This window comes from Bradyrhizobium sp. 35 (assembly GCF_023073215.1).
Classification (GTDB): domain Bacteria; phylum Pseudomonadota; class Alphaproteobacteria; order Rhizobiales; family Xanthobacteraceae; genus Bradyrhizobium; species Bradyrhizobium canariense_D.
The window spans coordinates 225,223-282,893 of record NZ_JADPJC010000160.1; the positions used below are offsets into that span (position 1 = coordinate 225,223).

General features: G+C 65.2%; 45 protein-coding genes, 1 other RNA gene and 1 pseudogene (2 of these 47 only partly in view). 35 read left to right on the forward strand and 12 right to left on the reverse strand.

Annotation, left to right across the window (positions count from 1 at the left end):
- From IVB36_RS36930 to IVB36_RS36950, 5 genes are all read left to right on the forward strand, one after another.
- Positions 1–661, forward strand: the 3' portion of a protein-coding gene (locus tag IVB36_RS36930) for an HlyD family secretion protein (RefSeq protein WP_085361417.1). It extends 656 nt beyond the left edge of the window; the window shows 661 of its 1,317 coding nt (coding positions 657–1,317); its start codon lies off the left edge, out of view; it ends in the stop codon at positions 659–661.
- Between the two features lie 25 nt (positions 662–686).
- Positions 687–2,273 carry a DHA2 family efflux MFS transporter permease subunit gene (locus IVB36_RS36935; RefSeq protein WP_085349098.1) on the forward strand — a complete coding sequence of 529 codons (1,587 nt, stop codon included), beginning with the start codon at positions 687–689 and terminating at the stop codon, positions 2,271–2,273.
- 326 nt (positions 2,274–2,599) lie between these two features.
- Entirely contained in the window at positions 2,600–4,399 is a 1,800-nt protein-coding gene (locus tag IVB36_RS36940; protein WP_247294880.1) for an ABC transporter ATP-binding protein, read from the forward strand.
- Positions 4,400–4,463: 64 nt separating this feature from the next.
- On the forward strand, positions 4,464–5,870 hold the full coding sequence (locus IVB36_RS36945) for an MATE family efflux transporter (protein ID WP_247294878.1): 1,407 nt from the start codon (positions 4,464–4,466) through the stop codon (positions 5,868–5,870).
- Between the two features lie 69 nt (positions 5,871–5,939).
- A complete protein-coding gene (locus IVB36_RS36950; protein WP_247294877.1) occupies positions 5,940–7,301 on the forward strand; it encodes an O-antigen ligase family protein in 1,362 nt (453 codons plus the stop codon).
- Here the strand turns inward: IVB36_RS36950 and IVB36_RS36955 are convergent.
- Positions 7,205–7,948, reverse strand: a complete 744-nt coding sequence (locus IVB36_RS36955) for a sulfite exporter TauE/SafE family protein (RefSeq protein ID WP_085349094.1) — start codon at positions 7,946–7,948, stop codon at positions 7,205–7,207. The genes IVB36_RS36950 and IVB36_RS36955 overlap by 97 nt on opposite strands.
- A gap of 230 nt (positions 7,949–8,178) precedes the next feature.
- On the opposite strand from IVB36_RS36955, the gene IVB36_RS36960 reads away from it, so the two are divergent.
- Positions 8,179–8,436, forward strand: coding sequence for a hypothetical protein (locus tag IVB36_RS36960; protein WP_018454225.1), 258 nt, complete (start codon positions 8,179–8,181; stop codon positions 8,434–8,436).
- A gap of 7 nt (positions 8,437–8,443) precedes the next feature.
- On the opposite strand, the gene IVB36_RS36965 is transcribed toward IVB36_RS36960, so the two are convergent.
- The gene (locus IVB36_RS36965) at positions 8,444–9,814 is read right to left on the reverse strand and encodes a PLP-dependent aminotransferase family protein (RefSeq protein ID WP_247294875.1); all 1,371 of its coding nucleotides are present in this window, start codon (positions 9,812–9,814) and stop codon (positions 8,444–8,446) included.
- Between the two features lie 79 nt (positions 9,815–9,893).
- On the opposite strand from IVB36_RS36965, the gene IVB36_RS36970 reads away from it, so the two are divergent.
- Positions 9,894–10,328, forward strand: coding sequence for a DUF983 domain-containing protein (locus IVB36_RS36970; RefSeq protein ID WP_231190417.1), 435 nt, complete (start codon positions 9,894–9,896; stop codon positions 10,326–10,328).
- 72 nt (positions 10,329–10,400) lie between these two features.
- The gene (locus tag IVB36_RS36975; protein ID WP_247294873.1) at positions 10,401–11,114 is read left to right on the forward strand and encodes an alpha/beta hydrolase; all 714 of its coding nucleotides are present in this window, start codon (positions 10,401–10,403) and stop codon (positions 11,112–11,114) included.
- Positions 11,115–11,169: 55 nt separating this feature from the next.
- On the opposite strand, the gene rnpB is transcribed toward IVB36_RS36975, so the two are convergent.
- An RNA gene (gene rnpB, locus IVB36_RS36980) (RNase P RNA component class A) lies at positions 11,170–11,649 on the reverse strand.
- A 149-nt stretch (positions 11,650–11,798) separates the two neighbouring features.
- Between rnpB and IVB36_RS36985 the strand changes: the two genes are divergently transcribed.
- Positions 11,799–12,152, forward strand: a complete 354-nt coding sequence (locus IVB36_RS36985) for a YciI family protein (protein WP_018454229.1) — start codon at positions 11,799–11,801, stop codon at positions 12,150–12,152.
- A 22-nt stretch (positions 12,153–12,174) separates the two neighbouring features.
- On the forward strand, positions 12,175–13,407 hold the full coding sequence (locus IVB36_RS36990) for an RNA polymerase sigma factor (protein WP_247294871.1): 1,233 nt from the start codon (positions 12,175–12,177) through the stop codon (positions 13,405–13,407).
- Positions 13,408–13,527: 120 nt separating this feature from the next.
- On the opposite strand, the gene IVB36_RS36995 is transcribed toward IVB36_RS36990, so the two are convergent.
- The gene (locus IVB36_RS36995) at positions 13,528–14,310 is read right to left on the reverse strand and encodes an N-acetylmuramoyl-L-alanine amidase (RefSeq protein WP_085349089.1); all 783 of its coding nucleotides are present in this window, start codon (positions 14,308–14,310) and stop codon (positions 13,528–13,530) included.
- A 523-nt stretch (positions 14,311–14,833) separates the two neighbouring features.
- On the opposite strand from IVB36_RS36995, the gene rsmH reads away from it, so the two are divergent.
- From rsmH to ligA, 19 genes are all read left to right on the forward strand, one after another.
- Complete coding sequence (gene rsmH / locus IVB36_RS37000) at positions 14,834–15,823, forward strand: 16S rRNA (cytosine(1402)-N(4))-methyltransferase RsmH (RefSeq protein ID WP_162496556.1); 990 nt, start codon at positions 14,834–14,836, stop codon at positions 15,821–15,823.
- A gap of 3 nt (positions 15,824–15,826) precedes the next feature.
- Positions 15,827–16,219: a hypothetical protein gene (locus IVB36_RS37005; protein WP_247294869.1), complete on the forward strand. Its 393-nt coding sequence runs from the start codon at positions 15,827–15,829 to the stop codon at positions 16,217–16,219.
- Positions 16,216–17,970, forward strand: coding sequence for a penicillin-binding protein 2 (locus tag IVB36_RS37010; protein ID WP_166517606.1), 1,755 nt, complete (start codon positions 16,216–16,218; stop codon positions 17,968–17,970). The genes IVB36_RS37005 and IVB36_RS37010 overlap by 4 nt, the downstream gene beginning before the upstream one ends.
- An 84-nt stretch (positions 17,971–18,054) precedes the next feature.
- Positions 18,055–19,527: a UDP-N-acetylmuramoyl-L-alanyl-D-glutamate--2,6-diaminopimelate ligase gene (locus IVB36_RS37015; protein ID WP_247337756.1), complete on the forward strand. Its 1,473-nt coding sequence runs from the start codon at positions 18,055–18,057 to the stop codon at positions 19,525–19,527.
- Positions 19,524–20,903 carry a UDP-N-acetylmuramoyl-tripeptide--D-alanyl-D-alanine ligase gene (gene murF, locus IVB36_RS37020; protein ID WP_204512073.1) on the forward strand — a complete coding sequence of 460 codons (1,380 nt, stop codon included), beginning with the start codon at positions 19,524–19,526 and terminating at the stop codon, positions 20,901–20,903. Before IVB36_RS37015 ends, murF begins: the two co-directional genes overlap by 4 nt.
- Positions 20,904–21,066: 163 nt before the next feature.
- Complete coding sequence (gene mraY / locus IVB36_RS37025; protein WP_007600847.1) at positions 21,067–22,170, forward strand: phospho-N-acetylmuramoyl-pentapeptide-transferase; 1,104 nt, start codon at positions 21,067–21,069, stop codon at positions 22,168–22,170.
- 7 nt (positions 22,171–22,177) lie between these two features.
- Complete coding sequence (gene murD / locus IVB36_RS37030; protein WP_018454237.1) at positions 22,178–23,578, forward strand: UDP-N-acetylmuramoyl-L-alanine--D-glutamate ligase; 1,401 nt, start codon at positions 22,178–22,180, stop codon at positions 23,576–23,578.
- A gap of 238 nt (positions 23,579–23,816) precedes the next feature.
- Entirely contained in the window at positions 23,817–24,968 is a 1,152-nt protein-coding gene (ftsW, locus tag IVB36_RS37035; RefSeq protein WP_018454238.1) for a putative lipid II flippase FtsW, read from the forward strand.
- A gap of 111 nt (positions 24,969–25,079) precedes the next feature.
- Positions 25,080–26,180 (forward strand): undecaprenyldiphospho-muramoylpentapeptide beta-N-acetylglucosaminyltransferase, encoded by a 1,101-nt coding sequence (gene murG / locus IVB36_RS37040; protein ID WP_085349085.1) that lies wholly within the window; start codon positions 25,080–25,082, stop codon positions 26,178–26,180.
- A gap of 138 nt (positions 26,181–26,318) precedes the next feature.
- Entirely contained in the window at positions 26,319–27,722 is a 1,404-nt protein-coding gene (gene murC / locus IVB36_RS37045; RefSeq protein ID WP_204513990.1) for a UDP-N-acetylmuramate--L-alanine ligase, read from the forward strand.
- Positions 27,723–27,726: 4 nt separating this feature from the next.
- Positions 27,727–28,647 (forward strand): UDP-N-acetylmuramate dehydrogenase, encoded by a 921-nt coding sequence (gene murB / locus IVB36_RS37050; RefSeq protein WP_247294863.1) that lies wholly within the window; start codon positions 27,727–27,729, stop codon positions 28,645–28,647.
- Positions 28,648–28,669: 22 nt separating this feature from the next.
- Positions 28,670–29,656: a D-alanine--D-alanine ligase gene (locus tag IVB36_RS37055; protein WP_085349138.1), complete on the forward strand. Its 987-nt coding sequence runs from the start codon at positions 28,670–28,672 to the stop codon at positions 29,654–29,656.
- Positions 29,657–30,006: 350 nt separating this feature from the next.
- The gene (locus IVB36_RS37060) at positions 30,007–31,035 is read left to right on the forward strand and encodes a cell division protein FtsQ/DivIB (protein WP_026232695.1); all 1,029 of its coding nucleotides are present in this window, start codon (positions 30,007–30,009) and stop codon (positions 31,033–31,035) included.
- Positions 31,032–32,354 carry a cell division protein FtsA gene (ftsA, locus tag IVB36_RS37065; RefSeq protein ID WP_018454244.1) on the forward strand — a complete coding sequence of 441 codons (1,323 nt, stop codon included), beginning with the start codon at positions 31,032–31,034 and terminating at the stop codon, positions 32,352–32,354. The genes IVB36_RS37060 and ftsA overlap by 4 nt, the downstream gene beginning before the upstream one ends.
- 87 nt (positions 32,355–32,441) lie before the next feature.
- Complete coding sequence (ftsZ, locus tag IVB36_RS37070) at positions 32,442–34,247, forward strand: cell division protein FtsZ (protein WP_018454245.1); 1,806 nt, start codon at positions 32,442–32,444, stop codon at positions 34,245–34,247.
- Between the two features lie 357 nt (positions 34,248–34,604).
- Positions 34,605–35,567, forward strand: a complete 963-nt coding sequence (lpxC, locus tag IVB36_RS37075; protein ID WP_247394809.1) for a UDP-3-O-acyl-N-acetylglucosamine deacetylase — start codon at positions 34,605–34,607, stop codon at positions 35,565–35,567.
- A 295-nt stretch (positions 35,568–35,862) separates the two neighbouring features.
- Entirely contained in the window at positions 35,863–36,768 is a 906-nt protein-coding gene (locus tag IVB36_RS37080; protein WP_026232697.1) for an outer membrane protein assembly factor BamD, read from the forward strand.
- A gap of 13 nt (positions 36,769–36,781) precedes the next feature.
- Positions 36,782–38,455, forward strand: coding sequence for a DNA repair protein RecN (recN, locus tag IVB36_RS37085; protein WP_247294859.1), 1,674 nt, complete (start codon positions 36,782–36,784; stop codon positions 38,453–38,455).
- A 106-nt stretch (positions 38,456–38,561) separates the two neighbouring features.
- A complete protein-coding gene (gene ligA, locus IVB36_RS37090) occupies positions 38,562–40,715 on the forward strand; it encodes an NAD-dependent DNA ligase LigA (RefSeq protein WP_247361177.1) in 2,154 nt (717 codons plus the stop codon).
- A 174-nt stretch (positions 40,716–40,889) separates the two neighbouring features.
- On the opposite strand, the gene IVB36_RS37095 is transcribed toward ligA, so the two are convergent.
- Both IVB36_RS37095 and IVB36_RS37100 read right to left on the reverse strand, forming a co-directional pair.
- Positions 40,890–42,164: a multidrug effflux MFS transporter gene (locus IVB36_RS37095; RefSeq protein ID WP_085349080.1), complete on the reverse strand. Its 1,275-nt coding sequence runs from the start codon at positions 42,162–42,164 to the stop codon at positions 40,890–40,892.
- Positions 42,165–42,546: 382 nt separating this feature from the next.
- Complete coding sequence (locus IVB36_RS37100) at positions 42,547–44,376, reverse strand: aminopeptidase P family protein (protein WP_018454251.1); 1,830 nt, start codon at positions 44,374–44,376, stop codon at positions 42,547–42,549.
- 188 nt (positions 44,377–44,564) lie between these two features.
- On the opposite strand from IVB36_RS37100, the gene IVB36_RS37105 reads away from it, so the two are divergent.
- Positions 44,565–44,744 (forward strand): hypothetical protein, encoded by a 180-nt coding sequence (locus IVB36_RS37105; protein ID WP_018454252.1) that lies wholly within the window; start codon positions 44,565–44,567, stop codon positions 44,742–44,744.
- 24 nt (positions 44,745–44,768) lie between these two features.
- Here IVB36_RS37105 and IVB36_RS37110 read toward each other — a convergent pair whose 3' ends face one another.
- Positions 44,769–45,656, reverse strand: a complete 888-nt coding sequence (locus tag IVB36_RS37110) for a 50S ribosomal protein L11 methyltransferase (RefSeq protein WP_018454253.1) — start codon at positions 45,654–45,656, stop codon at positions 44,769–44,771.
- Between the two features lie 153 nt (positions 45,657–45,809).
- Here IVB36_RS37110 and IVB36_RS37115 point away from each other — a divergent pair, with 153 nt between their 5' ends.
- A complete protein-coding gene (locus IVB36_RS37115; RefSeq protein ID WP_018454254.1) occupies positions 45,810–45,974 on the forward strand; it encodes a Flp family type IVb pilin in 165 nt (54 codons plus the stop codon).
- Between the two features lie 275 nt (positions 45,975–46,249).
- On the opposite strand, the gene IVB36_RS37120 is transcribed toward IVB36_RS37115, so the two are convergent.
- Positions 46,250–47,860, reverse strand: coding sequence for an NAD(P)/FAD-dependent oxidoreductase (locus tag IVB36_RS37120; RefSeq protein WP_085385411.1), 1,611 nt, complete (start codon positions 47,858–47,860; stop codon positions 46,250–46,252).
- Between the two features lie 168 nt (positions 47,861–48,028).
- Between IVB36_RS37120 and IVB36_RS37125 the strand changes: the two genes are divergently transcribed.
- On the forward strand, positions 48,029–50,308 hold the full coding sequence (locus IVB36_RS37125) for a fused MFS/spermidine synthase (RefSeq protein WP_247394812.1): 2,280 nt from the start codon (positions 48,029–48,031) through the stop codon (positions 50,306–50,308).
- Positions 50,309–50,327: 19 nt separating this feature from the next.
- On the opposite strand, the pseudogene IVB36_RS37130 reads toward IVB36_RS37125, so the two are convergent.
- A pseudogene (locus tag IVB36_RS37130) lies at positions 50,328–51,326 on the reverse strand (glycerophosphodiester phosphodiesterase); the annotation flags it as partial.
- A 160-nt stretch (positions 51,327–51,486) separates the two neighbouring features.
- Here IVB36_RS37130 and IVB36_RS37135 point away from each other — a divergent pair.
- Genes IVB36_RS37135 through IVB36_RS37145 form a run of 3 tightly spaced genes read left to right on the forward strand, consistent with a single transcriptional unit; the run spans position 51,487 to position 54,862 of the window.
- The gene (locus tag IVB36_RS37135; RefSeq protein WP_247294847.1) at positions 51,487–52,446 is read left to right on the forward strand and encodes a fatty acid desaturase; all 960 of its coding nucleotides are present in this window, start codon (positions 51,487–51,489) and stop codon (positions 52,444–52,446) included.
- Positions 52,447–52,491: 45 nt separating this feature from the next.
- The gene (locus tag IVB36_RS37140) at positions 52,492–53,874 is read left to right on the forward strand and encodes an MBOAT family O-acyltransferase (protein ID WP_247294845.1); all 1,383 of its coding nucleotides are present in this window, start codon (positions 52,492–52,494) and stop codon (positions 53,872–53,874) included.
- A gap of 25 nt (positions 53,875–53,899) precedes the next feature.
- The gene (locus IVB36_RS37145; protein ID WP_018454260.1) at positions 53,900–54,862 is read left to right on the forward strand and encodes a hypothetical protein; all 963 of its coding nucleotides are present in this window, start codon (positions 53,900–53,902) and stop codon (positions 54,860–54,862) included.
- A 6-nt stretch (positions 54,863–54,868) separates the two neighbouring features.
- Here IVB36_RS37145 and IVB36_RS37150 read toward each other — a convergent pair whose 3' ends face one another.
- The 3 genes in view from IVB36_RS37150 to IVB36_RS37160 are tightly spaced (at most 60 nt apart) and all read right to left on the reverse strand, a layout consistent with a single transcriptional unit that may run on beyond the window.
- Positions 54,869–56,569 (reverse strand): fatty acyl-AMP ligase, encoded by a 1,701-nt coding sequence (locus IVB36_RS37150; RefSeq protein ID WP_247337760.1) that lies wholly within the window; start codon positions 56,567–56,569, stop codon positions 54,869–54,871.
- Between the two features lie 24 nt (positions 56,570–56,593).
- Positions 56,594–57,013, reverse strand: a complete 420-nt coding sequence (locus IVB36_RS37155; RefSeq protein WP_231190427.1) for an acyl carrier protein — start codon at positions 57,011–57,013, stop codon at positions 56,594–56,596.
- Positions 57,014–57,073: 60 nt separating this feature from the next.
- Positions 57,074–57,671 carry the 3' portion of a L,D-transpeptidase gene (locus IVB36_RS37160; protein WP_085349071.1) on the reverse strand. The gene runs 209 nt beyond the window's last position, so the window shows 598 of its 807 coding nt (coding positions 210–807); its start codon lies off the right edge, out of view — the gene reads right to left on this strand; its stop codon occupies positions 57,074–57,076.

The following is a 57,671-nucleotide window of genomic DNA, read 5'->3' on the forward strand; positions in this document are numbered from 1 at the left end:
GGGTTTTGCCTCGCGCGCCACCTTCGAGAGCTCCGAAGCCGGACGCGACCAGGGCGCCGCCGCGGTCAAGGCTGCGCAGGCCGCCTACGACGTCGCGCTCAGCAATGTCGACGTCGCCAAGGCGCAGCAGGCCGAAGCGCAGGCGCAACTCGCCGAGCTCAAGACCACGCTGGCCAAGGCCGAGCGCGATCTCGCCTTCACCGCGGTGCGCGCGCCGGTCGACGGCACGTTCTCGAACCGCCTCGTCAGTGCCGGCGATTTCGTCGCGGTTGGCCAGCGGCTCGGCAACGTCGTGCCGCTCGATAACGTCTATATCGACGCCAATTTCAAGGAGACCCAGCTCAAGCGCATCCGCCCCGGCCAGCCTGTGACGATCAAGGTCGATGCCTACGGCATGCGCAAGTTCTCCGGTGTCGTCGACAGCATCGCAGCGGGCGCGGGCTCGGTGTTCACGCTGCTGCCGCCTGACAATGCCACCGGCAACTTCACCAAGATCGTGCAGCGCGTGCCGGTCCGCATCCGCGTGCCGAAGTCGGTCGCGAAGCAAAACCTGCTCCGCGCCGGCATGTCGGTCACTGCAACGGTCGACACCAACAAGGGCGCGGCCGACGCCGACAGCGAGGTCGATCTCGACGACGCCACCATGATCCATCCGCAGTAGCGCGCCTGCGCCGCGAGGTCAGACCATGGCGAACGCCACGACCGCTTCACCTGCCATGATGGCGGACCCCGCTTCGGAGCGCATCGCGCCGAAGCGGCTGTTCGCTTTCATCATCATGGTGTTCGGGATGTTCATGTCGATCCTGGACATCCAGATCGTCTCGGCGTCCCTGAGTGAAATCCAGGCCGGCCTGTCGGCAAGCTCTAGCGAGGTCTCCTGGGTCCAGACCGCCTATCTGATCGCCGAAGTGATCGCGATCCCGCTGTCGGGATTCTTGTCGCGCGCCTTCGGCACGCGGCTGTTGTTCGCAATCTCGGCGGCAGGCTTTACCGCATCGAGCCTGCTCTGCGGCTTCGCCACCACCATCGAGGAGATGATCCTCTGGCGCGCGCTGCAAGGTTTTCTCGGCGCCGGCATGATCCCGACGGTGTTCGCCTCGGCCTACACCGTTTTCCCACGCACCAAATTCCACATCGTCGGTCCCATCATCGGGCTCGTCGCAACGCTGGCTCCGACCATCGGGCCAACTGTCGGCGGCTACATCACCGACCTGATGTCCTGGAACTGGCTGTTCTTCATCAACATCGTGCCTGGCATCGGCATCACCATCGGCGTGCTGGCGCTGGTCGATTTCGACGAGCCGCATTTCGAGTTGCTCGACCGTTTCGACTGGTGGGGGCTGCTGTTCATGGCCGGCTTCCTCGGCACGCTGGAATACGTGCTGGAGGAAGGCCCGCAATATGAATGGATGCAGGACCCCTCGGTCGCGATCTGCGCCTGGATCTGCGGCATCTCGGCGATCGCCTTCTTCTGGCGCGTCTTCACGGCGGCCGAGCCGATCGTCAATCTACGCACCTTTTCCAACCGCAATTTCGCGATCGGCTGCGTCCTTCAGTTCTGCATCGGCATCGGCCTCTACGGCCTGACCTACATCTATCCGCGCTACCTCGCCGAAGTGCGTGGCTACAGCGCACTGATGATCGGCGAGACCATGTTCGTCTCGGGCATCACCATGTTCCTGATCGCGCCGGTGGTCGGGCGTCTCATGGCGAAGTACGACATGCGCTACATGATCGCGTTCGGGCTCGTCGTGTTCGCGCTCGGCTCCTACCAGATGACCTGGATCACGCGCGACTACGATTTCTATGAGTTGCTGATTCCGCAGATCCTGCGCGGCATCGGCATGATGTTCGCGATGGTGCCGACCAACAACATCGCGCTCGGCACGCTGGCGCCCGACCGGGTGAAGAACGCCTCGGGCCTCTTCAACCTGATGCGCAATCTCGGCGGTGCCGTAGGTCTCGCCGTCATCAACACCGTGCTCAATGACCGCACCGATCTGCACATTACGCGCCTGCAGGAGCGTGTGACCTGGGGCAACGCGACCGCGACCGAAACCCTGACCATGTTCATGCAGAAGTTTCAGGGGCTTGGCGATTCCACGCTGATGGCGATGAAGCAGCTCAGCCAGCTCGTGCATCGCCAGGCCGTGGTGATGGGCTTCGGCGATGCTTTCTTCATCCTGACGCTGTTCTATCTCGGCCTCACCCTGCTCGTCACACTGTTGAAGAGGCCGGCCTCGCCGTTCGGCGCCAGCGGCGACGCGCACTAATTTGCAACACTCGTGCGTGATCTCGCGCGAGCCCCGTTGCAAATCACCACTGACACATCTATAAAGCGCACCTCATTCCATCGAACCGGGAGGATTTGCATGATTTCGTCGCATTCGCAGATCGCACGCCCGCGCTCGATGATGTTCTGGCTCGGTATGTGCTCGGCCTCCTAGAGGCCTCTTCCGCCAGCTTCGATTGGGCTCCTGGTCCCGATCGCCCCGCTTCCCAAGTCAAAACCAACTTTAAGTGACGCCGTCTCGGCCCTCGCGGCCGGCCTGCGTCCATCAATGGAGCCGGCCCGCGCCATAAGCGGCCGGATGATGCCATGACCGCTCTGTCAAAAAGGCCCGCGGCGATACGCGTGGTGCTGCCCTTCGTGTTCCGGCACTGGCTGAAGCAGCCGGGGCGTACCCTCATCGTCGCCGGCGGCTTGTTGGGTGCGACCATCGCCGACCTGTTCATGCCGGTCTTCTCCGGACATCTGGTCGACGCCCTGACGCGCGGCCCATCCGATTCCGCCGCGCGGCACGCGGCGCTGATGGCATTGGGCGGTATCGTGGCGCTGGGCGCAGCCTCCATGGTGCTGCGGCTGACCGGCCTCCAGGCCATCGTGCCGTTCTCGCTGAAGATCATGTCCGAGGTCGCGCAGGAAGCCTTCATGCGCGTGCAACGGTTCTCGACCGACTGGCACGCCAACTCCTTTGCGGGATCCACGGTGCGCAAGGTCACCCGCGGCATGTGGGCGCTCGACCTGTTGAACGACACCATCTTGATGGCGCTGGCGCCGTCGCTGCTGGTGCTGATCGGGTCGATGATCCTGCTCGGCCTGCACTGGGCCTCGCTTGGCGCGGTGATCGCGCTGGGCGCGCTGGCCTATGTCACGATGACGGTGCTGTTCTCGACGCGCTACATCGCGCCGGCCGCGCGCATCTCCAATGCCTGGGACACCAAGGTCGGCGGCACGCTGGCGGATGCGTTGACCTGCAACGCGGTGGTGAAATCGTTCGGCGCGGAAGCGCGCGAGGATGCGCGGCTTGCCCGTGTCGTCAACCGCTGGCGCGTGCGCGTGCGGCGGACCTGGCTGCGCTACAACTACACCAATCTGGCGCAGCTCTCGGTGCTGCTGGCCCTGCGTGCCTCCGTGATCGGCGGCGCCGTGCTGCTGTGGATGTCGGGGCGAGCCTCGCCCGGCGACGTCACCTATGTGCTGACGAGCTACTACGTCATCCATGCCTATTTGCGCGACGTCGGAATGCACATCAACAACCTGCAGCGCTCGGTCAATGACATGGAGGAGCTGGTGGCGATCCACGACGAGCCGATCGGGATTACGGATGCGACGGACGCGCGGCCGATTGCGATCGAGCGCGGCGAGCTCGTGTTCGACGACGTCACGTTCCATTATGGCGGCCATCATGCGCCGCTCTATGATGGACTGTCGGTCACGATCCGCGCCGGCGAACGCGTCGGTCTCGTCGGCCGCTCCGGCTCCGGCAAGACCACCTTCGTCAAGCTGGTGCAGCGGCTCTACGACGTCACCGGCGGCCGCGTTCTGATCGATGGGCAAGACATCGCCAAGGCCACGCAGCATTCGCTGCGCAGCCAGATCGCGGTCGTGCAGCAGGACCCGATCCTGTTCCACCGCTCGCTCGCCGAGAACATCGCCTATGGCCGGCCCGGCGCCAGCCTGGAGGCGATCGAGCAGGCGGCACGGCTGGCCAACGCGCATGACTTCATCCTGCGCCTGCCCAAGGGCTACGGCACGCTGGTCGGTGAACGCGGCGTCAAGCTCTCCGGCGGCGAGCGGCAGCGCGTGGCGCTGGCGCGCGCCTTCCTGGCGGACGCGCCGGTGCTGATCCTGGACGAAGCGACCTCGAGCCTCGATTCGGAATCCGAGGCGCTGATCCAGCAGGCGATGGAGCGGCTGATGCGAGGCCGCACCTCGATCGTGATCGCGCACCGGCTCTCGACGGTGAAGAGCCTCGATCGCATCCTGGTGTTCGACCGCGGCGAGATCGTCGAGCAAGGCACGCATGCCAAGCTCGCGGCCAGGCCCGGCGGCATCTATCGCGGCCTGTTCGAGCGCCAGGTGGTGGAGCTCGGACAGATCGCAGCAGCGGAATGAGTGGCGCGCGGCCGGCGGACCAATGTCGGCCGCGTCGCCAAGGAATCGGTCAAGGATGGGTGAAATGAAAGACCTGACCAACGGCTCCGTCGCGAAGCACATTCTGGGCATGGCACCGCCGATCATGGTCGGTATGGTCACGATCATGCTTTGCCAGCTGGTCGATCTGTACTTCGTCTCGGGCTTGGGCGATGCCGCGGTCGCGGGCGTGGCGGCGGCCGGCAATGCCGGCTTTCTCATCAACGCGCTGATGCAGGTGCTCGGCGTCGGCGCGGTGTCGTTGATCGCGCATGCCGTGGGACGCAAGGATCGGCCGGATGCCAATTTGATCTTCAATCAGGCGATCGTGCTGTCGGTGCTGTTCGGACTGTTGACCCTGGTCGCAGGCGCGGCGCTGTCGCGCGCCTACATGCATGCGATCGCCGCGGACGAAGCCACGATCGAGGCGGGGGCCACGTATCTGCTGTGGTTCATGCCGGCGCTCGCGTTGCAATTCGCGAGCCAGGTGATGGGATCCGCGCTGCGCGCTACCGGCATCGTGCGTCCCACGATGCTGGTGCAGGCGCTTGCGGTGGCCATCAACATCGCGCTGGCGCCGGTTCTGATCGCGGGCTTGGGCACGGGCCATGCGCTCGGCGTTGCCGGTGCGGGGCTGGCGAGCTCGATCGCGGTGTTGATCGGCGTCGTGACGCTGCTTGCGCATTTTCGTAAGGTCGAACGCTATGTCGCCTTCAATCCGGCGCAGTGGCGTCCGCAGGCGCAGCATCTGAGGCGCATCCTCAATGTCGGCCTGCCTGCCGGCGGCGAGTTCGCGATGATGTTCATCCTCATGGCGGTGGTCTATTTCGTGCTGCGCGATTTCGGTGCGGCGGCGCAGGCCGGTTTCGGGATCGGACAACGGGTCCTGGGCCTGATCCAGATGCCGGCGCTTGCAGTTGCGCTCGCCGCTGGGCCAATCGCCGGCCAGAACATGGGCGCCGGAAAAGGCGAGCGCGTGCGCGAAACCTTCGTCAAGGCGGCGCTGATCACCAGTGTCGTGATGATAGGCTTCATGTGCCTCGCGCAGTTGAAGCCGCAGCTCCTGCTCTCGGGGTTCTCGAACGACCGGGAAACCATGGAGATCGCGTTCCTGTTCCTGCGGATCATCTCGCTCAACATGGTGGCGCAGGGCGTGATCTTCACCTGCTCGAGCATGTTCCAGGGCCTCGGCAATACCAAGCCGGTGCTGTGGAGTTCGGCAACGCGCGTGCTCACCTATTCGCTGCCGGCGATCTGGCTGTCGACGCGGCCGGGCTTCCGGATCGAGCACGTCTGGTACCTGTCGATCGCGACAACCACGCTGCAGGCGGCCCTGAGCTTGTGGCTGCTACGGCGTGAATTCAGGAAGCGCCTTGCCACGCTCCGGCATGAGAAGTCCCCGGAGCCGGCTGCGCCCAAGCGCGTGGCGTCTCCTGTACGCGCGCCAGCGTAGCGATCGCTTGTCCCCGCCCCACGGCTCCGGCAAACTTGCCGCGCCGTGGGGATCGGCTGCAGGGGCCAAATGACCGAGGTGTTGAACGAGCAGCGGCCCAATTCCTGGCTCGCCGCGATCTGGGCGGCACGCTATCGCACGCCAGCCCGCTCCGTCGCGCTGATCGCGTTGCTGTTGCCGTGGACCACGACCGGGCTCATTTTCGCGCTCATTCCCTGGCTGATCGCGTTCGCGTTCCTCGACCTTCGCGAATTTCCGCGTTCGCTGCTTCGGGCAATCTGCCTGCTGCCGATTGCGCTGGTCCTACTCGCCGCCATCGGCACGCTCTGGTCGGATGCGCCGTGGCCGGACCGAATCCATGCGATCGGCCCGGCGGCGAAGCTGCTGGTAATTCCGCTTCTGATCTACCAGTTCGAGCGTTGGCCGTTTGGCGGCTGGGTGTTTTCCGCGTTCCTGGTATCCTGCACGGCACTGATGCTCTATTCCTTCGCCGTCGCCGTCGATCCCGCATTGTCGCTGAAACTCTATCTGTCGCGCGGGCCCTACAAGGTCGAAAGCGGGATCGCGGTGCGCAATTATATCGACCAGAGCCAGGAGTTCGCGCTCTGTGCGATCGCGCTGGTCTACCCGATCGTGTCGCTGCTGCGACGAGGCCGCTACCGCGTCGCGGCGCTGTTCGTGGCGCTCGCGATCGGATTCCTCGCCAACATGATGTTCGTCGTGGTCTCGCGGACAGCGCTGGTGACGCTGCCGATCCTGATCGTGGTCTTCGCGCTTTTGCATTTGCGCCGCCGCACCGCACTCTTCGCCGTCGGCGCGATGGGGCTGTTGGCCGTGCTGCTGTGGACCGCCTCGCCGCGTCTGCGCGCAACAGTCGCCAAATTCAACGGAGACTATGAGGTCAGCATCGCCGGCAATGATGTCAGCGGCATGGGGTCACGACTGGAGTTTTGGCGCAAATCGCTGGCGTTCACCGCGGACGCGCCGCTGCTCGGTCACGGCACCGGGGCGATCCGCGGCCTGTTCGCGCGCGCGGCTGTCGGCGAGAGCGGGGTTCGAGCGGAAATCGTCGGTGATCCGCACAACCAGACGCTCAATGTCGCCGTGCAGTGGGGCGCGTCGGGCGTCGTGATCCTCTATGCGCTCTGGTTCGCGCACCTCTCGCTGTTTCGCGGAGAGGGGCTGGCCTGCTGGGTCGGCCTTCTGGTCGTGGTGCAGAACATGCTGTCCTCGCTGCTCAACTCGCATCTGTTCGATTTCGCCGAGGGCTGGATCTACGTGCTTGGCGTCGGCATTGCCGGCGGCATGGCGCTCGCCGCGAAGACAATACGGAGTCAGTGCGTGCCCAAACTGTTCCAGACCAGGCCGAGGCCCGACAGGAACAACAGACCGAGCACGACATCGCCGAAATGCTTGTCGCTCAGCGCATGATAGACGCGCGCGCCGGCCCATGCGCCGATCAGCGTGCCCGGAAATGCGATCACTGCGAGCCAGACCACCTTGAACGCGACGAGGCCCGAGGCGGTCTGCAACACCAAGGCGGCGCCGAGCACGGTGAAATTGAAGAGCTGGAAGATGCCGCGCCGCTCGTGCTTGTTCCAGCCTCGGATGTTTGCCCACAGGATCGGAAGTGGCCCCGACAGTCCGGCAAGGCCACCCAAGATGCCGCCGGCAAAACCGATCGCGCCGTCGGCAATGCGGCCGCCGAACGTGACGGCGAGCGGCCGCTTGTTCAGATAGAGAGCCGTCGAAAAAACAAGGATCAGCACGCCGACGCTCAGCTTGAACACTTTTGGATCGGCGGAGGCGACCAGCATGGTGCCCAGCGGCACGCCGATCAGTCCTCCAATCAGGAACGGCCAGACCAGCGAGAGATCAAAACTCTTCCACATCGACGGCAGCGTCGAGCTCTGCGCGATCACCGAGCAGATCAGCACCAGGGGCACCGCGAGAGAGGGCGGCAGCACGTAGAGCCAGATGCCGAGCGCCATCAGCGCCGTGCCGAAACCGGCAAGGCCCGAGACGAAGCCCCCGGCCAGTGCGCCGAGCAGCAGCAGCCCGTAGGTGAGTATTTCCAACAGATTGTCCCTGTTATCTTGACGATCCCGAACTGTTGATCGCCATCGCTCGCATAGCACAGCTGCGGCCATGCAGGTCAATTTCAAAACCGCACGCAAGCGTGATCCCCAGCAGCGGGCGTTCGCGAAAGACAGGCCTACATGACGCTCGTACTTCAAACTGGGGGCCCGCTCGACGCCATCATGCGGTTCGATCGGCCAGTCTCCCGAATGAGATATGGAGAAGGACGATGACCCGCACGAAGATTGCCGTCGCGGCCGCACTAGTGTCGGCGGCGGCCTTGATGCCGACCATGGCGCAGGCCCAGTTTTCCGAGCCTGCGGCCTATCAGGCTGCCCATCCCGACCGCGACGTTCTGAATGGCGGCCAGCTCACGCCCGCCGCGCGCGGGGCTCTCGGCCAGCCGAGCGATGCCTACGCATCGCAAGCTTATCCATCGGCTGTTGCGCCGGTCGTGCGCTCCCACCATCGCCGGCAGCATCGATAGGTATTTGCTAGACGATCTGCCGGGTGTCGGCGGGCCTGTGCAGCGCGCTCATGAGGATGCGCAGCGCCTCCGTCAATTCCGCCCGGTTGCGCGCCGCGCCTAGCGAGACGCGTGCCGCGTGTGGTGCGGTCCCGTCGACGGTGAAGGCCTCGCCGGCGACGACTGCCAGTCCATTCCGCAGCAGATGCGCCGCGACATCGGGACGGTCCTCCGGCAGCCGCAGCCACAGATGATGCGCGGCGGGCTTGGCCTGGAACTCAAATCCCTTGAGCGCCCGTTGCGCGAGCTGCTGGCGGCCGATCGCCTCGCTTCTGATGGCGGTGATGATGCGGTCGGCGATCCCGGTCTCGATCCAATGCGTCACCAGCGCGACCATCAGCGGCGCCGGCATCTGCACCGTCGCCTGCAAAGAGCTACGCATCTCCCGCTGCGAGCTGCCGTCGGGCGTCACCAGATAGGCGACCCGTAGTGCGGGCGCCATACATTTTGACAGCGTGGTCGCGAGATATGTCTGATCCGGAATGAGATTGGCGATCGGCGATGCCGAGCGATCGAGCAGCCCGTAGGCATCGTCCTCGATCAGAATCGTATCGGCATCGTTGATGATCTTGGCGATGGCGCTGCGGCGCTCGGGGAGAAGCGTCGCGGTGGTCGGATTGTGCAGCGTCGGAATGAGATAGACCGCTTTCGGTCTATGCGTGCGGCAAGCCTTTGCCAGCGCCTCTGGCAGGATGCCGCCGTCATCCATCGCGACGCCGACGAGTCTGACGCCGAGGCGCGCGGCGGCGGCCCTGATGCCGGGGAAGGTGAGGGCTTCCGTCAGCACGATGTCGCCGGGCCGGGCGACGTGGGCGAGCAGGTTGAACAGGATCGTCTGTGCGCCGGGAAAGATCACGAGCCTGTCGGCATGCGCATGCGGCACGCGGGGGCGCATCCATCGCGCCGCGACCTCGCGCTCGTGTGCGCTGCCGCCGGGCGGCTGGTAGTTGAGATGCGCGGTCAGGCCCGATTGCGCGCGGATGGCTTCCATCCCGGCGATGATGCGCTCGTCGAGCTGCGCTTCGAGAGGTTGCGGCGGCACGTTCATCGAGAGGTCGATCGCGACGGGATGCGGCAGATCGACCACGCGGCGCGCGCTGGTCTCCGACACGAACGAGCCCTGGCCGACCCGGGCCTCCATGATGCCGCGGCGCCGCGCCTCGGTGTAGGCGCGTGTCACCGTGGTGAGGTCGATGCCGAGCGCCTTTGCCAGCGCCCGCTGCGTCGGCAATTGCTGGCCGCGCACCAGCCGGCCGGCGGCGATGTCGGCCTCCATGGCTTCGACGATGCGCTGATAGCGCGGCCCGCTCAGCTCCGAAATTGTAGGGGTCCAATCCATGCAATGAAGGCCCATATCCTTTGAATGTATGGATACAAGATATTATTGTATGGATCCTAGAAAAGGAAGAGGTGGGGTCATGGCAACCGGTTCAGTCTCTCTGGCAAAGGCGATGTGGCGCGGATTTCGCGGCAAGTGCCCGAACTGCGGCGAAGGCCATGCGTTCGGCCGTTTCCTGAAGGTGGCAGATACCTGCGACCATTGCGGCGAGGAGCTGTTCCACCAGCGCGCCGACGATTTCCCGGCCTATCTCGTGATGGTCGTCGTCGGCCATCTCGTGGTGCCGGCAATCCTCGCGGTCGAAACCGCCTATGCGCCGGCCGTCTGGCTGCAACTGGTGGTGTGGCTGCCGGTGACGTTGTTCGCTTCGCTCGCGCTGTTGCAGCCGACCAAGGGTGCCATCGTCGGGCTGCAATGGCAGATCGGCATGCATGGTTTTGAGGCGGGCAAGCTGCGGCGCGAAGCTGGTCGGCCTGCAGCCGTCCTCGTGAAGGTGAACGCGCGCGCGGCTTAAGGGGCCGTAGCGTTTACATCGCGGGACCGGCCGCTACACTCCATCGTACAAACAAGAACGATGGAAACGCCGATGGCCGCACGCTCAAAAACCTTCCTGCTTTGTCACGGCGCGTGGTCCGGCGGGTGGGCCTGGAAGAAGATGCATCCGTTGACGGCAAAGGCCGGCCATCGCCTCATTGCGCCGACCTATACCGGGCTCGGCGAGCGCGCGCATCTGGCCAGTCCCGCGATCGATCTCGACACGCACATCCAGGACATTCTCAACGTCATCAGGTTCGAGGATCTCGAGGACATCGTGCTCCTCGGCCACAGCTATGGCGGCATGGTCGCCACCGGTGTCGCCGATCGCGCGCGCGAGCGGGTGACGCAATTGATCTATCTCGACGCCTTCGTGCCGCGTGACGGCCAATCGCTGTTCGATCTCCACGAGGGCGGGCGCGAGCCGATGCGCAAGGCTGCAAGCTCAGGCGACGGCTACCGCATCCCGCCGAACCCGCCGCCGCCGGACACGCCGCCGGCCGATCTCGACTGGCTCAACGCCCGCCGGATCAACATGCCGATCAAATGTTTCGAGACGAAGCTGAAACTCGAACATGGCGAGCCGGCGATGCCGCGCAGCTACATCTATTGCACGCGCATTCCGCCGGGCGACGTGTTCGGGCAGTTCGCGAAGCGCACCAAGACCGAGGATGGCTGGCGCACTTTCGAACTCGATGCGAGCCATGCGCCGAATGTGACAGCGCCGGAGGCGCTGATGGGTGTGTTGCAAGAGATCGTCGGATAGCAAGCCCCCAAATGGTGAGGGGCCCGATGCAGTCAGCATCGAACCCCTCGTTGAAGATATCAGCCGGCCTCTAAGCCGGGTTCTGTAGGGCACCGTCCGCTTGCGCGAACGATACGTGACGGCCATTCCTCTGGGACCATGTTTGCACATGGCCTCGAGCAACCTACCCGGACGGCGGGCCTGACATCGCCCCGCGGCGTTATCGCTTTCGCGAACACTCCGCTATGCCGTCCCTATTCGGTTTTGCTCCCGGTGGGGTTTACCATGCCGGCTCCGTTGCCGCAGCCGCGGTGCGCTCTTACCGCACCTTTTCACCCTTACCTGCCTACGCAGCTTGCGCTGCTACGGCACGGCAGGCCCGAGGGCTTGCCGCGCCAAAGCCCCGAAGGGGCGACGGCGGGCGGTTCGTTCTCTGTGGCACTTTCCCTGGGGTCGCCCCCGCCGGACGTTATCCGGCACCGTATGTCAAGGGAGCCCGGACTTTCCTCCCCGGCGGCCTTTCGGCACTTGCCGGAGCGGCCGTCCGGCCGACTGACGGCTTACGCATGAAGCATTTGTGTCGGTTCCGCAAGCCGATATCGCCATGCACGGTTCGCCCGAAATAATTTATCCTGAAGATGTCGTTGGGCGCGTGTCCCGTTCGACTGGATGTCGGCGATCCAGCCGTGCAGCAGGAGTTAAGCGATGCAGTATTTGCTGATGATCTACCAGAACGAAGCCGAGTACGCGAATATGCGTCCGGCGGCCGGCCAGCAGATGACGGCGGAATATCAGACCTTCACGCAAGGCATCATCCAGAGCGGCAATTTCAAGGCCGGCGACCGTTTGCAGCCGACCACGACTGCAACGACCGTCCGCGTGCGCGACGGCAAGACGCTGACGACCGACGGCCCGTTTGCCGAAACACGCGAGCAGCTCGGCGGCTATTACCTGGTGGAGGCCAAGGATCTCGATGCTGCGATCGAGATCGCGTCGCGGATTCCGTCGGCGCGTATCGGCTCGATCGAGGTGCGGCCGATCTGGGTCTACGACAAGTGACGGCGCCGTCGCGCATCGGCGCATGACGCTGTCCGAGATCGACAAGATCTTCCGCGACGAGGCGGGGCGGGCGCTGGCCACGCTGATCCGCCTCGTCGGCGATTTCGATCTCGCCGAGGACGCGCTCCAGGACGCCTTTGCGGTGGCACTGGCGCGCTGGCCGGCGTGCGAGGTCCCCGACAATCCGCGTGCCTGGCTGGTCAATGTCGCCAGGCACAAGGCGATCGACCGTATCAGGCGCCAGGCCGTTTTCCGCGGCAAGGAGCAGGCGCTCGTGCACGAGCTCGAGCTGAACGCGCAGGCGCCCGCCGAGCCGCCGGCAATGCTCGACGACGACATGCTGCGGCTGATCTTCACCTGCTGCCATCCTGCGTTCGCGCCCGAAGTCCAGGTCGCGCTGACACTGCGCACCGTCTGCGGGCTCTCCACGGCGCAGGTCGCGCGCGCCTTCCTCGTCAGCGAGGAGGCGATGGCGCAGCGTCTCGTCCGCGCCAAGCAGAAGATCAGGCTCGCCGGCATTCCCTATGAGGTCCCCGAGCGCGACACGCTGGTGCCGCGGCTCGATGGTGTGCTTGCCGTGATCTATCTCGTCTTCACCGAAGGCTACGTGGCGACGTCCGGTGCGGATTTGATGCGACCCGATCTTGCCGCCGAGGCGATCCGGCTTGGCCGCTTGCTCGACCGGCTGCTACCCGATCGAGCCGGGATCAAGGGCCTGCTGGCGCTGATGCTGCTGCACGATGCGCGCCGCGCAGGGCGCCAGACCGCCGCCGGCGACATCGTGCTGCTGGAAGAGCAGGATCGTTCGCAGTGGGACCATGCACAGATCGAGGAGGGTCTGCGCCTGGTGGACGACGCACTGCGCGTGCCCGGCCGGCCGCAGCCGTATGCAGTACAAGCCGCGATCGCTGCGCTGCATGCGCGTGCGCCGAGCTACGAGCAGACAGACTGGCCGCAGATTGCCGGGCTCTATGAAGTGCTGCTGCGGATCAATCCGTCGCCGGTGATCGAACTCAACCACGCGGCGGCGGTGTCGATGGTCGATGGGCCCGCGCGCGCGCTCGATCTCGTGGATGCGACCGCCGCACGCGGCGCGCTTCATGGCTATGAGCTGCTGCCAGCGGTGCGGGCGGATTTGTTGCGGCGGCTTGGCCGGAAGGAGGAGGCGCGCGAGGCCTATCGCGCTGCGACGGAGGCGACGCAGTTAGAGCCGCTGCGACGGCTTTATGCGCGAAGGATGAGGGAGATGAACTGAGTTTCCGTCATGGCGGGGCTTGTCCCGGCCATCCACGTTCTTCCGGCGCGACAAAGACGTGGATGCCCGGGACAAGCCCGGGCATGACGGAGCAAGAGGTCACGTTCTCGAAGACGTCAGCTACTTCGTCACGATGGTCGTTGTCTCCTGAGGGAGACTCCCCAACAGCGCCTGCAAGGTCGAGAGCGTCGAGTGATCCGCGACCCCATCCAGTCGCGCCGGGCGGAAATGGCGCTGGAACGCGGTGACGACTTCCATGGTCGCGGCGTCGTATTTGCCGGTGAGGGGAACGCCGTAGCCGTATCTGGCGAGCGCTTGCTGCAGGCTCAGCACCTCATCGCTGATGGTGCCGAGCATCAGGCTTTCGCCGCGCACCACCGGCGCGGGCGTGACCCAGTGTCCGACGCCGGAATTGGCCAGCGAATGCCACGGAAATTTTTCGCCGGGATCTTTCTTGCGCGCCGGCGCCACGTCGGAATGGCCGAGCACCCGGTGCGCGGGCACCTTGCGGCGGAGCATGATGCCGCGGCACAGCGCGATCACGGCGGCGATCTGGCGCAGCGGAAACTCCGGATAGCCCCAATCGTGGCCGCGATTGACGATCTCGATCCCGATCGAGCAGGAATTGATGTCGTCCTCGCCGGACCAGGACGAGACGCCGGCATGCCAGGCGCGCCTGGCCTCCGGCACGCATTGCACGATGCGGCCGTCTTCCAGCACGACATAATGTGCCGATACCTCTGTGCCCGCGGAGCAGAGCCGCGCCAGCGCACCTTCGACGTCGGGCATGCCGGTGTAGTGCAGCACAATCATATCGGGTTGGCGGCCCTTGTTGCGGTCGCCATGGTTCGGTGAGGGGATGATGTCGGAGACGATCGAGGAATCCGGCTCGAACGTCCGCATGTTCGCGGCCGCTTTGGGAACCGGCAGAACGCGTTGACGCTTCGAATCAGATCCAGACGGCGTGGACGAACCGGACGACATAAATAGCTCGAGACAGACAGAGAGTGGGCCAAGCCCTTTTCTTTACTATTCCTTTACCCTCCACCGTGCGCAACCGCGCGACGAGGTTAACGGATGCATTTTGGCGCATGTGTGTGGATGAAGCATCACCGCCGCGTCAGCTTTTCGACTTGTCGCGAGCCGATCAACGCTTTCTTAACGCTAAGGGCCGTTACTGAGAGATGAAGAGCCGACCCGCGTCCGGAGGCGGCCAAAGCGTATTTTGGCTCGAAATCCCATGGCTGCCCGACAAATTCCAAGGGGAATACTGGGTTGGTGGCCCGGGACGACCGGGCACGGTAACCATATCGGACGGGGGTTGGGTCGTGGAACCGCCGCGACGCGGAATCATTCGAGGCGTTATGAGCTTGTTCGTCCCCGATCTCACTTGGGAGTCCGGCGGGGCGATCGGCAGGCCTGGCGCATGAGCTCGGCTCCGCACATCCCCGTTCTTGGCCGCGAGGCCATCGACCACCTCGCCCCGCGCGAAGGCGGCCTTTATATCGACGCGACCTTTGGTGCCGGCGGCTACAGCCGCGCGATCCTCGACGTGCCGGGAACTCAGGTGATTGCCATTGATCGCGACCGTACTGCGATCGAGGGCGGCGCCGAGCTCGTCGCATGCTCGGCGGGCAGGCTGACCCTCGTTGAAGATCGTTTCTCCAACCTCGCCGAGGTCTGCGCGGCTCAAGGCATCGATGGCGTCGACGGCGTCGTGATGGACGTCGGGGTATCCTCGATGCAGCTCGACCAGGCCGGCCGCGGCTTCTCGTTCCGCCTCGATGGTCCGCTCGACATGCGGATGGGGCAGGCAGGCCCGACTGCGGCCGATGTCGTGGCGCGCGCCTCGGAAGGCGATCTCGCCGACATCATTTATCTTCTCGGCGAAGAGCGGCAGTCGCGCCGGATCGCCCGCGCTATCGTCGCGGACCGTCAGGAGACGCCGTTCACGACCACGCGCGCGCTCGCCGAGCTCGTCGGCAGGGTGGTTCGGTCCAAGCCCGGCGATATTCACCCGGCGACGCGGACGTTCCAGGCCCTGCGCATCTTCGTCAACGAAGAGCTCGAGGAACTCCAGAGCGCGCTCATCGCTGCCGAGCGCGTGCTCAAGCCCGGTGGTCGCCTCGTTGTCGTCTCGTTCCATTCGCTGGAAGACCGCATCGTCAAGAATTTCCTTAGCCTGCGCAGCAAGACGGGTGGCGGCTCACGCCATTTGCCGGAAGTGTCGCAGGCGGTGCCGAGCTTCCAGCTGCTGACGCGGCGGCCGGTGATCGCGGGCGAAGACGAGGTCGCGCATAACCCGCGCGCGCGGTCGGCAAAACTGCGCGCCGGCGAGCGCACCTCGGCGCCTGCGCATGATGATCGCGAGCAATCGTCATGGCCAAAACTCTCCGACGTCATGAGGGGTGGCTAGCGCATGCGCTTCATCCACCTCCTCGTCATCGGCGCGCTGATCTTCGCGGCAGCCTATGTCTATAGGATCAAGATGGACTCCACGGCGCGCACCGAAAAGGTGCTGCGGCTGCATGCGGAGATCCGCGAGCAGCGCGATGCGATCGCGGCGCTGCGCTCCGAATGGGCCAAGCTCGATGCGCCCCTGCGCCTGCAAGGCCTGTCCGACCGGCATCTGCAGCTCAAGCCGGTCAACGGCACGCAATATGATTCACTGAAGAATTTGCCCGAGCGTCCGCTGCGGATGTTCAGGCCGGGCGAGCCGGATCCGATCGGCGCCATGCTCAACACCATCGAAGCCGCCAGCGATCCCGATAATGTGACGGGCTCCGTGCCTCAGCCCGAGGACAAGCCATGAGTGCTGTGACCCCGGCCAAACCTGCAGAAAAGCCCGCTGAGCCCTGGCGGCAGCGGCTGATCCGCAGCCTGCTGTACGGGCGCAACGTCGATCGCGCGGCCAAGGCGCGGGCGCGCGTCGGCCTGGCGATGCTCGCCTTCGGCGCGGTCTACGCCCTGATCGGCGGCCGGCTCGTGATGTTCGCGATCGGCGCCGACGCCCATGGCGCACGCCGCGCCGCGGCGCAGGAGGTGGTCGCGACCGCGCGGCCCGACATCGTCGACCGCAACGGCGCGATTCTCGCGACCGACGTCAAGGCCTCGAGCCTGTTCGGCGAGCCGCGCCGCATCATCGACAAGGACGAGGCAATCGAACTTCTGACCGCCACGGTGCCCGACCTCGACGAGGCCGAGGTGCGCGAGCGCCTGAAGACGCGCAAGGGCTTCGTCTGGCTCAAGCGCGAGATTACGGCGAAGCAGCAGCAGGACATCCACAAGCTCGGCATTCCCGGCATCGGTTTCCTGCGCGAGAACAAGCGCGTCTATCCGACCGGCAACGAGGTCGCCCACCTCATTGGTCTCGTCAACATCGACAACCAGGGCATCGCCGGCATGGAGAAGTGGCTCGACAATCAGGGGCTCGCCGATCTCCACCGCGCGGGCTTTGCCACCGACCGGCTGCAAAAGCCGATCGAGCTATCGGTGGATCTGCGGGTCGAGCACGCACTGCGTGACGAGCTGCTGAAGGCCAAGGAGAAATACCACACCAAGGCTGCCTCCGGCATCGTCTCCAACGTCAAGACCGGCGAGATCGTGGCGATGGTCTCCCTTCCGGACTTCGATCCCAACAATCCGAAGGAAGCGCACGATCCCGACCGCATCAATCGCCTGACCACCGGCGTTTACGAGATGGGCTCGACCTTCAAGGCGTTCACGCTGGCGATGGCGCTCGATTCCGGCAAGATCAATCTGAACACATCGTGGGATGCACGCGGAAACCTGCACTACGGCAAGTTCACCATCCACGACAGCCATCCGCTCGGACGCTTCATCAACACCAAGGAAGTGTTCACCTTCTCGTCCAACATCGGCGCGGCGCGGATCGCGCTCGGCCAGGGCGTCGAGGCCCACAAGGCATTCCTCGGCAAGATGGGCCAGTTGACGCGGCTGCGCACCGAACTGCCGGAAAGCGCGGCTCCGCTGATTCCGCGCCGCTGGGGCGAGCTGAACACGGTCACCATCGCTTTCGGCCAGGGCATGTCGGTGGCGCCGCTGCAGGCGGTGATGGGCATCAACGCGCTGGTGAACGGCGGCTATTTGATTCCGCCGACCTTCATGAAGCGCAGCGAGTCCGAAGCGGCGGCGATGGCCAAGCGCGTCATCAGGACGGAGACCAGCGACAAGATGCGGTTCCTGATGCGGCTCAATGCCGAAATCGGCACCGCCAAGACCGCCGACGTCAAGGGTTACTATGTTGGCGGCAAGACCGGCACGTCGGAGAAGGTCATCAACGGCCGCTATGCCAAGAAGCGCGTGCTCAACTCCTTCACCGCGATCATGCCCTGCGACGATCCGAAATATCAGATCCTGATCATGCTGGACGAGCCCCAGGCGATTCCCGAAACGAAAGGTTTCATCACCTCGGGCTGGAACGCGGTGCCGACCGGCGGCAAGGTGATCGAGCGGATCGCGCCGCTATTGGGCGTCGAACCGCGGTTCGACCTGCCGCCGTCCGAGCGCCTTATTCTTGCAGCATCCAGGACAACCCAGTAATCAACCGGGTGGGCCGTTGCCGCTGCTGAGTCGGGATTTCCCTGCAGATTCGGCAATCCGGTCCGGCATGTCGACTGGAAGACCATGAAGCTGCGCGACCTCCTCGATCAGGACGTTCAGGGCAATGATGCCGCAATCGAGCCCGCGGTCGCGGCGCTCGACGTGACCGGCGGCGCCCTCGACAGCCGCGCGGTCAAGCCCGGCGATCTCTTCTTCGCACTTGCGGGCAGCAAGACCGACGGTGCGCGCTTCATCGATGCCGCGATTGCCGCCGGCGCGGTGGCGGTCGTCGGCGACCATGCCCCTGATGGCTGCAAGGTGCCGTTCATCACAGTCGCGAATCCGCGCCGCGCGCTGGCGCTGGCCGCGGCAAAATTTTTTCCCGCGCAGCCCGCGACAATTGCGGCGGTGACCGGCACCAGCGGCAAGACCTCGGTCGCCGCATTCACCCGGCAGATCTGGGAGCGGCTCGGGCACGCCTCCGCCAGCATCGGAACCATCGGGCTCGTTTCCCCGAAGCGTACCGTCTACGGCTCGCTGACGACGCCCGATCCGATCGCACTGCACCGGCAGCTCGACGAGATCGCACGCGAGGGCGTCACGCATCTCGCCTTCGAGGCCTCTTCTCACGGGCTCGACCAATATCGCCTCGACGGCGTGCGCGTGTCCGCCGGCGGCTTCACCAATCTCTCGCGCGACCATATGGATTACCATCCGACCGTCGCGCATTACCTCGCGGCCAAGCTCAGGCTGTTCCGCGAACTTGTCCCGCCGGGGGGCGCGGCCGTGATCTCCGCCGATCATGATTGCTCGGCGGAGGCGATCAGTGCTGCGAATTCGCGCGGCTTGCGCGTGATGGCAGTCGGTCGCAACGGCGACGGGGCGGGCGAGGGCATTCGTCTCGCCGGTGCGGAGGTCGAAGGATTTTCGCAAGTGCTCGCGCTCGAACATCGCGGCAAGCGGTATACGATCCGGCTGCCGCTGGTCGGCGAGTTCCAGATCGAGAATGCGCTGGTGTCAGCTGGCCTCGCCATCGGCACCGGCGGCGACGCCGCGGACGTGTTCGCGAGCCTCGAACATCTCGAAGGCGCCAAAGGTCGGTTGGAGCGCGTCGGCGAGCGCAACGGTGCGCCGATCTTCGTCGACTATGCGCACAAGCCCGATGCGCTGGCGAAGGCGCTGCAGGCGCTGCGTCCCTACGCCAGGCGCAGGCTGGTCGTCGTGTTCGGCGCCGGCGGCGACCGCGATGCCGGCAAGCGTCCGATCATGGGCGAGATCGCCGCCGGCAACGCCGACGGTGTCATCATCACCGACGACAATCCGCGCAGCGAGAAGCCGGAATCGATCCGCGCCGAAATTCTCGCCGCCGCCAAGGGCGCCCGCGAAATCGGCGACCGGGCCGCGGCGATCCGCACCGCGATCGCCGAATTGGAAGATGGCGATGCGCTGCTCATCGCCGGCAAGGGCCACGAGACCGGGCAGATCGTCGGCGGAGAGGTTTTGCCCTTCAGTGATCACGAGGCGGTCGCCGCCGCATTAGCGTCGAGGATTGCATGAGCGCGCCCATATGGACGGTGGCCGAAGTGGCGCGCGCGCTGGGCGCCGCCGGATCGTTCCCGGACACGCCGATCGACTTCGTCACCCAGGACAGCCGGCTGGCGAAGCCGGGCAGCCTGTTCGTCGCGCTGAGCGGCACGCCAAGCGGCGGCTTCATTTCGGCCTTCGCCAGCGCGCGTGACGGCTGGGAGTTCGCGGACAAGGCGGAAGCCTCGGGCGCGGTCGCGATGATCGTGCCGCACGAGATCGCGGGCATCCGCATTCCCCAGATCGTCGTCAAGGACACGCTGATCGACGGCCTCTGGGGCCTTGCGCGCGCGGCACGCGCGCGCTTCAACGGGCCGGTGATCGGGCTCACCGGCAGCGCGGGCAAAACCAGCACCAAGGAATTCCTCGCGGCCTATCCCAATGCCTATGCCAGCCCGTCGAGCTTCAATAATTTCTGGGGCGTGCCGCTGACGCTGTGCAATGCGCGCCCCGATGCCAGTCTCTGGGTCGTCGAGATGGGCATGAACCAGGCGGGCGAAATCGCGCGGCTTAGCGAACTGACGCGGCCGACGGTGGCGCTCGTCGTCAACGTCCAGCCGGTGCATCTGGAGAAGCTCGGCTCGCTCGAAGCCATCCGTCGCGAGAAGGTGTCGATTGCACTCGGCCTGCCCGCGGAAGGCGTGCTGGTGCTGCCCGCCGGGATCAAGGCGCCGGACTGGAAGGGCAAGGTCATACGCTTCGGCGAGAAAGCCGAGGTGCATGAAGTCGCGCACGCGCCGCACGGCGACAGCTGGCAGGTCGTGGCCGCGCTCGGCAAGAAGGAGATCGCGTTCAGCCTGACGCCGGGCGCGCCGCATCGCGTTCAGAATGCGCTGGCCGCGCTCGCATCGATCCGTGCGACCAACCTCGATGCGGCGACGCTTGCGATCAAGCTCGACCGGGTCGGTATCATGAGCGGCCGTGGCGTCGAGCAGGCGGCCGGTGGCGTCACCGTGATCGACGACAGCTTCAACGGTAATCCGGCCAGCGTGGCTGCCGCGCTGCAAAGCTTGCAGGCGCGCAACACGACCGGTGGCCGCCGCATTGCCGTGCTCGGCGACATGCTGGAGCTGGGCGACGGCGCACCAACCTATCACATCGACCTCGCCAGGCATCTCGACGGCATCGACGGCGTCTATTGCGTCGGACCCCTGATGCGTCACCTGTTCGAGGTGCTTCCAGCCGGCAAGGGTCTCGGTTGGCACGACGACCCCGTCACGCTGAAGCCGGGGGAGGTCGCAAATCTGCTGAGGGCAGGCGATGTCGTGGTTGTCAAGGGCAGCAAGAAGATGTTCTGGGTCAACAAGTTTGTGCCGGGCCTAGTGGCCGCCTTGCAGGCAAGGGCGTAAACTGCTTGGAAGGCGCTGTTCCCGAATCCCCCCTTTCCGGCGCGAAGCCGTTCGTTTTCTTTAGAGGTCGCCCGACCCGATGATGAAGACCAGCGAATGCGCGTGAGGCAGGTTGACAAGGCCAAGATCAAGGCGCGTGCAAAGGCGCCATAGGACCGTCTGAATGTTTTACTGGCTGATCGAGCTCTCCAACACATTTCCGGGCTTCGGTGCCGTTCGCACCTTCCTGAACGTCTTCCGCTACATCACCTTCCGCACCGGCGGCGCCGTCGTCACCGGCGCGCTGTTCGTATTCCTGTTCGGACCCTGGATCATCGACCATCTGCGCATCCGGCAAGGCAAGGGCCAGCCGATCCGGGCCGATGGTCCGCAATCGCATCTCGCCAAGAAAGGCACGCCCACCATGGGCGGGCTGATGATCTTGTCCGGTCTCACGGTCGGCACGGTGCTGTGGGCCAATCCGCTCAACCCTTACGTCTGGATCGTGCTGGCGGTGACGCTTGGCTTCGGCTTCGTCGGCTTCTATGACGATTATCTCAAGGTGACGAAGCAGACCACGACCGGGTTCGGCAGCAAGCTTCGCCTGCTGATCGAGGCGGCGATCGCGCTGGTGGCCTGCTACGCGCTGGTGCGGCTGAACCGCGATCCCGCGTCGACCGCGCTGACGATTCCTTTCCTGAAGGACACCGTGCTGCATTTCGGCTGGTTCTTCGTCGTGTTCGGCGCCTTCGTCATCGTTGGCGCCGGCAACGCGGTGAACCTGACCGACGGTCTCGACGGCCTTGCCATCGTGCCGGTGATGATCGCGACTGCGAGCTTTGCCATGATCGCCTATCTCGCCGGCAACGCGGTGTTCGCCGATTATCTCCAGATCAAATATGTCGCCGGCACCGGCGAGCTCGCCGTGCTCTGCGGCGCGCTGCTGGGTGCGGGCCTGGGCTTCCTCTGGTTCAACGCGCCGCCGGCCTCGATCTTCATGGGCGACACCGGCTCGCTCGCGCTCGGCGGCATGCTGGGCGCGATCGCAGTGGCGGTGAAGCACGAGATCGTGCTCGCGGTGATCGGCGGCCTGTTCGTGCTGGAGGCAGTCTCCGTCATCGTGCAGGTGGTGTCGTTCAAGATGACGGGAAAACGCATCTTCCGGATGGCGCCGATCCATCACCATTTCGAGCAACTCGGCTGGACCGAGCCCCAGATCGTGATCCGGTTCTGGATCATCTCGGTGATGCTGGCGCTCGCTGGCCTATCCACGCTGAAGCTGCGGTGAACGATCGATGATCCCCGTCACGTCCTTTGCCGGCAAGACGGTCGCGGTGTTCGGCCTCGGCGGCTCGGGACTCGCCTCCTGTCACGCGTTGAAAGCGGGCGGCGCCGAGGTGATCGCCGCCGACGACAGCGCCGAGAATGTCGCCAAGGCCGCGCAAGCGGGCTTCATCACGGCTGATTTGCGCAACGTCTCATGGGCGAATTTCGCCGCGCTGGTGCTCGCGCCCGGTGTGCCGATGACCCACCCAGTCCCGCATTGGAGCGTGCTGAAGGCGCGCGAGGCCGCTATCGAGGTGATCGGCGACATCGAGCTGTTCTGCCGCGAAAGGCGCCGGCACGCGCCGGATGCGCCGTTCGTCGCCATCACCGGCACCAATGGCAAATCGACGACGACGGCTTTGATCGCGCATCTCACCAAGGTCGCCGGCTATGACACCCAGATGGGCGGAAATATCGGCACCGCAATCCTGTCGCTGGAGCCGCCGGGCATGGGCCGCGTCCACGTCATCGAGATGTCGTCCTATCAGATCGACCTCACGCCTTCACTCGATCCCTCCGTCGGCATTCTGCTCAATGTCAGCGAAGACCACATCGATCGCCACGGCACCATCGCGCATTACGCCGCGGTGAAGGAGCGACTCGTTGCCGGTGTGCAGGCCGGCGGCACCGCGATCGTCGGCGTCGACGACGGCTTTTGCCGCGATATCGCCGACCGGCTCGATCGCGCCGGCAAGAACGTGGTGCGGATCTCCGTCAAGAATCCGCTGGCCAGCGGCATCCATGTCGAGCACGGCCATATCGTGCGCAATTCGGGCGGCGCGCGCAGTGAAATCGCGGCGCTCGGCGGCATCGGTTCTCTGCGCGGCTTGCACAATGCGCAGAACGCGGCGTGCGCGGCAGCCGCCGCGCTCGCGATGGGCATCGGCCTCGACGTCTTGCAGAACGGCCTGCGCAGCTTCCCCGGCCTTGCGCATCGCATGGAGCAGGTCGGCCGCCGCGGCAACGTGCTGTTCGTCAACGATTCCAAGGGCACCAATGCCGACGCCACCGCGCATGCGCTGTCGTCCTTTTCGGACATCTTCTGGATCGCGGGCGGCAAGCCGAAGGCCGGCGGAATCACCGGCCTCACCGGCTACTTCCCGCGCATCCGAAAAGCCTATCTGATCGGCGAGGCCGCGCAGGAATTTTCGGGCACGCTCGGCACGAAGGTGCCGCACGAGATCAGCCAGACCCTCGACGTCGCCGTCGAGCAAGCCGCATGCGATGCGGAGGCGTCAGGCATCGCTGACGCGGTCGTCCTGCTGTCGCCCGCCTGCGCCTCCTTCGACCAGTATCGCAACTTCGAAATTCGCGGCACCAGGTTCCGCGAGCTGGTGCAGGCGCTGCCGGGCATGAAGCCGGTGGTGTAGGGACGCTGCTGGTTGTTGCTCCGCTGTCGTCGCCCGGCTTGACCGGGTGATCCAGTACGCCGCGGCTGTGGTTATGAACCCTCGACGTCTCTGGAATACTGGATGCCCCGCTTTCGCGGGGCATGACGGGCATTTGAGGTAAGCGCTCGCCTTCATCTCCAATCATCCCCGTTTCCTTAACCCCCCGGTAACCAACCTCGGCGACCAATGGACCGACCTCTGTCCGAAAGCGGCCGCCATGCTCTCCCGTGAAGAACGCACCCCCTTTTCCGAGTGGTGGTGGACCGTCGACAAGCCGCTGATGGGTGCCATCCTGGCGCTGATGCTGACCGGCGTGATCCTGTCGCTGGCGGCGAGCCCGCCGGTTGCGACCCGCATCGGGCTCGATCCCTTCCACTTCTTCAGCCGGCACGTGCTATTCCTGGTGCCGTCCTGCATCGTGCTGCTCGGGGTGTCCTTCCTGTCGCCGCGGGCGATCCGTCGCTCGGCGCTGATCATCTTTGCGGTCAGCATCGTCCTGATCGTGCTGACGCTCGCGATCGGCCCCGAAGTAAAGGGCTCGCGGCGCTGGATCACGCTACTCGGCCTCAATATCCAGGCCTCCGAGATCGCAAAACCGTCGTTCGTCGTCATGGCCGCCTGGCTGTTCGCGGAATCCACTAGGCGGCCAGAAATGCCGGCGACCTCGATGGCGCTGGTGCTGCTCTTGATGCTGGTCTCGCTGCTGGTGATGGAGCCCGACTTCGGCCAGACCATGCTGATCCTGATGGTGTGGGGCTCGCTGTTCTTCATCGCGGGCATGCGGATGATCTGGGTGTTCGGGCTCGCCGGCCTCGGCGCCGCCGGACTGTTCAGCGCCTATCTTTTTGTTCCCCACGTCGCCGGCCGCATCAAGCGCTTCATGAATCCGGCCTCGGGCGACACCTTCCAGGTCGATACCGCCATGGAGGCCTTCTACAATGGCGGCTGGTTCGGCCTCGGACCGGGCGAGGGCATCGCCAAGCGCAGCCTGCCCGACAGCCACACCGATTTCGTGTTCGCGGTTGCCGCCGAAGAGTTCGGCATCATCCTGTGCCTCGCGATGCTGGCACTGTTTGCTTTCGTCGTCATCCGGACGCTGTCGCGCGCCTATGCCAACGAGGACATGTTCTCGCGCTTCGCGGCCTCGGGCTTGGCGATCCTGTTCGGCGTGCAGGCCGCCATCAACATGTCGGTCAATCTCCAGCTCATCCCCGCCAAGGGCATGACGCTGCCCTTCATCTCCTATGGTGGCTCCTCGATCGTGTCGCTGGCCTATGGTGTCGGCATGATGCTCGCGCTGACGCGGCTGCGCCCGCGCACCGAAGTCGAGGCGAGCGGCCACGCCGAGGCGATGCGCAGCTACGCATAGTTTTTCGTCATTGCGAGCGAAGCGAAGCAATCCAGAATCTCTCCGCGGTGGCAGTCTGGATTGCTTCGCTGCGCTCGCAATGACGAAAGAGTCCTTGTAAAACTCGCCACCATGGACACCTCCCCCCTGATTCTTCTCGCCGCGGGCGGCACCGGCGGCCATCTGTTTCCGGCCGAGGCGCTCGGCGTCGAGCTGATCCGGCGCGGCTTCCGCGTCCGCCTCGTCACGGACGAGCGCGCGCTGCGCTACAGCGGACTGTTCACCAAGGACATGATCGACGTCGTCTCGAGCGAGACTGCGCGCGGACGCAATCCGCTGCAGCTCGCCTATGCCGGCCTGACGCTCGCGGCCGGCACGCTGTCCGCCTACAGCCTGATCAAGCGACTGAAGCCGGTCGCCGTCGTCGGCTTCGGCGGCTATCCGACGCTGCCGCCGCTGGTCGCCGCAAAATTCGCCGGCGTGCCCGGCATCATCCATGACGCCAATGCGGTGCTCGGCCGCGCCAACCGGTTCCTGTCGAGCCGCGTCCAAGCCATCGCGACGTCGTTGCCCGGCGTGCTCGATCGCGATCCGGCGCTATCAGGCAAGACCACGACGGTCGGCACGCCGATGCGTCCGGCGATCCTCGCCGCAGCTGGCGTGCCATATGCTGCGCCTGAAGTGAACGGTCCGCTGCGCCTGCTCGTCGTCGGCGGCAGCCAGGGCGCGCGCATCATGGCCGACATCGTGCCGGGCGCGATCGAGCGCCTCGAGCCTGCGCTGTGGAGCCGGCTCGTCCTCACCCAGCAGGTGCGCGACGAGGATATGGCGCGCGTGCGTGCGGTCTACGACAGACTGAAGATCAAGGCCGAGCTCGCGCCGTTTTTCACCGATCTTCCGGCACGGCTGGCCTCCAACCATCTGGTGGTGTCGCGCTCAGGCGCCGGCACCGTGGCGGAACTTGCCGCGATCGGGCGGCCCTCGATCCTGGTGCCGCTGCCGGGCGCGATCGACCAGGACCAGTTCGCCAATGCCGGCGTGCTGGCCAAGGTCGACGGTGCGATCCGCATTCCGCAGACCGAGTTTTCCTCCGATCGCCTCGCCGCCGAGATCTCCGCCTTCGCCGCCGAGCCCGCGCGTCTTGCCGCCATGGCGCAGGCCGCCCGCGGCGCCGGCCGGCTCGACGCAGCGGAGCGGCTGGCCGATCTGGTGGCCAAAATCGCGGGAATCTGACGCGAAATCGGCCGGAATTCCTACTTTTGCCGTCATGGCCGGGCTTGTCCCGGCCATCCACGTCTTGCAAGAAGTGGTAAGGATTCGTGGATGCCCGGGACGAGCCCGGGCATGACGAAGGGAACTGCGGGATACACCATGAGACTGCCGCGCGAGATCGGACCTATCCACTTCGTCGGGATCGGCGGGATAGGCATGAGCGGAATCGCCGAGGTGCTGCTCAATCTCGGCTATTCCGTGCAGGGTTCGGACGCCTCCGACAATTACAATCTCGACCGCCTGCGCAAGAACGGTGCGAGGGTCTCGGTCGGCCACAAGGCGGAGAACGTCGACGGGGCCGAGGTCGTCGTGGTTTCTACCGCGATCAAGCGCGACAATCCGGAACTGACGGCGGCGCGCGAACGGCGCATCCCCGTGGTGCGCCGCGCCGAGATGCTGGCCGAGCTCATGCGGCTGAAGAGCTGCGTCGCCATCGCCGGCACCCACGGCAAGACCACCACGACCACGATGGTCGCGACGCTGCTCGACGCCGGCGGCCTCGATCCCACCGTGATCAACGGCGGCATCATCAATGCCTACGGCTCCAATGCGCGTCTCGGTGCGGGTGACTGGATGGTGGTCGAAGCGGACGAGAGCGACGGCACGTTCCTGAAGCTGCCGACCGAGGTCGCGATCGTCACCAATGTCGATCCCGAGCATCTCGATCACTTCAAGACCTTCGAGGCGGTGCAGGACGCCTTCCGCCATTTCGTCGAGAACCTGCCGTTCTATGGCTTCGCCGTGATGTGCATCGATCATCCCGTGGTGCAAACCCTTGTCGGCAAGATCGAGGATCGACGCATCATCACCTATGGTGAGAATCCGCAGGCCGATGTGCGCTTCGTCGACCTGACCCCGGCGGGCGGCGGATCGAAGTTCAAGGTTGCCTTCCGCGATCGCAAGACGGGCGCCGTGCACGAGATCTCCGATCTCATGCTGCCGATGCCGGGGCGCCACAATGCCTCCAACGCGACCGCCGCGATTGCGGTCGCGCGCGAGCTCGGCGTGTCGGACGAGGCGATCCGCAAGGCGATCGCCGGCTTCGGCGGCGTCAAGCGCCGCTTCACCAAGACCGGCGAGTGGAACGGCGTCACCGTCATCGACGACTACGGCCATCATCCGGTCGAGATCGCGGCGGTGCTGAAGGCGGCGCGGGAATCCACCAACGGTAAGATCGTCGCGGTGGTGCAGCCGCATCGCTACACCCGCCTGCAGTCGCTGTTCGAGGAATTCTGCACCTGCTTCAACGATGCGGATGCGGTGATCGTCGCGGAGGTCTATGCTGCGGGCGAGACGCCGATCGAAGGCATCGATCGCGACCATTTCGCCGCGGGCCTGCGCGCCCACGGCCACCGCGAGGTGATCCCGCTGCCCGCGGCGTCCGATCTCGCTGGCATCGTCAAGGGCGTGGCGAAGTCCGGCGATCTCGTCGTGTGTCTGGGCGCCGGCAACATCACGCAATGGGCGTATGCCTTGCCCGGCGAATTGAAGGCGCTGGGGTAGCGCAGTGAGCTTCCCCGACATCACACCCGACCTCAAAGCCGTGATGCCCGATCTTCGCGGCCGGCTGCTGGCGAACCAGTCGCTCGCCGAGCTCACCTGGTTTCGCGTCGGAGGTCCCGCGCAGGTGCTGTTCACGCCGACGGATGAGGACGATCTCTCTTATTTCCTCGCGCATCTCGCAAGCGACATTCCCGTCTATGTCGTCGGCGTCGGCTCCAACCTGATCGTGCGCGACGGCGGCATGGCGGGCGTGGTGATCCGGCTTGCGCCGCGCGCCTTTGGCGAGGCGAGCGCGAGCGGCGATGTCGTCACCGCGGGCGCAGCCGCGCTCGACAAGCGCGTGGCGGAAGTCGCCGCGTCGGCCAATATCGGCGGGCTCGAATTTTACTTCGGCATTCCCGGCACGATCGGCGGCGCGCTGCGCATGAATGCGGGCGCCAATGGCGGCGAGACCAAGGACGTGTTGATCGAGGCGCGTGGCGTCGGGCGCGACGGCACGAAGCACATCTTCTCCAATGCCGACATGAAGTTTGTCTACCGCAACAGCGGCGTCGATGCCTCCATCATCTTCACCTCCGCGCGGTTCTGCGGCGAGCTCAGGGATGCCGAGGCGATCCGCGCGCGCATGGCGGAAGTGCAAACCCATCGCGAGACCGCGCAGCCGATCCGCGAAAAGACCGGCGGCTCGACCTTCAAGAATCCGCCCGGCCATTCCGCCTGGAAGCTGGTCGATGCCGCCGGCTGCCGCGGTTTGCGCGTCGGCGGTGCAGAAGTCTCCGAGATGCACTGCAATTTCCTGATCAACACGGGCAATGCCACCGCGCACGATATCGAGACGCTGGGCGAGACCGTACGTGAACGGGTGAAGGCAAATTCCGGAATTGAGCTACACTGGGAAATCAAGCGGATCGGAATTCCCGGCTAATTTGGACAAGCGACGAGAGAACATGCGCATCACCATCCTCTTCGGCGGCTCCAACCGCGAACGTCTGGTTTCCGTCGCCTCAGCCCAGGCGCTGCATCAGGCGCTGCCCGAGGCCGATCTCTGGTGGTGGGACGTCGAGGACAAGGTGCATGTCGTGCAGTCCAAACAGCTGCTCGAACATGCCCGCCCGTTCGAGGACGAGTTCAAGCCGGGCACGTCGGGCATTCCGTTGGAGCAGGCGCTCGACCAGGCCAGGGCGGAGGACCGCGTGCTGGTGCTCGGCCTGCATGGCGGGCGTGCCGAGAACGGCGAATTGCAGGTGATGTGCGAAGCGCGCGGCGTGCCGTTCACCGGATCGGGCTCGGCCTCCTCGCATCTCGCGTTCGACAAGATCGCGGCCAAGCATTTCGCCGCGCTCGGCGGCGTGACGCCGCCGGCCAACATTGCGCTGGACCAGATCGACGAGGCCTTCGCCGAATACGGCCGGCTGATCGCAAAGCCCGCCAGGGATGGCTCGAGCTACGGCCTGATCTTCGTCAACGCCAAGCAGGATCTCGTCGCCGTTCGCAATGCGGCCAAGCACGAAGAGTACGTGATCGAGCCCTACATCTCCGGCGTCGAGGCGACCTGCGGCGTGCTGGAGCGGCCGGACGGCTCGATCATCTCGCTGCCGCCGATCGAGATCATTCCGGGCGAGGGCAGTTTCGACTACGCGGCGAAATATCTTTTGAAGTCGACCCAAGAGATCTGTCCCGGCCGTTTCGCACCCGAAATCACCGCCGCGCTGAAGCACCAGGCGATGCTGGCGCACCGGGCGATGTCGTGTACCGGCTATTCCCGTTCGGACTTCATCGTCTCGGACAAGGGGCTGGTCTATCTCGAAACCAACACGCTGCCCGGCCTGACCAAGTCCTCGCTCTACCCCAAGGCGCTGAAGGCCGAGAGCATCGAGTTCGTCGACTTCCTGCGCGGCCTGATCGAGCTCGCTGTGGCCGGTGTGCGAAAATAATTAGGACTGGTTAACGGCCGAACTGGCGAAACGGCCGGTTTTGGAACCCAAAACCGGTAAAATGCCGGATATTGCGGCATAAATGCCTCACAGGCCTGGGCAAAAAGCTCACGTCGTTAACGAACTTTACCTTTTGTTTACCAGGACGTCCGAAGGTTAACGCTGGCGGCGCATATGACGCTTTGGCTGCCGGCGCGTGGACCGTTGCGGGTGTTGTCACCCCCAGCGAACGCTCTGAAGGGGAGAGGTTTTCTTCTGCTGAAGACCAGCACCCGGCCCGGCAAGTCCGAGACGTCATGTTCGCCAGGACCCGCGCGATGTCGCGGGCAAACTGTTGACGAGCTCGTGCAATGGATGGAGCAGGAAGCCTCACTCGGTCGCTTTTCAGATCGCTGAGGCCCCAAGCTGACCTGAAGGCGGCCGCTATCGGAGCGGTCGTGCTTCTGCGCGAGTGGGTGCAGGACAAGCGTCAGGAAAGAGTTCTCGGCGCCCGTGCTGCCGCCAAGGAAAAGACCAGGGCCAAAGCCATCGTCGAGCGCGAGCCGCCGCCGCGGTTGGTCGCGCTGGTCGAGCGCTATCTGCCGCGCCGGGTCGGGATCAGCATGACGGTGCTGCTCCTGATCGGAAGCTGCGGCTTCGGTATCGTCAAGGGCGGCCATCTCCAGGATTTCATCACGGCGGTCAACGACACCCGCAACGCGCTGGCCAATTCCGCCGGCTTCCGCATCACCTCCGTCGTGATCAACGGTCGCAAGCAGCTCAGCCAGGACGAGATCCTCGCGATCGGCGGCGTCAGCGGCCGATCCTCGCTGCTGTTTCTCGACGCCGACGCCGTGCGCGACAAGCTCAAGGCCAATCCCTGGATCGCGGATGCGACCGTGCTGAAGCTCTATCCGGGCCAGCTCATGATCGAGCTCACCGAGCGCAAGGCGTTCGCGCTGTGGCAGGAGGCCGGCCGGCTCTCCGTCATCGCCGATGACGGCGCCGTGCTCGAACCCTACGTCTCGCGCCGCTTCCTGTCGCTGCCGCTCGTGGTCGGCAAGGGCGCCGAGACGCAGGCCCGCGATTTCCTCGCTTTGCTGGCGCGCTATCCGCAGGTCAATTCCATTACCAAGGCCGCGATCTTCGTCGGTGAGCGGCGCTGGAACCTGAGGCTCAAGGACGGCCTCGACATCCGCCTGCCCGAACAGGACGTCGGCAACGCGCTTGCGATGCTGTCCAGGCTCGACAAGGAGGACAGGCTGTTCTCCCGCGACATCGTCGCCGTCGACCTGCGCCTGCCCGATCGGCTCGTCGTGCAGCTGTCCGAGGACGCCGCCAAGGCGCGCGACGATTTGTTCAAGGACAAGAAGAAGAAAAAGGCCGGGGACGCTGCATGACCGGTCTTGATCGCACCCAGACACCGAAGACACGCCCGATGCCGCACAAGCGCGGCGGCCTCGTCGCCTGCCTCGACATCGGCACCAGCAAGATCGCCTGCATGATCGCGCGGCTGAAGCCGTCGGCGCCGAGCGAAGCCCTGCGCGACCGGACCCATGCGGTGGAGCTGATCGGCTACAGCCAGATTCAGTCGCGCGGCATGAAGGCCGGCGCCGTGATCGATCTCGGCGAATGCGAGCAGGCGGTGCGACAGGCCGTCGGGCTTGCAGAGAAAATGGCCAAGGTGCGGGTCGAGTCCGTGCTGCTGTCGGTCTCCGGCGGCCGGCTCTCCGGTCAGCTGGTCGAAGCTGCGGCCGACATCCGCGGCGGCGCCGTGACACCGGCCGATGTCAGCCGCGTCACCTCCACCGGCATGCGCCACGCCACCGGCGAAGGCCGCACCGTGCTGCACGCGCTGCCGGTCGGCTACACGCTTGACGGCGTCAAAGGTATCCGCGACCCCCGCGGCATGGTTGCGCATCAGTTCGGCATCGACATGAATGTCGTCACCTGCGACGCCACGGTGGCGCGGAACCTGATGCTGGCGGTCGAACGCTGCCACATCAACGTCGAAGCAATGGCGGCAAGCCCCTATGTGGCAGGCCTGTCGGTGCTGACCGACGACGAGGCCGATCTCGGCGCCGCCGTGGTCGAAATGGGCGCGGGCACCACCACGATCGCGGTCTTTTCCGGCGGCCACTTCGTGCATGCCGCGGGTTTTGCGGTCGGCGGGCAACACATCACGATGGATCTGGCGCGCGGACTCTCCGCGACCATTGCCGATGCCGAGCGAATCAAGACGTTATACGGGACCGTCATCACCGGCGGATCGGACTCGCGTGAGCTGATGTCTGTACCGACAGCCGGTGACGAGCAGGATCTGCCGCAGATCGTCTCCCGCGCTACCATCGCCAACATCGTCAAGCATCGTGCCGAGGAAGTCTTCGAAATGGTTCGGGACAAGCTGAAGGACTCGCCCTTCGCCTCGGAGCCGAACGGCCGCGTCGTGCTCTCGGGCGGGGCCTCGCAGCTCACGGGTCTCGTTGAGCTCGGAACGCAGATTCTCGGCCGGCCCGTGCGGGTCGGACGTCCGCTCGGTTTCGGCCGGCTGCCCAACGAGGCGAAGAACGCCGCCTTCGCGGTGCCGGCCGGACTGCTCGTCTACCCGCAATATGTTCACCACGAACATGTCGAACCGCGGCATACGCGGCAGCAGGTCAGGACGGGGACCGGCGGGTATTTCGGAAAGGTCGGACGATGGCTACGCGAGGGCTTCTGATGACTCCTTCCCGCAATATTCGATTTTCACCAACTCCCGCGGCCGCCGGCCGGGGCGAACCCACGCGCGCGTGATCGAGAGGCAAACATGACCATCAGCATCAATGTTCCTGATATTCACGAACTGAAGCCCCGCATCACCGTGTTCGGCGTCGGCGGCGCCGGTGGTAACGCCGTCAACAACATGATCACGGCGGGCCTCCAAGGCGTCGACTTCGTGGTCGCCAACACCGACGCGCAGGCGCTGACGATGTCGAAGGCGCAGCGCATCGTGCAGATGGGCACGGCGGCCACGCAAGGGTTGGGCGCAGGTTCGCAGCCGGTGGTCGGCGCGGCCGCGGCCGAAGAAGTCATGGACGAACTCCGTGACCATCTCTCGGGCGCCAACATGGTGTTCGTCACCGCCGGCATGGGCGGCGGCACCGGCACCGGCGCAGCTCCCGTGATCGCCAAGATCGCGCGCGAGATGGGCATCCTCACCGTCGGCGTCGTGACCAAGCCCTTCCACTTCGAGGGCGGCCGCCGCATGCGCACCGCGGAAGCGGGCATCAATGAGCTGCACAAGGTCGTTGATACGCTGCTGATCATCCCGAACCAGAACCTGTTCCGGGTCGCGAACGAGAAGACCACCTTCGCCGACGCCTTCGCGATGGCCGACCAGGTGCTCTATTCGGGCGTTGCCTGCATCACCGACCTGATGGTCAAGGAAGGCCTGATCAATCTCGACTTCGCCGACGTCCGCGCCGTCATGCGCGAGATGGGCAAGGCGATGATGGGCACGGGCGAAGCCTCCGGCGACAAGCGCGCGCTGACCGCCGCCGAAGCCGCGATCGCCAACCCGCTGATCGACGATAGCTCGATGAAGGGCGCCAAGGGCCTCCTGATCTCCATCACCGGCGGCAAGGATCTCACCCTGTTCGAGGTCGACGAAGCTGCGACCCGCATCCGCGAGGAAGTCGACCAGGACGCCAACATCATCGTCGGCGCCACCTTCGACGAGGCCCTCGATGGCCTGATCCGCGTCTCGGTCGTCGCCACCGGCATCGAACAGGCCGCGATCGCGCGCAACAGCCAGGCCACCAGCGCTCCCGTGGCGAATCCTGCTCCGCAGGCGCAGCAGGCTCCCGCCGCTCCCGCCGCGGCTGCCGAGAGCCGTCTTGCCGATCTGACCGCGCGGCTGCGCGCTGACAATCAGCGCATGGCCGAGCGCGCCCAGAAGTTCGAAGGACAGACCCCGGCCACAGGAACGGGCCAATTTGCCGCCGCTCCCACGGCTCCGCGTCCGAACGTCGAGCGCGCTGCGCTTGCCGCCATCGCCGCCGCCGTTGCGGACGTTCCGCAGGCTCCCGCGCCGATGCAGACCTATGGCGACGTTACCGTGCGCCCGATCGCGCAGAAGCCCACGCTGTTCCCCGAGCCCGAGCAGGCGCCGATGGCCATGCAAGAGCCGATGACGCCGGAAACCTTCATCCCTCCGCAGGCCGAGCGTGCACCGGTCCGCACACCGCGGATGCCGCGGATCGAGGAACTTCCGATGCCCGCCCAGGCCGAGCTTCGCCAGGCCCGCGGCGAGGTCGAGGAGGAGACCCCGCAAAAGACCCGGCTGTCGCTGCTGCAGCGCCTCGCCAATGTCGGCCTCGGCCGTCGTGACGAGGAGACCGAGGCGCCGATCGCGGCCCGCACCGCCGGTCCCGCGATGCCGCCACTGCCCGATCGCCGCCCCCAGAAGACCGTGGCGCAGCAAATCGCTTCTACCGAGCCGGTGTCTGAGTATGCCCGTCGTCCCGCGCCGCAGGGCCTGGACATGCACGGCCGTCCCGCGCCTGTTGCCCCGGCGCCACAGGGAGATGACCATCTTGATATCCCGGCCTTCCTGCGGCGGCAGGCGACCTGAGGATTGTTACAATAAGGCAGACGAAAAAAGGTCCCGGGGGGAAGCTTGCCGGGACCTTTTCTTTTGCCCCGTGCATATCCGGATTGCGTGGCCAAGCAACTGATTTTAAATCATTAATTACGTATTCGATGGTTCAGTAAAACTACCGAAAACGGTCCCGAACTCCGGTCCAATTTGGTTAAGCCTTGGCGCGAATACGGCGGGTTTGGGGTAACAATCGGTAAAAAAGCGTGAGTTGGCGCTGTTTGGGGCAGTGACTATGGTTTGCCGTGACTTGGGGATACGGATTCGGAACAGCGGTCTAGGCCGCAGTCGGGTTCAGTATAAGTCGCGATGGTCGTAGTGGGGCGGTTCCTGATGAACTTTAGCCGGCAAACAACGCTTCGTGCGCAAGCCAGTGTGGCAGGCGTCGGCGTTCATTCCGGTCTTCCTGTCACGCTCGCGCTTGGACCCGCGCCTGTCGACGCGGGATTTGTTTTTATCCGCACCGGGCTCGAGGGAAGCGACCGCGAAGTTCAGGCCACCGCCGAGCAGGTGATCGCGACGGATTTCGCCACCGTCCTCGGTGATCGCAACGGTCCGCTGGTTTCCACCGCCGAGCATGTCCTTGCTGCGCTGCGGGGAATGGGCGTCGACAACGCCATCATCGAGATCGATGGGCCGGAAGTGCCGATCATGGACGGCAGCGCGGCAGCCTTCGTTGCGGCGATCGACCAGGCCGGCATCGTGACCCAGCCGGCGCAGCGCCGCTTCATCCAGGTTTTGAAGCCGATCTCGGTCAAGATCGGCGACTCCTTCGGTGAGATCAGGCCCTATGCCGACGGGTTCCGCGCCGAGGTCGAGATCGACTTCACCAATCCTGTCATCGGCCAGCAGAGCTATGCCTTCGACCTCAACCCGGAGCGTTTCCGCCGCGAAGTCGGCCGGGCCCGGACTTTCGGTCTGATGTGCGACGTCGCGCGGCTCTGGAGCGCCGGCTACGCGCTCGGTGCCTCATTCGACAACACCGTCGTGTTCGACGAGGAGCGGCTGCTCAACACCGAGGGCCTGCGCTACGCCGACGAATGCGCCCGCCACAAGGTGCTGGACGTGATCGGCGACCTCGCGCTGGCGGGTCTGCCGCTGCTCGGCGCCTACCGCTCGGTACGTGGCGGCCACAAGCTCAACCACGCCGTTCTGACCGCGCTGCTCGCCGACCGCACCGCTTGGCGGGTGGTCGAGGGCGAGGCAGCCCGCCGCACCACGCGTCCGGTGGCCGAAACCGGTCGCGGCATCGTCGGTGGCCGGATCGCCGCGGTCTACGGGCCGGACGTTTCCTGAAGAGAGACGTTTCCTGCAGCGGACGTTTCCTAGACGAGAGACGCGTCCTGAAGAGACCCGTCGCCGCGGGCGTTTGGCGGCGGCTTTCCCCGGGAAACTCCTGGTAACGATGATCGGCTAGGATTGCGGCGCCTCGCCTTAATCCGGGCGGAATGCCTGCCTATCCGGTTGGTTGAAGATCGTTTTTCGGTTACACCGGCGTGGTCGCACGGCAGGCACCACGGCTATATTTCGCGCCCAGGACGGGGTTCATGGGCTGGCGGACACCGCACCACAGGGCGTCAGGGCAATACTCATGTCGGCACAGCGTATGACGCGCGGATATCTTCAAGTCCCGTCTCGAGAAGTCTCGTCTCGAGCCCGTGGGCTGCTTCAGGTTGTCGCCCTCTTCGTGCTCGCGCTGCCGCTGGCCGGCTGCGGCACCGGCGCGCTTTGGGACAAGTTCACCGCCAAGGACGACACCTTCGTCGAGGAGCCCGCCGACAAGATCTACAATGAGGGCCTGTACCTCATGAACGAGAAGAAGGACATGAAGGCGGCGAACAAGAAGTTCGAAGAGGTCGACCGCCAGCATCCTTATTCCGACTGGGCCCGCAAATCATTGCTGATGTCGGCCTACGCGTCCTACCAGGGCGGGGATTATGACAATTGTATCGGCGCGGCCACCCGCTACGTCACGCTGCATCCCGGCAGCCCGGATGCGGCCTACGCGCAATATCTGATCGCCGCCTCGCATTACGACCAGATTCCGGACATCAGCCGCGACCAGACCCGCACCGAGAAGGCGATCGCCTCGCTGGAAGAGGTGGTGCGCAAATATCCGACCTCCGAATATGCGACCTCGGCCAAGGCCAAGATCGAAGGTGCGCGCGACCAGCTCGCCGGCAAGGAAATGAACGTCGGCCGCTATTACGCGCAGAAGCGCGACTACACGGCGGCGATCAACCGGTACAAGGCCGTGGTGACGCAGTACCAGACCACCCGCCATGTCGAGGAGGCGCTGTACCGCCTGACCGAGGCCTATATGGCGATCGGCATCGTTGGCGAGGCCCAGACGGCCGCCGCCGTGCTCGGGCACAATTTTCCTGATAGTCGCTGGTACAAGGACGCCTATAATCTTGTAAAATCAGGCGGTCTCGAACCGAGCGAGAATCAGGGGTCCTGGATTAGCAAGACCTTCAAGAAAATGGGTCTCGGCTAGGAAATAGAATTCCATGCTGGCGCGTCTGTCGATCCGTGACATCGTCCTGATCGAACGGCTCGATATCGAATTCGCACCGGGCCTCGCGGTTTTGACCGGCGAGACCGGTGCGGGCAAATCCATCCTGCTCGATGCCTTTGCGTTGGCGCTCGGCGGCCGCGGCGATGCCGGCCTCGTGCGGCATGGGGCGGAGCAGGGGCAGGTCACTGCCGTATTCGATATCCCAAAAAACCATCCCGCGGCCAAAATCCTCGCGGAGAACGGGCTGGACGATACCGGCGAGATGATTCTCCGCCGGGTCCAGCTCGCCGACGGCCGCACCCGCGCCTTCATCAACGACCAGGCGATCAGCGTGCAGACGCTGAAGGCGGTCGGGGCTGCCCTGGTCGAGATCCACGGCCAGCACGACGAGCGCGCGCTGGTCGATGCCGCCACCCACCGCCGCCTGCTCGACGCCTTCGCCGGTCTCGAAAAGGACGTCTCGGCGGTCGAGGCGCTCTGGGACGCACGCCGCACCGCCAACACCGCGCTGGAGGAGCATCGCGCCGGCATGGAGCGCGCCGCGCGCGAAGCCGATTACCTCCGCCACGCCTCCGACGAATTGAAGCAGCTCGCGCCCAAGGACGGCGAGGAGACCTCGCTGGCCTCCCGTCGGACCACGATGATGCAGGGCGAGAAGATCGCCTCCGACCTGCGCGAGGCGCAGGAGGCGGTCGGCGGCCACCATTCGCCGGTCGCCTCGCTGTCGGCCGCCGTGCGGCGGCTGGAGCGTCGCGGCGTCAACTCGCCGGCGCTGGTCGAACCCGCGGTGAGGGCGATCGACATCGCCATCAACGCGCTGGAGGAAGCCGACCAGCATCTTCAGGCGGCGCTTGCCGCAACCGATTTTGATCCCTCGGAGCTCGAACGCATCGAGGAGCGCCTGTTCGCGTTGCGCGCCGCCTCGCGCAAATATTCGACGCCGGTCGACGGGCTCGCCGCGCTGGCCGCAAGATACGCCGCCGATGTCGTTCTGATCGATGCCGGCGCCTCACGGCTGAAGAAGCTGGAGCAGGCCGCGATCGAGGCCGATGCGCGCTATGCGGCGGCTGCGAAGAAGCTGTCGATGGCGCGGCAGAAATCGGCGGAGAAGCTCAACAAGGCCGTCAATGCCGAGCTCGCGCCGCTCAAGCTCGAGCGCGCAAAGTTCATGACCCAGGTCGAGACCGACGAGGCAGCTCCGGGCCCGCAAGGGTTCGACCGCGTCGAGTTCTGGGTGCAGACCAACCCGGGCACCAAGCCGGGGCCGCTGATGAAGGTCGCCTCCGGCGGCGAGCTGTCGCGTTTCCTGCTGGCGCTGAAGGTCGTGCTGTCCGACCGCGGTTCGGCGCCGACCTTGGTCTTCGACGAGATCGACACCGGTGTCGGCGGCGCGGTCGCGGACGCCATCGGCGGACGGCTGGCGCGGCTCGCCGGCAAGGTCCAGGTGATGGCCGTCACCCACGCCCCGCAGGTCGCCGCCCGTGCCGACCAGCATTTGCTGATCTCAAAGGACGCACTGGACAAGGGCAAGCGCGTTGCGACCCGCGTCAATGCGCTTGCCGCCGACCACCGCCGCGAGGAGATCGCGCGGATGCTCGCCGGTGCCGAGATCACCGCCGAGGCGAGGGCTGCCGCGGACCGTCTGCTCAAGGCGGCGACGGCTTGATTTCGTGTCCCGGACGCGCGCAACCGCAGGGCCCTAAACGTTGAGTCCGGGGTACGAAACTGTAACCGCCTTTACCCTCCTGCCCGCTCCATCGTATCCAAGCACCATGGCCAGAGCAGCAAAATCGAAACCAACACCGCTTCGCGAAGTCGCCGACCTCACCAAGGCGCAGGCCAAGGTCGAGCACATGCGGCTCGCGCTCGAGATCGAGGGGCATAACGAACGCTACTACCAGGACGACGCGCCCACCGTCACCGACGCCGAGTATGACGCGCTACGCCAGCGCTTCAACGCGATCGAGAAGCGCTTTCCGGAATTCGTCAGCGCGGACTCTCCGTCGCAGAAAGTCGGTGCTGCACCATCAGGCCGCTTCAAGAAGGTGCGGCATGCCGTCCCCATGTTGTCGCTCGACAACGCCTTTGCGGAAGAGGATCTGCGCGACTTCGTCGGCCGCATCGTGCGCTTCCTGAAGCTCGACGACGACAAGATCGATTTTTCCGCCGAGCCGAAGATCGACGGCCTCTCGATGTCGCTGCGCTACGAGGGCGGTGAACTCGTCACCGCGGCGACTCGCGGCGACGGCGCGGTCGGCGAGGACGTCACCGCCAACATCCGCACGCTCGAAGACGTGCCGAAGAGGCTGAAGGGCCGCAACGTCCCCGACATCTGCGAGGTGCGCGGCGAGGTCTACATGACCAAGAAGGCGTTTCTGGCGCTCAACGAGCGGCAGAAGGCGGAAGGCAGCACCATCTTCGCCAATCCACGCAACTCGGCCGCGGGCTCGCTCCGGCAGAAGGATCCGACCATCACCGCCTCGCGCCCCCTCGGCTTCTTCGCCTATGCCTGGGGCGAGATGAGCGCGATGCCAGAGGGCACGCAGAGCGGCATGATCGGCTGGTTCGAGCGCTGCGGCTTCAGGACTAACCCGCTGACCAAGCTCTGTCACTCCGTCGAGGAACTGCTGGCGTTTCATCGTGCGATCGAGGAACAGCGCGCAAAACTCGACTACGACATCGACGGCGTCGTCTACAAGGTTGACCGCATCGATTGGCAGGAACGGCTCGGCTTCGTCTCGCGCACGCCGCGCTGGGGCATCGCGCACAAATTCCCGGCCGAGCGCGCCACGACGGTGCTGCGCGACATCGAGATCCAGGTCGGCCGCACCGGCTCGTTCACGCCGGTGGGCAAGCTCGAACCGGTCGGCGTCGGCGGCGTGATCGTGCAGAACGTCACGCTGCACAACGAGGACTACATCAAGGGCATCGGCAACAAGGGCGAAGTGCTGCGCGAGGGCCGCGACATCAGGATCGGCGACACCGTCGTGATCCAGCGCGCCGGCGACGTCATCCCGCAGGTGGTCGACGTCGTCCTCGACAAGCGGCCGAAGGCTGCCAGGGAATTCCAGTTTCCGAAGAAGTGCCCGTGCCCGTTGCACACCGATGTCACGCGCGAGGAGACGGCGGCGGGCGAAGAGGGCTCACGCGCTCGCTGCACCGGCGAGTTCGCCTGCCCCTATCAGAAGATCGAGCATCTGAAGCTGTTCGTGTCGCGGCGCGCCTTCGACATCGACGGTCTTGGCGAGAAGCAGCTCCAGTACTTCTTCGACGAAGGTTTTGTGAAGGAGCCAGCCGACATCTTCACGCTGGAAAAGCGCAACGCAAAGCTCAAGCTGGAGGACATCGAGGGTTACGGCGCAACCTCGGTGCGCAATCTGTTCGGCGCGATCGAGAGCCGTCGCAAGATCGCGCTGGAGCGTTTTATCTACGCGCTCGGCATGCGCCATATCGGCGAGACCACGGCGCTGGCGCTGGCCCGCGGCTACGGCTCCTGGGACGCCTTCCACGATGCCAGCCTGAAGGTCGCCAAGGGCGACGAGGAGGCGATGGCCGAGATGGACGCGCTCGACCAGATCGGCGAGACCGTGATCAAGAGCATCGCCGATTATTTCGGCGAGAGCCACAATCGCGGCATCGTCGAGCGGCTCACCAGGGAGGTCGAGATCATCGACGCGGAGAAGCCGAAGAGCAACTCCGCCGTCGCCGGCAAGACCGTGGTGTTCACGGGCTCGCTGGAGAAGATGACGCGCGACGAGGCCAAGGCCACCGCTGAGCGGTTAGGCGCAAAAGTGTCCGGCTCGGTGTCCAAGAAAACCGATCTCGTCGTCGCAGGCCCCGGCGCAGGTTCGAAGCTCGCGGAGGCCAACAAGCATGGCGTCAAGGTGCTGACCGAGGACGAGTGGCTGCAGCTGATCGGGGAGTGACTCTTCCCTTCTCCCCTTGTGGGAGAAGGTGGCGCGTAGCGCCGGATGAGGGGTTCTATTCTCGAGTTCAAGCTTTGAGAGGGGACCCGCGCGGAGAGAGACCCCTCATCCGGCGCGCTACGCGCGCCACCTTCTCCCACAAGGGGAGAAGGAAGAAGGCCTCACCGCGCCCGATCACATCATCCCGCTCTCTTCCTCTTCCGCCTGCTCGATCAGCGTCTCGCTCATCATGACCTCGCGGCGGGGGACGACGAAGATCATCGTGCAGGCGCAGAGCAGGGAGATCGCCAGTACCGCGGCGGTGAGCGGCAGCGTGGTCGCGGAATGGCCGCCGAGATAGGCGCCGAATTGCGACATCAGCGCGCCGATGCCTTGCTGGAGAAAGCCCATCGCACCTGATGCGGTGCCGGCGGCCTCGGGACGGATGCTGATCGCGCCGGCGGCCGAGTTCGCCATCACGAAGGCATTGCCGACCATCACGATCATCTGCGTGCCGAACAGCCAGGCGGGCGCCTCGTTCCAGCCGGTGAAGCTCCAGAGCAGGTTCAACAGGCTGCCGCAAAGCTGAAGCGCGAGGCCGAACCAGATCAACTTCTCCAGCGAGTGCCTGGGCGCGAAGCGCACGCAGAGCAGATTGCCGACGAGATAGGCAAAACCCGTCGTCGCGAACCACGCGCCGTATTCGGCGCTGGTCCTGCCCATCTGCGTCACCACGATATAGGGGCCGCCGCCGGCGAAGGTGAAGATGATCTGCGAGGCCAGCACCTGGCACATCACGTAGCCGACGAAGGCGCGGTTGCGGATCAGGATGCCGACATCGCCGCGAAAGCCGCTGCCGGCGGCGCGATCTCGGCGCGTCTCGGGCAGCGCGAATGCGATGCCGACGGCGACAATGATCGCGGCGACGGTGATGGCGTAGAAGATCGCGCGCCAGCCGAACGCTGTCTCGATCAGGCCGCCGCTGAGCGGAGAGACCATCTGCCCGATCATCAGCGCCGCGACCACGAGGCTGATCATCGAGGCGACGCGGTCGCGCTCGTAGATGTCGCGGATGATGGCGCGGCTCACCACCATGCCCGCGGCGCCGCCCAACGCCTGGAAAAAGCGCGCGGCGATCAGCTGCGGCAGGGTTTCCGCGAAGATGCAGGCGGCGCTGGCGACCACCATCAGCGCCAGTCCTCCGAGCAGCACCGGTCGCCGCCCGAAACGGTCCGACAGCGGGCCCATGATGAGTTGCGACAGCGCGATGCCGACCATGTACAGCGACACCGTCATCTGCGCGACCGAGATGTCGCTGCCAAAGGTCGTCGCCAGCACCGGCAGCGCCGGAACCAGCATGTAAAGCGAGATCGGCGCGATGCCGGTCATGACGACGAGCAGCAGCAACACCACGCGCGAGGTCGCGAGGTTCTTCGCCGTGTCCGGCGGCTTGCTGATCATGCCGTGCATGCGTGTCCGTCTCGTAGAAATTCGAATCGGACTGTAGCGCGCTCGCGCAAGACGCATATCGGCGTTTCGGAATGCGGCTATACGGATTCCGGGACGGTTATGATGAGGGCGCCATAGCGCCGCTTGGGCGCGTTGCTCGCGTCAAAAAGTCGGTGTCATCGCCGGCTTGACCGGGCGATCCAGTACGCCGCGGCTTCTTCGCATGCGTTTCCTGTCTCTGGAATGCTGGATTCCCCGCCTGCCGCCTTCGCTAAAGCTTCGGCGCCCCTAGACCTCACCCCGGCGAAGCCTTGGCGTAGCCGGGTCGCGGGGCATGACAGCTGTGGTGGAGAAGCAGCCTTGCGCAAAGCGCGTGGAGCCATGCGGCTTTGCGACGACGCGCTTACGCTTTCAACTCCGCCGTGGCCTGGTCCAGCCAGGCCTTGGTCGTCTCGTCCAGCGCCGGCCGCACCTCGGCCCTGACGCGCGCGTGGTAGGCGTTGAGCCAGTCGAGCTCGTCCTTGCTGAGCATGCCGACATCGATCAGCCGGCGGTCGATCGGCGCCAGGGTCAGCGTCTCGAACGCGTTCATCGATTTTTCCGCGCCCTTGATATCGGCTTCGACCACCAGTTCGAGGTTCTCGATGCGGATGCCGAAACCGTCTGTCTTGTAGTAGCCGGGCTCGTTGGACAGGATCATGCCGCGCTTCAGCGGCGTAGTGCCGAGCTTCGAGATTCGCGCCGGCCCCTCATGCACGCTCAGATAGCTGCCGACGCCGTGGCCGGTGCCATGCTCGAAATCGACGCCGGCGGCCCAGAGATATTGCCGTGCGAGTGTGTCGAGCTGCGCGCCGGTGGCGCCGTCGGGAAAGATCGCCCGCGCAATCGCGATGTGGCCGCGCAGCACACGCGTGAAGCGGTCGCGCATCTCGTCGGTCGGCTCGCCCACGGCCATGGTGCGGGTGACGTCGGTGGTGCCGTCTTCGTATTGTGCACCTGAATCGATCAGCAGCAGATCGCCGGGGACGATCCGCCGGTTGCTCTTGCGGGTGACGCGGTAGTGCACGATCGCGCCATTCGGGCCGGTGCCCGATATGGTCGGGAACGACACATCTTTGAGCGCGCCGGTGTCGCGGCGGAATGTCTCCAGCGCCTCGACCGCGTCGATCTCGGTGAGCTTGCCGCTTGCCGCCTCGCGGTCGATAAAGGCGAGGAAGCGTGCCAGCGCCACGGCGTCGCGCCGGTGCGCCGATTGCGTGCCCTTGATCTCGGTCGTGTTCTTGACCGCCTTGAGCAGCGCGATCGGATCGCTGCCGCGCACCGGCTTGCCGCCGGCGCCCGTGATCAGCCGGCTGAGGGCGTCGGCCGCGGTCGCATTGTCGAGCGCGATCGATCCGCCGCTCTTGGCGAGCGCCATCAGCGTCGGCGCCATCGCATCGGGCTCGCGCACGTCGGCGGACTGCTCGAGATGGTCGCGGGTCAGATTTGAGAGCTTGCGGTGATCGATGAAGATGGTGGGACGGCCGTCCTTCGGCACCAGCGCATAGGACAGCGGCAGCGGCGTATGCGCGACGTCGGCGCCGCGGATGTTGAAGGTCCAGGCCACGGCATGGCTGTCGGACAGCACCAACGCATCGACGCCGAGCTTGCCGATCTCGCTCCTGATCTGCGTCAGCTTCTCGGCTTCAGTCACGCCGGCATGTTGCATTCCGTGCACCGTGACCGGCGCAATCGGCGGCTGTGGCCGGTCTTGCCAGATCGCATCGACCGGATTGCTGTCGACGGCGACCAGTTCGGCACCGGCCTTGGTGCAGGCGGCGGCCAAACGCTCGGCTGCTGCAAAAGTGTGCAGCCACGGATCAAATCCTAGGCGGTCGCCGGCCTTCAGGTGTGCCGACATCCAGCTTTCCGGCGGGGGATCGATCAGAGATTCCACGGCCCAGGCCCTTGAATCGACCTGCTTGGCCGCCTGGATCGTGTAGCGGCCGTCGACGAAGACCGCGGCCTCGTGCGTCAGCACCACCGCCAGTCCCGCCGAGCCCGTAAAACCGGTCAGCCAGGCGAGACGTTCTTCGGACGGCGGCACGTACTCATTCTGCTGCTGATCGGCGCGTGGAATCACGAAACCGGTCAGCTTGCGGCGGGCGAGTTCTTCACGGAGCGCGGCCAGCCGGGCTGTCAATGCGACGCCGGCCTCGGGCTCCTCGAATGTCTGGAAATGCGCTTCGAACATGGTGGATCACTTTAGGATCATGCGGATCAGTCCGCAATGTAGACGCATTTGAGGTCGCATCTGGCATGGACTGTGCTTGAACAAGTTCCATTCGAATTGAGTGGAGTACAGGATGCGGCAGTTGCGCTTCGTCCAGATGACAGGGAAATTCGAGCAAGTTGTTCATCTCAACGACGAGGGGACACTCGATGCCAGCGTTCACGTTTGAAAAGATTACGCCGCCGGTGCGCCGCGCCCCGGCTGCGGCAACACCGAAGAAACCGCGCGGCCTGATCAGCCAGATGATCGACCGTTTCGCCGAACGCCGCGCGAGGCGCGCCTCGCAGGCCGAGCGCGCGATGCGCCGGGACGAAGAGACGGCAAAGTAGCGGCATCTACGGCAGCAGCCGTACTCACCCCATCTTCCGCAGCAACAGGCTGCTCCATCCCTGGATTCGCATGTGCTTCAGAGGCACGAGGCCGCGCGCGCGGTAGGCGGCGATCACGGCGGGGACCTGGGGCGTCAACAGGCCGGAGAGGATGACGCGCCCGCCAGGGGCGAGGTGGCGCGTCATCGGGCCCGCCAATTGCCGTAACGGATTGGCAAGGATGTTGGCCAGCACCAGGTCGAACGGGCCGCGTCTGCCGAAATCAGCCGCCGCGAAGCCGATGGCGCGGATCACTCGCACATGGTGACCGACCTCGTTCAACACGGCGTTCTCGGCTGCCACCTTGACCGAGGCCGGGTCGATGTCGGAGGCCAGCACCGCGCGATGCAGCGCTTTCGCCGCCGCTATCCCGAGCACGCCGGTCCCGGTACCGAGGTCGAGCACGCGGTCCGGCCGGGTGCGTTTCAGGACATGGTCAAGCAGGAGTAAACAGCCGCGTGTGGTGCCGTGATGGCCAGTGCCGAAGGCGAGAGCCGCCTCGATCTCGATGGCGAGCTTGTTCGGGGCCACGCGGTCGCGGTCATGGCTGCCGTGGACGACGAAGCGCCCGGCCGGCACCGGGACGAGATCTTCCAGGCTCGACTTGACCCAGTCCCTGGCTTCGACGGTGTCGAAGGCCAGCGTGTCCGCGATCTCATTTCCTGCTGATGTTGCAACGAGTTCGCGCAGCCACGCCCGGTCCGGCGCGTGGGCGAAATGCAGCGCGACGTCCCACTGTCCGTTCGGCTGCTCGAAGGCGGCGACCGCCGCATCATCCTCGAAGAACATTTCGGTGAGGACGTCGACAATGCGCCTTGCGGCGATCTCGCTGCCGATCGAAAAATTGGCGCGATGGGTGGGGGCAGGCTGCATCTCAGGGTTCCGTCCGGTTCAATTTTTGGAACTTTTGTTCCCGATTTTTTTAATAACTTGCATTTATGAGGTTAACCCGACCGCAGGTTGTGCCACGTAGATTTGCGGGTGTTGGGCAACCCACACAGCTTGAAATGGAAAAGGAGGCGAGACTTGAAGCGCATGATTTTGAAATTCTGGACCGACGATTCAGGTGCAACCGCAATCGAGTACGGCCTGATCGCAGCCGGCATCGCGCTGGCGATCATCACCGTCGTGAACGGACTGGGCACCACCATGAACGACAAGTTCACTTCGATTAGCAGCTCCTTAAAGTAATTTCCGCCTCCCATTCCCGGCGGGGCAATTCTCCATACGACTGCTTTCGAGCCGCGCCCGCCGGGGGAATTGCCCCCTGGCGGGCGAAGTCGTTTTGGGGAGAGGTTTTCACAGAATGCCCACAGGCTACCCGCTGGTTTGTCCGGACTTTGTCCACGGATTATCCCGCCGCTCATTCCCGGATTTTCCACCGATTTGTAGCAGGCTTTGAAGGGGCATAACCCACCGCCCTTTCACAGCTTTGCCAACAGTCTGTCCACAGCCCATCCACAGGCTTATCCACGGCTTCCGAACAACGACCGGTGATCCCTCAGGATTGCCTGGGCGGCGTTGTGGCCAGGCGCGCCGGTGACGCCGCCGCCGGGGTGGGCGCCGGAGCCGCAATGATAGAGGCCCTTCACGGGCCCGCGATAATCGGCGTGGCCCAGCATCGGCCGCGCCGAAAACAGCTGGTTCAGCGTCAGCGCGCCGTGGAAGATGTCGCCGCCGAGCAGGCCGAACTGCCGTTCGAGGTCGAGCGGTGACAGGATCTGGCGGCCGAGCACGCTTGTCGCAAAACCCGGCGCGTATTTGTCCACCGTCGCGATCATGAGGTCGGCAACCTCGTCGCGATGGTCGTCCCACGACTTCCCATCGGGAAGCTCCGGCGCGACGTGCTGGCAGAACAGGCTTGCGACGTGGTGTCCTGCGGGCGCGAGCGTGTCGTCGAGCGTCGAGGGGATCAGCATTTCCACGACCGGCTCCCGGCTCCAGCCGTGCGCGCGGGCATCGAAAAAGGCGCGGTCCATGTAGCCGAGATCAGGGGCCAGGATAATGCCGGAGGTGAGATGATCGCCGTCGCCCGGCAGCGCCGTGAAGGAGGGCAGGCGGTCCAGCGCCACGTTCATGCGGAAGGTGCCGGAGCCGTTCTTCCAGTGCCGGATGCGGGCGAGGAAGTCTTGGGGAAGCGCATCGGCGGCGACCAGCCGCGTGTAGAGCAGTTTCGGATTGACGTTGGCTGCGACATATTTCGCGCGGATGGTCGTACCGTTCTCCAGCGCCACGCCGACCGCGCGATCGCGCTCGACGATGACCTCGCGCACGCCTGCATCGGTGTCGATCACAACGCCGCGGTCGCGTGCGGCGCGCGCCATGGCCTGCGTGATCGCACCCATGCCGCCGATGGCGTGACCCCAGACGCCCTTCTTGCCGTTCACCTCGCCGAAGGCGTGATGCAGCATCACATAGGCCGAGCCCGCGGCGTAGGGGCTGGCATAATTGCCGACGATGGCATCGAAGCCGAACAGCGCCTTGACCAGATCATGCTCGAAACGTTCGTCCAGCATCTCGCCGGCCGAGCGGGTGAAGAGATCGAGCAGGCTGCGGCTCTGCTCCAGCGACAGCCCGCGCAGGATGTTGGCGCTCTGGAATGCGTTCACGGCTTCGCGGATCGAGGCCGTGCCGAAACCATCGAGCAGGTTTGGCGGCGCGCGCAGCACGAATTGCCGAAGCACGTCGGCGATATCTTCCAGTTCGCGCGAAAACCCGTCGAGTGCATTTGCGTCATGCGGGCTCAGCCGGGCGACGGACGCCTGCGTCCGCCCCTCGCCGGTGAGAAGATAGCTGCCGTCGGGGGCGGGCAGAAAATTCTGCGCGCGCCGTTCGACGATGCGCAGGCCCTGTTCGGCCAGCTTCAAGTCACGGATCACCAGCGGATTGAGCAGGCTCACGGTGTAGGCCGCGACCGAATTGCGGAAGCCGGGATGAAATTCCTCCGTGACCGCGGCCCCGCCGACCACCTTGCGGCGCTCGACCACGCGCACGCGCAAGCCGGCCATCGCGAGATAGGCCGCGCAGGTGAGGCCGTTATGGCCAGCGCCGATGATGATGACGTCGGTTTCGATCATGAAGGGGTCAGCTGTTCCACGCCCATTCCGGGATGGTCTGAACGACCGGGCTCGGGACATCTGTATATCAAGCATTCCCCGCTGCAACATCACGAGACCCTTTATTGCCCGTTCAGGCGCCTTGTGCTCCATTGCGCGCGCCCGGCGCCCGCCGGGGCTGGAGCTTCCATGGATTCGATCGTGCAACCCGCCGCCACGGAGCAGCCGTCCTCGTCACGCAACCGGCTGCTGCTGACGGTCTACACCGCCGCGATCTTCGTCAGCGCGCTGTTGCTGTTCTCGGTGCAGCCGCTGTTCACGAAAATGGTCCTGCCGCGGCTCGGCGGCTCGCCGGCGGTGTGGTCGGTGGCGATGGTGTTCTTCCAGTCGCTGCTGCTGTCGGGCTACGCCTATGCGCATTTGTTGATGCAGGTGAGGAACCGCATCGTTCCGGTGGTGGTGCATCTCCTGCTGCTGATCACGGCGTTCGTCACGTTGCCGCTCGGCATCGCCTCGGCCTATGGCGATCCGCCCGCTTCGGGCTACGCGATCTGGCTGCTCGGTCTGTTCGTGATCTCGATCGGGCTGCCGTTCTTCGCGCTTGCCGCCAACAATCCGTTGCTGCAGGCCTGGTTCGTCCGCACCGGGCATCCTGCCGGACACGATCCCTATTTCCTCTATGCGTCCTCCAACATCGGCAGCTTCCTCGCCCTGCTGTCCTATCCGTTCCTGCTGGAGCCGATGTTCACGCTGCACACGCAGAACCGGCTCTGGACCGGCGGTTACGGCATTCTGATCGTCCTGATCGCCGCCTGCGGCGTGCTGCTGTTGCGCTCGCCGAAACTGGCCATGGTCGATGCGCGAACCGAGGATTTGAATGCGCCGGCGCCCGGTCTCATGACGCGGCTGCGCTGGATATTCCTCGCCGGAGTGCCGTCCGGCCTGCTCATCGCCGTCACCGCGCACATCTCGACCGATGTTGCGGCAGCGCCGCTGCTGTGGGTGCTGCCGCTGTCGCTGTATCTCCTGACCTGGGTGGTGGTGTTCCAGTCGCGGCCGTTACTGCCGCACAAATGGATGCTGATGCTCCAGCCGGTCGCGATCGCGGGCGTCGTTTTCCTGCTGGCGTTCGGCGGCGAACAGAACCTGCTGCTGACGCTCGGCGGTCATCAATTGTGCTTCTTCGTCATCGCGATGGCCTGCCACGGCGAATTGGCGCGAACCCGGCCGGCCGCCAAATATCTCACCGGATTCTATGTCGCGCTATCGTTCGGCGGCATGGTCGGCGGCCTGTTCGCAGGGCTCCTTGCGCCGTTCACATTCTCCTGGATCGCCGAATATCCGATCCTGGTTGCGCTTGCCGCGCTGTGCCGGCCGCCCGCGAACGAGCGGCTGGCGGCCATCGTCAAATGGTACTGGCTGGCGCTTGCCGCGCTCGCCGTCGTGCTGGTTGTGCCGTCCACCACGACGGGCGGGCTATCGACCTGGTTCGAGGATCACCGGGTCTGGATGGCCGGCGGCGTCGGCGTGCTCGCCGCGCTGCTGGCGCTGGCGGTCAACGCCGGCCGCTGGAAGATATTCGCCACCGTCGCGCTCGCGCTGGCGTTGATCCGGGTTTATCCGGCGGACGAAGGCCGCGTCACCACGGTGCGCAGCTTCTTCGGCGTGCACAAGATCGTGGTGACGCCCGGCGGCTATTTCCACGTGCTGATGCACGGCACCACGATTCACGGCGCCGAGCGCTTCCTCAACAATGACGGCACGCCGGTCACCGGCCGGCCGGAGCCGATCACCTACTATCACAAGGACGGCGGCATCGGTCAGGCCGTGACCGCGATGCGCGAGCGCAAGGGCGCGCCGCTGAAGGTCGCGGCGATCGGCGTCGGATCGGGCACGCTCGCCTGCGCCGCCGAGCCCGGCGAGAGCTGGACATTCTTCGAGATCGATCAGTCCATGGTCGACGCGGCAAGCGATCCGAAGAATTTCCGCTACATCTCGAGCTGCATGCCGGGCCTGAAGCCGGTGATCGGCGATGCCCGCCTCACCTTCGCGAAGGAGCCGGACGGTGCCTATGATCTCATCATCGTCGATGCCTATTCGTCGGATGCGATCCCGATCCATCTTGCGACCGAAGAGGCGATGAAGATCTACAAGGACAAGCTCGCTCCGCACGGCGCCGTGGTGATGCACGTCTCCAACCGCCACCTCGATCTCGAGACGGTCGTGGTCGGTATCGCCGATGCCAACGATCTCAAGAGCTGGGTCTACAACGAGGATTCCGGGCGCGATGGTGACTACATCTTCTCGACCGACGTCGTCATCTCCGCCCGCGAGGATGCCGACGTCGGCAGGCTCGCATCGTCGAAAACATGGGAGCAGACCGAAGCCGACGACCGGGTGCGGGTCTGGACCGACGATTACTCCAACATTTTGGGCGCGCTGTACCGGCGCTTGCGGGACGGGGAGTAGGGCCCGCTTCTACGGCCGCCACCGGCGTCCCCGCGGGCAACGCGATTGCCTTCTCGCCAGCGACCTGCCGCAACAAATCGGGCCTGTCGGAGATGATCCCGTCGACGCCGATCTCGATCATGCGCGCCATGTCTTCGGGTTTGTTGACCGTCCAGACCACGACATGCAGCCCGAGCGCATGGGCCTCGGCGATCAGTGCCGCGGTCACATCGCCGAAATAGGGTGACCAGACCGCGCCGCCCGCCGCCTTGATGGTCCGCGGCAGCGACCCGCCGTGATCGGCCGGGCTGAAGCCCGCCGTCCAATTGGTCGCCTTGTCCAGCGCCACCGTCTGGCCCGAGCCGCGCTGGAGCGTCAGGTACACCGTCGGCATCTTTGGTGCCCGCTGCTGGACGAGCAGCAGGGTCCGCCAGTCGAACGACTGGATCATGACGCGGTCGGAGAATTTCTCGGCTTCGATCACGCCGAGCAGTTTGGTGACGAAAGATTGCGGATCGAGCGTCTCGTCCGGATGGTTCGGATCGATCTTGGTCTCGATGTTGAAGCGCACGCGCGTATTGCCGGATTTGCGCACCAGCGCGAACAGCTCGCTCAAGGTCGGAATACGGGTCCCGGGCATGGCGCGCTGGTCGGGGAATTGCTTCGCGTAAGGGCTGTCTGGCCGGATCTGGCCGACGTCATAGGTCCTGACGTCGGCGAGCCGCAGTTTCACGAAGGGCGTGCCGGGAGGCGTGACGTAGGCGCCGCTCGCATCCCGCGTGATATCAGGATTGAGCCCGCGCTCATGCGAGACGACGACTTCGCCGTCGGCGGTGATGCCGACATCGAGCTCCAGCGTGTCCACGCCGATCGACAGCGCGTTGGCGAAGGCCGGAAGCGTGTTTTCCGGCAGCAGTGCCCGCCCGCCGCGATGGGCCTCGAGGTCGAAAGCCGAATCAAATGCCGAATCGAATCCCATGGCCGGTCCCGCAATGAGAAGTGACAGTACGGTCAAGATCGTCGCAGCACGTGACGGCATGGTGGCTCATGGGGCAAGGGGAAAGGGGCGATATTTCAACGCGTTTGGCGCGTCCGTCCTATTGTATAGGCTTTCCTGGCTGTTGAAACCTTGGGCGGTGGCTTGGGTTGCGCCCGCCGCGGGGGTATGTACTCATAGTCGGTGCCCTGGAATCCCGCCCGTGCAGCAGCAACGCGATCATCGAATTATCCGCAGCCGGCATTTTCGCCGGATGCAGCGCCGGCATTTCATGATCTTCGACGTTTTGCCCTTCGTCGGCACGCTGCTGGCGCTGGTCCTTCTGTTCTACCGCCCGATCGGCGCGATGGAGCTTGGCCTGTCCGTCGGCTTCTGGCTGGTCACCGGCCTCGGCCTTACCGTCGGCTATCACCGGCTCTTCACCCACCGCGCCTTCGCGACCTCCACGGCGATGAGTGCGATCCTGGTCGTGATGGGATCGATGGCCGGCCGCGGCCCCATGCTGTCCTGGGCGGCAATGCACCGCCGGCACCACGAATTGTCCGATCACGACGGCGATCTGCATTCGCCGCGGCTGCACGGCGAGGGCGCATTCGGCCGCCTGCGCGGCTTCCTGCACGCGCATTTGACCTGGATGATCGCGCACGATTATCCCAATGTTGCGCACTATGTCCCGGACCTGATGGCGGATCGCAGGCTGGTTGCCGTCAACAGCTACTATTACAGTTGGGTCGGTCTCGGCCTGGTGCTGCCGGCCGCGATCGGCGGCCTCGCCACCATGAGCCCGTGGGGCGCACTGACCGGCTTGCTCTGGGGCGGCGTGGTGCGCATGTTCGTGGTCGAGCAGACCATGTCGGCCATCAACTCCGTCATGCACAGCTTTGGCGCGCAGCCGTTCGTCACCCGCGACGACAACAGCCGCAATCTCGGCGTGGTGGCCTGGCTTGCCTGGGGCGAGGGCTGGCACAACAACCACCACGCCTTTCCCTATTCCGCGGCCTTCGGCTTGCGCTGGTTCGAGTTCGATCCGGGCTTTGTCTTCATCCGGGCGCTGGAAGCGCTGGGACTGGCCTGGGACGTCAAGGTGCCGAGCGAGGAAAAGATTGCGCGACGCATGCTGCGGCAGCCGGGTGACGCTGCGCCCGACCTCGAAACGGGCTGAGCATCATCCGCCGGCTCACGCCGGCGATGGCGCGGCTGTGAACCGATGCTGTTCAACGACTATCCCTTTCTCCTGGTCTTCCTGCCCGCGGCGCTGCTGATCTATCGCTTGGCCGATCCCTATCCGGGCTTGCGTATCGGCGTGCAGGTCGCGCTGTCGCTCGCCTTCTATGCCTGGGGCAGCCCGTCCTTCATCCTGCTCCTGATCGGCTCGATCGCGATCAACTGGCTCGCCTCGGTTGCCTATGGGCGCGTGAAATGGCCGGCGCTGCTGACGCTGGTGATCGGGCTCGATCTCGCGGTGCTGGCCCTGTTCAAATACGCCAACTTCGTTCTCGCTAATCTGGGTCTCGTGCTCGGTACGACGCTGCCGGTGCTCGACGTCGGGCTGCCGCTCGGCATCTCCTTCTTCACCTTCCATCACATCATGTATCTGGTCGACCTGAAGCGCGGCAGGGCGCCGCTCTATGCGTTCGACCGCTATGCGCTCTACATCGCCTTCTTCCCGCAGGCGATCGCCGGCCCCCTGGCGCGCTGGTCGGAGGTGATGCATCAGTTCGGCAGGCAGGTCTACGTTCCGGGCTGGCAGCGTCAGTTCTGCATCGCCACCTGCTTCATCGCGATCGGCCTGTTCGAGAAAATCGTGATCGCCGACGGCCTCGCGCATCTGCTCGATCCCATCTACGCGCAGGCCGCGAACGGGCCGCTCGCGGGCGGTGACGCCTGGCTCGCCTTCTGCTTCTCCTTCCAGATCCTGTTCGATTTCTCCGGCTATTCCGACGTCGCGATCGGCCTCGGCCTGCTGTTCGGCGTGCAGCTGCCGTACAATTTCGATGCGCCGCTGCGCTCGACCAACATCCAGGATTTCTGGCAGCGCTGGCACATCACCCTGATGCTGTTCCTGCGCGATTACGTGTTTTATCCGCTGGTCAATCTGCGCCTGCTGCCGCGGCGCTGGCTGCCGGTGCAGTTTTTCGGCGCGATGATGATCACGATGGCGCTGTGTGGCCTCTGGCACGGCGCGAGCTGGACCTTCGTGCTGTGGGGCGTGCTGCACGGGCTTGCGCTGGTCGCCTGCACGCTGTGGCGTCGCTATGGCCCGGAGTTCCCGTCATGGCTCGGCTGGGCGCTTACCGTGCTGTTCGTGCTCGCGACCGGCGTGATCTTTCGTGCAGGATCGGTGGAGGCGGCCTGGCATGTCTTCGCCGGACTGGCTTCGCGGCTCCCGCTCGAGCGCGGAAAGCATTTGTGGCCGCTAATCGCAGCGCCGCTGTTCGCCTTCCTGCTGCCGGCGAGCCAGGACATCGTGGCGGTGCTCACGCGCCGTCCCAATCCGTGGCTCGCGGGTCTGCTCGGTCTTGGGCTATTCGCATTGCTGCTTCACATGGGTGGTCGGGATCTCCATGAGTTCGTCTACTTCAAGTTCTGAGACCGATCCCGGCTGGGGCCGGAGCTTGCTGGCGTGTCTGGGCACGCTGATCGGGGCTGCGCTGCTGGTGCTCGCACTGATGGTGGCGGTCGATCCCTATGACAGCGGCAAGCTCGGCCTGCTTGGCATCGACGGCGTCGATAATCGTCTGACCAAAATCACGGCCGCGAGCCGCGCGCGGGATCCGGATTTCAATGCCGCGATCCTGGGTAATTCGACGGCGCAGATGATCGAGCCGGCGGAATTGTCGCGCGCAACCGGCCTGCGATTCGTGCAGCTCTACATGACCGGTGCGTTCCCCCGCCAGGAACTCGCGGTGCTGGACTTCTTCCTGCGGAATCACCGGGAGGTCGGCGCACTGGTGATCGTGACTGACCCTGGCTGGTGCACGCATGCACGGGCGAAGGAGGAGGGCGGCGTCCCATTCCCCGACTGGCTCTATGACAGAACCGTCGTCACTTACGCTGCACGCCTGATCTCCTGGCAGGCCATCGAGCACGCCTTTCAACGCATCAGCATCGGCCTTGGCCGGCGACCAAGGATGAACCCCGACGGCTTTGTCAGCTACGAGGACATCTGGCCGCCGGGCCAATTCAAAGAAGTCGGCTGGCCCAGGGATCCGGCGCCGGCCTCGTCTGCCGAGATGCGGGCGACATTTCCCGAGATCGCTGCGCTGGCAGATATCGTCAGGGCATTGCCGGCCGATGTGCCCGTCGTCATCATCGTGCCGCCGACCTTGGCGACCACCGTGCCGAAGCCCGGTACGGAAGCCGCCTTGGAGCGCAGCGCCTGCGATGCCGCGCTGAAGAAAGTGGTCGCGGGCCGACCGCGCAGCAATTTCATCAGCTATCGCGTCGACAACGATCTCACGCGCGACCGCGCCAATTTTGCCGACTTCATCCATTATCGCCCAATTCTCGCGCGCAAGATCGAGCAGGGGATCGATGCGAGCCTGCGCGATGGGGAGAGCGCGAAGATCGATTTCTGAATCGTCTCAGCCGAGCTGTTCGAACCCGCCATCGAGCCAGAGCTTGCGTGCCAGCTTGCGCTGGATCTTGCCGCTGGTGGTCTTCGGCAGCGTGCCGGGCCGGATCAGCGCGATGTGACGCGCGGAGAGTTCGTGGTTGTCGGCGACGGCCTCGCGAATTCGGCCCTTGATCGCTTCGGTGTCGATCGAGTGGCGCGCGGTGCGCTCGATTTCCTGGACGATGACGAGCATTTCTTCGCCGGTCTCGTCCGGCACCGAGAACGCCGCGCCGCAGTTTTCGCGCAAAGCTCCATTGAGCGATTGCACCGTGCGCTCCACGTCCTGCGGATAATGGTTGATGCCACGGATGATGATGAGGTCCTTGATCCGTCCCGTGACGAACAATTCGCCTGTGACGTCGATGAAGCCGAGGTCGCCGGTGCGCAGCCACGCTCCGTCTTCGCCGGCAATCTGCGCATTGAGCCCCTCGCGCGTCGCCTCGTCGTTGCGCCAATAGGCGCGGGCAATATTGGCCCCACTCACCCATATCTCACCGACGCGGTCCGCGGGCAGCCGCGTGCGGTTGTCCGCGTCCACGATGGCGATCCGTTCGCCGGTGAGCGGGCGCCCGCAGCCGACGGCGACCTGTGTATCTTCGGCGTCGGAAGGCGCCTGCGCCGCATGCGCCTGCAGCGCCGTGCGGCTCACGCTGCGTGTGACATGACCGCCGCCACGGCGTCCGCCGGAAATCAGGAGCGTCGCTTCCGCCATTCCGTAGGCGGGATACATTGCGCGCGGATCGAAGCCGTGGGGCGCAAATGTCTGGATGAACCGCTCGATGGTTTCCGCATGCACCGGTTCTGCGCCGTTCAGTGCGATCCTGAGCGAGGACAGCTCGATGCCTTCCATCTGGTCGGCGCGATAGCGGCTGACGCAGAAATCGAAGCCGAAGTTCGGGCTGCATGCCACTTCCGCGCGATAACGCGCGATCGCGCGCAGCCAGCCGAGCGGCCGCTGCATGAACGCGTTCGGCGCCATCAGTACGCAGGTCGCGCCGACATAGAGCGCTTGCAGCGCGTTCAGGATCAGCCCCATGTCGTGATAGAGCGGCACCCAATTGACGTAAGTCGATTGCCGGCTGTTGCCGAGCGCGAGCCGGATCATCTCGAGATTGGCGAGCAGATTGGCGTGGCTCACCATTACGCCTTTGGGCGCGGACGTCGAGCCGGAGGTGTATTGCAGGAAGGCGATGTCGTCCGGCGCCGGCTCGGGTAGTTCGATTGTCTCACCTTCGGCCGCGGCGAGATCGACCTCGATCCAGCGAATGTGCTCATGCGCGAAGCGTGCCCGCAAATCACCGCGGAGCGCGACGGCCGAATTGGTCAGCGCCACCGCCGGCGTGCAATTGGCGAGGATCGCGGCGCTGGCATCGCGCGCTCCGTTTCGCCGCGGCATCATCATCGGCACGGCGATGATGCCGGCCATCAGACAGCCGAAGAACGCCACCATGAATTCGATGCCGGGCGGAAACACCAGGATGGCGCGATCGCCGGGACGCGCGGCCACGGTCAGTCGCGACGCGAGCGCGCCCGCGGCATCGTGCAGCTGTCGAAAGCTGAGGACAGCGTCCTCCGTCCCGCGATCGGAGACGAAGACATAGGCGCGGTCGTCGGCCTGCTCCGCCGCACGCCGGGCCAGCAATGCCACGAGCGAGCGGAAGGTTTCCATGGGTTGCGCCGACTTCAACCGCCCTCAGGCGGCGGGGCGGATTGCGCGCTTGTCGGCGAGAAACCGCGACAACGCCTCAACGGTCGGATGGTCGTAGAAGTCGTCCGTCGACAGCTCGAGGTCGAGCTTCTCCTCGAGTTCCATCATCAGGTAGACCAGCATCGCCGAATCGAGGCCGAGGCGGCTGAATTTCGTGCCGATATCGACGCGGTCGCTCGAAATTCGCAGGATATTTGCCAGGGCGGTAACGCAGAAATCCGAAATCTGCTCGCGTGTCATGTCATGTCCCAGAAACAATGGGAACGACAATAGGGGCGACCCCCTGGTTGTCAATTTGGTCGGAACGCCGCTGCGTTGAAGGTTGTGGACTGTTGCTTCCTTGCGTCGGCCGGTGCCCAATCCGTGCACAAGGCTGGCGTTATTTCCTGCGGTCGATTGCGGCAAGCGCCCGTCGCGGCAGCGGCTTTCTGATTCGCTGGCGCGGCAACGCCGCGTCCAGATAGGTCAGTTCTGGTAGTAATAGCCACGCGGTTGGTAAACCTGCCGGGGCTGCGGCTGATAGTAGGTGCCCTGCTGGCCGTAGCCCTGATTGTAGTATTGCTGCGGCTGCGGCTGATAGACCTGTGCGTCATAGAGCGGGCGGCTGCCGCGCGGCGCGGGGTAGCGCGCGCCGGTGTCGCTGCCGTCGGCCGGATAGATGTAGTTGTCGTCTTGCGGCATGTAGCGGCGGGCAGGTGCGGCCTGAGGCGTCAGGTTCACGGGATCGCCTGATGTGGCGTACTGCTCTTCGGCGGGCTGCGGCGCGCGGGCCACTGCCGTGGGATTGCGGCCACGCGGATTGCGGGCGAGCGCCACCTGCGCCGAGCCGGTCAGCGTTACCGTGGTGTTGAGCACGCCCTGCTGCTGCACCAGCGCGTAGAGCGTGGTGGCATTCTGGCGCGACAGCCGCACGCAGCCATGCGAGGCGGGCGTGCCGAGCCGGCCGACCGAGTCGGTGCCGTGGATGGCGTGCCCGACCTTGGTGAAGAAGATCGCGTGCGGCATCGGCGCGTCGTCGAATTCCTTGGAATAGTGATCCTCTTCCATGCGGAAGGCGCGGAAC

Bases quoted from the DNA above. Each gene is read 5' to 3' on its own strand.
- IVB36_RS37095 (WP_085349080.1), bottom strand. From the start codon at position 42,164: ATGCACGGCATGATCAGCAAGCCGCCGGACACGGCGAAGAACCTCGCG.
- ligA (WP_247361177.1), top strand. From the start codon at position 38,562: ATGGCCAGAGCAGCAAAATCGAAACCAACACCGCTTCGCGAAGTCGCC.
- rsmH (WP_162496556.1), top strand. From the start codon at position 14,834: ATGAGCTCGGCTCCGCACATCCCCGTTCTTGGCCGCGAGGCCATCGAC.
- IVB36_RS37010 (WP_166517606.1), top strand. From the start codon at position 16,216: ATGAGTGCTGTGACCCCGGCCAAACCTGCAGAAAAGCCCGCTGAGCCC.
- IVB36_RS37055 (WP_085349138.1), top strand. From the start codon at position 28,670: ATGCGCATCACCATCCTCTTCGGCGGCTCCAACCGCGAACGTCTGGTT.
- IVB36_RS37150 (WP_247337760.1), bottom strand. From the start codon at position 56,569: ATGGAAACCTTCCGCTCGCTCGTGGCATTGCTGGCCCGGCGTGCGGCG.
- IVB36_RS36970 (WP_231190417.1), top strand. From the start codon at position 9,894: ATGGCAACCGGTTCAGTCTCTCTGGCAAAGGCGATGTGGCGCGGATTT.
- mraY (WP_007600847.1), top strand. From the start codon at position 21,067: ATGTTTTACTGGCTGATCGAGCTCTCCAACACATTTCCGGGCTTCGGT.
- IVB36_RS36965 (WP_247294875.1), bottom strand. From the start codon at position 9,814: ATGGATTGGACCCCTACAATTTCGGAGCTGAGCGGGCCGCGCTATCAG.
- murD (WP_018454237.1), top strand. From the start codon at position 22,178: ATGATCCCCGTCACGTCCTTTGCCGGCAAGACGGTCGCGGTGTTCGGC.
- IVB36_RS37140 (WP_247294845.1), top strand. From the start codon at position 52,492: ATGCTGTTCAACGACTATCCCTTTCTCCTGGTCTTCCTGCCCGCGGCG.
- murG (WP_085349085.1), top strand. From the start codon at position 25,080: ATGGACACCTCCCCCCTGATTCTTCTCGCCGCGGGCGGCACCGGCGGC.
- IVB36_RS37005 (WP_247294869.1), top strand. From the start codon at position 15,827: ATGCGCTTCATCCACCTCCTCGTCATCGGCGCGCTGATCTTCGCGGCA.
- IVB36_RS36935 (WP_085349098.1), top strand. From the start codon at position 687: ATGGCGAACGCCACGACCGCTTCACCTGCCATGATGGCGGACCCCGCT.
- IVB36_RS37060 (WP_026232695.1), top strand. From the start codon at position 30,007: ATGGATGGAGCAGGAAGCCTCACTCGGTCGCTTTTCAGATCGCTGAGG.
- murF (WP_204512073.1), top strand. From the start codon at position 19,524: ATGAGCGCGCCCATATGGACGGTGGCCGAAGTGGCGCGCGCGCTGGGC.
- IVB36_RS37125 (WP_247394812.1), top strand. From the start codon at position 48,029: ATGGATTCGATCGTGCAACCCGCCGCCACGGAGCAGCCGTCCTCGTCA.
- IVB36_RS36940 (WP_247294880.1), top strand. From the start codon at position 2,600: ATGACCGCTCTGTCAAAAAGGCCCGCGGCGATACGCGTGGTGCTGCCC.
- IVB36_RS36950 (WP_247294877.1), top strand. From the start codon at position 5,940: ATGACCGAGGTGTTGAACGAGCAGCGGCCCAATTCCTGGCTCGCCGCG.
- ftsA (WP_018454244.1), top strand. From the start codon at position 31,032: ATGACCGGTCTTGATCGCACCCAGACACCGAAGACACGCCCGATGCCG.
- ftsW (WP_018454238.1), top strand. From the start codon at position 23,817: ATGCTCTCCCGTGAAGAACGCACCCCCTTTTCCGAGTGGTGGTGGACC.
- IVB36_RS36975 (WP_247294873.1), top strand. From the start codon at position 10,401: ATGGCCGCACGCTCAAAAACCTTCCTGCTTTGTCACGGCGCGTGGTCC.
- lpxC (WP_247394809.1), top strand. From the start codon at position 34,605: ATGAACTTTAGCCGGCAAACAACGCTTCGTGCGCAAGCCAGTGTGGCA.
- ftsZ (WP_018454245.1), top strand. From the start codon at position 32,442: ATGACCATCAGCATCAATGTTCCTGATATTCACGAACTGAAGCCCCGC.
- IVB36_RS37120 (WP_085385411.1), bottom strand. From the start codon at position 47,860: ATGATCGAAACCGACGTCATCATCATCGGCGCTGGCCATAACGGCCTC.
- IVB36_RS36985 (WP_018454229.1), top strand. From the start codon at position 11,799: ATGCAGTATTTGCTGATGATCTACCAGAACGAAGCCGAGTACGCGAAT.
- IVB36_RS36960 (WP_018454225.1), top strand. From the start codon at position 8,179: ATGACCCGCACGAAGATTGCCGTCGCGGCCGCACTAGTGTCGGCGGCG.
- IVB36_RS36990 (WP_247294871.1), top strand. From the start codon at position 12,175: ATGACGCTGTCCGAGATCGACAAGATCTTCCGCGACGAGGCGGGGCGG.
- recN (WP_247294859.1), top strand. From the start codon at position 36,782: ATGCTGGCGCGTCTGTCGATCCGTGACATCGTCCTGATCGAACGGCTC.
- IVB36_RS37015 (WP_247337756.1), top strand. From the start codon at position 18,055: ATGAAGCTGCGCGACCTCCTCGATCAGGACGTTCAGGGCAATGATGCC.
- IVB36_RS37110 (WP_018454253.1), bottom strand. From the start codon at position 45,656: ATGCAGCCTGCCCCCACCCATCGCGCCAATTTTTCGATCGGCAGCGAG.
- IVB36_RS37080 (WP_026232697.1), top strand. From the start codon at position 35,863: ATGTCGGCACAGCGTATGACGCGCGGATATCTTCAAGTCCCGTCTCGA.
- murC (WP_204513990.1), top strand. From the start codon at position 26,319: ATGAGACTGCCGCGCGAGATCGGACCTATCCACTTCGTCGGGATCGGC.
- IVB36_RS37105 (WP_018454252.1), top strand. From the start codon at position 44,565: ATGCCAGCGTTCACGTTTGAAAAGATTACGCCGCCGGTGCGCCGCGCC.
- IVB36_RS36995 (WP_085349089.1), bottom strand. From the start codon at position 14,310: ATGCGGACGTTCGAGCCGGATTCCTCGATCGTCTCCGACATCATCCCC.
- IVB36_RS36945 (WP_247294878.1), top strand. From the start codon at position 4,464: ATGAAAGACCTGACCAACGGCTCCGTCGCGAAGCACATTCTGGGCATG.
- IVB36_RS37100 (WP_018454251.1), bottom strand. From the start codon at position 44,376: ATGTTCGAAGCGCATTTCCAGACATTCGAGGAGCCCGAGGCCGGCGTC.